The 57,671-nt window shown below is 50.1% G+C and carries 49 protein-coding genes (1 of these 49 running past the window's edge); 32 read left to right on the top strand and 17 right to left on the bottom strand.

Going from position 1 to position 57,671, the window contains the following annotated elements; genetic code table 11:
- Positions 1-384 carry the 3' portion of a RagB/SusD family nutrient uptake outer membrane protein gene (locus BUB86_RS09495; protein WP_073208804.1) on the top strand. 1,140 nt of this gene lie to the left of the window's left edge, so the window shows 384 of its 1,524 coding nt (coding positions 1,141-1,524); the start codon falls outside the window, past its left edge; its stop codon occupies positions 382-384.
- Here BUB86_RS09495 and BUB86_RS09490 read toward each other — a convergent pair.
- On the bottom strand, positions 341-1,567 hold the full coding sequence (locus tag BUB86_RS09490; RefSeq protein ID WP_073208802.1) for an NAD(P)/FAD-dependent oxidoreductase: 1,227 nt from the start codon (positions 1,565-1,567) through the stop codon (positions 341-343). The two genes, BUB86_RS09495 and BUB86_RS09490, sit on opposite strands and share 44 nt — an antisense overlap.
- Positions 1,568-1,614: 47 nt before the next feature.
- Positions 1,615-3,675, bottom strand: coding sequence for an acetate--CoA ligase family protein (locus BUB86_RS09485; protein ID WP_073208800.1), 2,061 nt, complete (start codon positions 3,673-3,675; stop codon positions 1,615-1,617).
- Positions 3,676-4,477: 802 nt separating this feature from the next.
- Here BUB86_RS09485 and BUB86_RS09480 point away from each other — a divergent pair.
- The 5 genes from BUB86_RS09480 to BUB86_RS09460 all read left to right on the top strand — a co-directional run bounded on the left by BUB86_RS09480 (position 4,478) and on the right by BUB86_RS09460 (position 13,773).
- Positions 4,478-9,910, top strand: coding sequence for an alpha-2-macroglobulin family protein (locus BUB86_RS09480; protein ID WP_073208798.1), 5,433 nt, complete (start codon positions 4,478-4,480; stop codon positions 9,908-9,910).
- 16 nt (positions 9,911-9,926) lie between these two features.
- The gene (locus tag BUB86_RS09475) at positions 9,927-11,000 is read left to right on the top strand and encodes a DUF1573 domain-containing protein (protein WP_073208796.1); all 1,074 of its coding nucleotides are present in this window, start codon (positions 9,927-9,929) and stop codon (positions 10,998-11,000) included.
- 36 nt (positions 11,001-11,036) lie between these two features.
- Positions 11,037-12,137 carry a methylmalonyl Co-A mutase-associated GTPase MeaB gene (gene meaB, locus BUB86_RS09470; RefSeq protein ID WP_073208794.1) on the top strand — a complete coding sequence of 367 codons (1,101 nt, stop codon included), beginning with the start codon at positions 11,037-11,039 and terminating at the stop codon, positions 12,135-12,137.
- An 80-nt stretch (positions 12,138-12,217) separates the two neighbouring features.
- Positions 12,218-13,105, top strand: a complete 888-nt coding sequence (locus tag BUB86_RS09465; RefSeq protein ID WP_073208914.1) for a 4-hydroxy-3-methylbut-2-enyl diphosphate reductase — start codon at positions 12,218-12,220, stop codon at positions 13,103-13,105.
- Positions 13,105-13,773, top strand: coding sequence for a B3/4 domain-containing protein (locus tag BUB86_RS09460; RefSeq protein ID WP_073208792.1), 669 nt, complete (start codon positions 13,105-13,107; stop codon positions 13,771-13,773). Before BUB86_RS09465 ends, BUB86_RS09460 begins: the two co-directional genes overlap by 1 nt.
- A 3-nt stretch (positions 13,774-13,776) precedes the next feature.
- Here the strand turns inward: BUB86_RS09460 and BUB86_RS09455 are convergent, their stop codons facing one another.
- Genes BUB86_RS09455 through BUB86_RS09445 form a run of 3 tightly spaced genes read right to left on the bottom strand, consistent with a single transcriptional unit; the run spans position 13,777 to position 15,708 of the window.
- Positions 13,777-14,271 carry an S-ribosylhomocysteine lyase gene (locus BUB86_RS09455; RefSeq protein ID WP_073208790.1) on the bottom strand — a complete coding sequence of 165 codons (495 nt, stop codon included), beginning with the start codon at positions 14,269-14,271 and terminating at the stop codon, positions 13,777-13,779.
- 16 nt (positions 14,272-14,287) lie between these two features.
- Positions 14,288-14,917 (bottom strand): 5'-methylthioadenosine/S-adenosylhomocysteine nucleosidase, encoded by a 630-nt coding sequence (gene mtnN / locus BUB86_RS09450; RefSeq protein WP_073208912.1) that lies wholly within the window; start codon positions 14,915-14,917, stop codon positions 14,288-14,290.
- A 5-nt stretch (positions 14,918-14,922) separates the two neighbouring features.
- The gene (locus BUB86_RS09445; protein ID WP_073208787.1) at positions 14,923-15,708 is read right to left on the bottom strand and encodes a TrmH family RNA methyltransferase; all 786 of its coding nucleotides are present in this window, start codon (positions 15,706-15,708) and stop codon (positions 14,923-14,925) included.
- A gap of 95 nt (positions 15,709-15,803) precedes the next feature.
- Here BUB86_RS09445 and BUB86_RS09440 point away from each other — a divergent pair, with 95 nt between their 5' ends.
- Genes BUB86_RS09440 through BUB86_RS09425 form a run of 4 tightly spaced genes read left to right on the top strand, consistent with a single transcriptional unit; the run spans position 15,804 to position 24,475 of the window.
- The gene (locus tag BUB86_RS09440; RefSeq protein ID WP_073208785.1) at positions 15,804-18,296 is read left to right on the top strand and encodes a YfhO family protein; all 2,493 of its coding nucleotides are present in this window, start codon (positions 15,804-15,806) and stop codon (positions 18,294-18,296) included.
- Between the two features lie 17 nt (positions 18,297-18,313).
- Complete coding sequence (locus tag BUB86_RS09435; protein ID WP_081373193.1) at positions 18,314-20,989, top strand: bifunctional fucokinase/fucose-1-phosphate guanylyltransferase; 2,676 nt, start codon at positions 18,314-18,316, stop codon at positions 20,987-20,989.
- A gap of 47 nt (positions 20,990-21,036) precedes the next feature.
- Positions 21,037-21,945, top strand: coding sequence for a GSCFA domain-containing protein (locus tag BUB86_RS09430; RefSeq protein ID WP_073208781.1), 909 nt, complete (start codon positions 21,037-21,039; stop codon positions 21,943-21,945).
- Between the two features lie 37 nt (positions 21,946-21,982).
- A complete protein-coding gene (locus BUB86_RS09425) occupies positions 21,983-24,475 on the top strand; it encodes a bifunctional UDP-N-acetylmuramoyl-tripeptide:D-alanyl-D-alanine ligase/alanine racemase (RefSeq protein WP_073208779.1) in 2,493 nt (830 codons plus the stop codon).
- Between the two features lie 44 nt (positions 24,476-24,519).
- On the opposite strand, the gene BUB86_RS09420 is transcribed toward BUB86_RS09425, so the two are convergent.
- Entirely contained in the window at positions 24,520-24,846 is a 327-nt protein-coding gene (locus tag BUB86_RS09420) for a DUF3467 domain-containing protein (RefSeq protein WP_073208777.1), read from the bottom strand.
- Between the two features lie 265 nt (positions 24,847-25,111).
- On the opposite strand from BUB86_RS09420, the gene BUB86_RS09415 reads away from it, so the two are divergent.
- Genes BUB86_RS09415 through BUB86_RS09405 form a run of 3 tightly spaced genes read left to right on the top strand, consistent with a single transcriptional unit; the run spans position 25,112 to position 28,340 of the window.
- A complete protein-coding gene (locus BUB86_RS09415) occupies positions 25,112-26,200 on the top strand; it encodes a porin (protein WP_139261542.1) in 1,089 nt (362 codons plus the stop codon).
- Positions 26,201-26,230: 30 nt separating this feature from the next.
- The gene (locus tag BUB86_RS09410; RefSeq protein ID WP_073208773.1) at positions 26,231-27,757 is read left to right on the top strand and encodes a sodium:solute symporter family transporter; all 1,527 of its coding nucleotides are present in this window, start codon (positions 26,231-26,233) and stop codon (positions 27,755-27,757) included.
- 34 nt (positions 27,758-27,791) lie between these two features.
- A complete protein-coding gene (locus BUB86_RS09405; protein ID WP_081373190.1) occupies positions 27,792-28,340 on the top strand; it encodes a TlpA family protein disulfide reductase in 549 nt (182 codons plus the stop codon).
- Between the two features lie 34 nt (positions 28,341-28,374).
- On the opposite strand, the gene BUB86_RS09400 is transcribed toward BUB86_RS09405, so the two are convergent.
- The 3 genes from BUB86_RS09400 to BUB86_RS09390 form a co-directional block, all read right to left on the bottom strand.
- Positions 28,375-29,523, bottom strand: a complete 1,149-nt coding sequence (locus BUB86_RS09400; RefSeq protein WP_073208771.1) for a cytochrome d ubiquinol oxidase subunit II — start codon at positions 29,521-29,523, stop codon at positions 28,375-28,377.
- Positions 29,520-31,088: a cytochrome ubiquinol oxidase subunit I gene (locus BUB86_RS09395; RefSeq protein WP_073208769.1), complete on the bottom strand. Its 1,569-nt coding sequence runs from the start codon at positions 31,086-31,088 to the stop codon at positions 29,520-29,522. The genes BUB86_RS09400 and BUB86_RS09395 overlap by 4 nt, the downstream gene beginning before the upstream one ends.
- Positions 31,089-31,157: 69 nt before the next feature.
- On the bottom strand, positions 31,158-31,376 hold the full coding sequence (locus BUB86_RS09390; protein WP_073208767.1) for a DUF4492 domain-containing protein: 219 nt from the start codon (positions 31,374-31,376) through the stop codon (positions 31,158-31,160).
- Positions 31,377-31,598: 222 nt separating this feature from the next.
- Here BUB86_RS09390 and BUB86_RS09385 point away from each other — a divergent pair, with 222 nt between their 5' ends.
- The 8 genes from BUB86_RS09385 (at position 31,599) to BUB86_RS09350 (ending at position 41,269) form a co-directional block, all read left to right on the top strand.
- Positions 31,599-32,471, top strand: coding sequence for a hypothetical protein (locus BUB86_RS09385; RefSeq protein WP_073208766.1), 873 nt, complete (start codon positions 31,599-31,601; stop codon positions 32,469-32,471).
- Positions 32,472-32,530: 59 nt separating this feature from the next.
- Complete coding sequence (locus BUB86_RS09380) at positions 32,531-34,018, top strand: TolC family protein (protein ID WP_081373189.1); 1,488 nt, start codon at positions 32,531-32,533, stop codon at positions 34,016-34,018.
- A gap of 40 nt (positions 34,019-34,058) precedes the next feature.
- A complete protein-coding gene (locus BUB86_RS09375; RefSeq protein ID WP_073208765.1) occupies positions 34,059-35,045 on the top strand; it encodes an HlyD family secretion protein in 987 nt (328 codons plus the stop codon).
- A gap of 22 nt (positions 35,046-35,067) precedes the next feature.
- Positions 35,068-36,234, top strand: a complete 1,167-nt coding sequence (locus tag BUB86_RS09370) for an ABC transporter permease (RefSeq protein ID WP_073208764.1) — start codon at positions 35,068-35,070, stop codon at positions 36,232-36,234.
- Complete coding sequence (locus BUB86_RS09365; RefSeq protein WP_073208763.1) at positions 36,218-37,426, top strand: ABC transporter permease; 1,209 nt, start codon at positions 36,218-36,220, stop codon at positions 37,424-37,426. Before BUB86_RS09370 ends, BUB86_RS09365 begins: the two co-directional genes overlap by 17 nt.
- 15 nt (positions 37,427-37,441) lie before the next feature.
- The gene (locus BUB86_RS09360; protein WP_073208762.1) at positions 37,442-39,241 is read left to right on the top strand and encodes an SLC13 family permease; all 1,800 of its coding nucleotides are present in this window, start codon (positions 37,442-37,444) and stop codon (positions 39,239-39,241) included.
- Positions 39,242-39,303: 62 nt separating this feature from the next.
- On the top strand, positions 39,304-40,074 hold the full coding sequence (gene trmB / locus BUB86_RS09355; protein WP_073208761.1) for a tRNA (guanosine(46)-N7)-methyltransferase TrmB: 771 nt from the start codon (positions 39,304-39,306) through the stop codon (positions 40,072-40,074).
- A gap of 43 nt (positions 40,075-40,117) precedes the next feature.
- Positions 40,118-41,269: an Mrp/NBP35 family ATP-binding protein gene (locus BUB86_RS09350; protein WP_073208760.1), complete on the top strand. Its 1,152-nt coding sequence runs from the start codon at positions 40,118-40,120 to the stop codon at positions 41,267-41,269.
- 35 nt (positions 41,270-41,304) lie between these two features.
- Here BUB86_RS09350 and BUB86_RS09345 read toward each other — a convergent pair whose 3' ends face one another.
- The 5 genes from BUB86_RS09345 to BUB86_RS09325 form a co-directional block, all read right to left on the bottom strand.
- Positions 41,305-41,820: a DUF805 domain-containing protein gene (locus BUB86_RS09345; protein WP_073208759.1), complete on the bottom strand. Its 516-nt coding sequence runs from the start codon at positions 41,818-41,820 to the stop codon at positions 41,305-41,307.
- A gap of 18 nt (positions 41,821-41,838) precedes the next feature.
- Positions 41,839-42,855 carry a branched-chain amino acid aminotransferase gene (locus BUB86_RS09340; protein WP_073208758.1) on the bottom strand — a complete coding sequence of 339 codons (1,017 nt, stop codon included), beginning with the start codon at positions 42,853-42,855 and terminating at the stop codon, positions 41,839-41,841.
- 85 nt (positions 42,856-42,940) lie between these two features.
- Positions 42,941-43,132, bottom strand: a complete 192-nt coding sequence (gene xseB / locus BUB86_RS09335; RefSeq protein WP_073208757.1) for an exodeoxyribonuclease VII small subunit — start codon at positions 43,130-43,132, stop codon at positions 42,941-42,943.
- Between the two features lie 23 nt (positions 43,133-43,155).
- Positions 43,156-44,388 (bottom strand): exodeoxyribonuclease VII large subunit, encoded by a 1,233-nt coding sequence (gene xseA / locus BUB86_RS09330; RefSeq protein ID WP_073208756.1) that lies wholly within the window; start codon positions 44,386-44,388, stop codon positions 43,156-43,158.
- A gap of 42 nt (positions 44,389-44,430) precedes the next feature.
- Entirely contained in the window at positions 44,431-45,879 is a 1,449-nt protein-coding gene (locus BUB86_RS09325) for a S8 family peptidase (protein WP_073208754.1), read from the bottom strand.
- Positions 45,880-45,954: 75 nt separating this feature from the next.
- Here BUB86_RS09325 and BUB86_RS09320 point away from each other — a divergent pair, with 75 nt between their 5' ends.
- From BUB86_RS09320 to BUB86_RS09275, 10 genes are read left to right on the top strand one after another with little or no spacing between them, the layout of a single operon-like run.
- Complete coding sequence (locus BUB86_RS09320) at positions 45,955-47,343, top strand: MATE family efflux transporter (RefSeq protein WP_073208752.1); 1,389 nt, start codon at positions 45,955-45,957, stop codon at positions 47,341-47,343.
- On the top strand, positions 47,340-47,957 hold the full coding sequence (locus tag BUB86_RS09315) for an AAA family ATPase (protein ID WP_073208750.1): 618 nt from the start codon (positions 47,340-47,342) through the stop codon (positions 47,955-47,957). The genes BUB86_RS09320 and BUB86_RS09315 overlap by 4 nt, the downstream gene beginning before the upstream one ends.
- Positions 47,954-48,451, top strand: a complete 498-nt coding sequence (locus BUB86_RS09310; protein ID WP_073208748.1) for a metallophosphoesterase family protein — start codon at positions 47,954-47,956, stop codon at positions 48,449-48,451. The genes BUB86_RS09315 and BUB86_RS09310 overlap by 4 nt, the downstream gene beginning before the upstream one ends.
- Positions 48,452-48,461: 10 nt before the next feature.
- On the top strand, positions 48,462-48,635 hold the full coding sequence (locus BUB86_RS17655; protein WP_175549469.1) for a hypothetical protein: 174 nt from the start codon (positions 48,462-48,464) through the stop codon (positions 48,633-48,635).
- Positions 48,632-49,768, top strand: a complete 1,137-nt coding sequence (locus tag BUB86_RS09300; RefSeq protein ID WP_073208743.1) for a dTDP-glucose 4,6-dehydratase — start codon at positions 48,632-48,634, stop codon at positions 49,766-49,768. The genes BUB86_RS17655 and BUB86_RS09300 overlap by 4 nt, the downstream gene beginning before the upstream one ends.
- Positions 49,755-50,054, top strand: a complete 300-nt coding sequence (locus tag BUB86_RS09295) for a hypothetical protein (RefSeq protein ID WP_073208740.1) — start codon at positions 49,755-49,757, stop codon at positions 50,052-50,054. Before BUB86_RS09300 ends, BUB86_RS09295 begins: the two co-directional genes overlap by 14 nt.
- Before the next feature lie 5 nt (positions 50,055-50,059).
- Complete coding sequence (purT, locus tag BUB86_RS09290; RefSeq protein WP_073208738.1) at positions 50,060-51,265, top strand: formate-dependent phosphoribosylglycinamide formyltransferase; 1,206 nt, start codon at positions 50,060-50,062, stop codon at positions 51,263-51,265.
- Between the two features lie 9 nt (positions 51,266-51,274).
- Positions 51,275-51,673: a sugar 3,4-ketoisomerase gene (locus tag BUB86_RS09285; RefSeq protein ID WP_073208736.1), complete on the top strand. Its 399-nt coding sequence runs from the start codon at positions 51,275-51,277 to the stop codon at positions 51,671-51,673.
- Positions 51,670-52,620, top strand: coding sequence for a GNAT family N-acetyltransferase (locus BUB86_RS09280; RefSeq protein WP_073208734.1), 951 nt, complete (start codon positions 51,670-51,672; stop codon positions 52,618-52,620). Before BUB86_RS09285 ends, BUB86_RS09280 begins: the two co-directional genes overlap by 4 nt.
- Complete coding sequence (locus BUB86_RS09275; protein WP_073208732.1) at positions 52,617-53,738, top strand: DegT/DnrJ/EryC1/StrS family aminotransferase; 1,122 nt, start codon at positions 52,617-52,619, stop codon at positions 53,736-53,738. The genes BUB86_RS09280 and BUB86_RS09275 overlap by 4 nt, the downstream gene beginning before the upstream one ends.
- Here the strand turns inward: BUB86_RS09275 and BUB86_RS09270 are convergent.
- The 3 genes from BUB86_RS09270 to BUB86_RS09260 all read right to left on the bottom strand — a co-directional run bounded on the left by BUB86_RS09270 (position 53,725) and on the right by BUB86_RS09260 (position 56,551).
- The gene (locus BUB86_RS09270; protein ID WP_073208730.1) at positions 53,725-54,348 is read right to left on the bottom strand and encodes a lactate utilization protein C; all 624 of its coding nucleotides are present in this window, start codon (positions 54,346-54,348) and stop codon (positions 53,725-53,727) included. The genes BUB86_RS09275 and BUB86_RS09270 overlap by 14 nt on opposite strands.
- A gap of 19 nt (positions 54,349-54,367) precedes the next feature.
- A complete protein-coding gene (locus tag BUB86_RS09265; RefSeq protein ID WP_073208728.1) occupies positions 54,368-55,735 on the bottom strand; it encodes a lactate utilization protein B in 1,368 nt (455 codons plus the stop codon).
- 78 nt (positions 55,736-55,813) lie between these two features.
- Positions 55,814-56,551: a (Fe-S)-binding protein gene (locus tag BUB86_RS09260; RefSeq protein ID WP_073208726.1), complete on the bottom strand. Its 738-nt coding sequence runs from the start codon at positions 56,549-56,551 to the stop codon at positions 55,814-55,816.
- A gap of 208 nt (positions 56,552-56,759) precedes the next feature.
- On the opposite strand from BUB86_RS09260, the gene BUB86_RS09255 reads away from it, so the two are divergent.
- Entirely contained in the window at positions 56,760-57,479 is a 720-nt protein-coding gene (locus BUB86_RS09255; protein WP_073208724.1) for a Bax inhibitor-1/YccA family protein, read from the top strand.
- Positions 57,480-57,671 lie beyond the last annotated feature (192 nt).

The raw sequence follows: 57,671 nt of genomic DNA, 5'->3' as shown, positions 1-57,671 counted from the left end.
GGTGGTGGTTCATTCCCCATTATCCGTGCTGCCGAGATGTATTATACTGAGGCCGAGGCTTATTGCCACCTCAATCAGGAGGCTAAGGCTCAGCAGCTGCTTTTCGAGGTGGTTAGTCCTCGCGATGCAGCTTATGCTCAAAGCACAAAGACGGGCGATGACCTCCTGGCTGAGATTAAGCTCTATCGTCGCTTCGACCTTTGGGGCGAGGGTAACGATTGGTTCGACTTCAAGCGTTGGGGCGATCCTATCGTCCGTAAGACCAAGGCCGAGGGTGGTAGTTTTATGACTAATTTTGCCGTTACCATCAATCCTGAAGACGGTAACGCCTGGACTTGGGTCATCCCTCAGAAGGAGACTGACTACAACGGCTTGCTTGACTAATCGCCATGGAAACTACATAAGCGGTGGTCCAGGCGGCTTGGAAATTAAATCCGCCTGTGATGCCATCGATGTCGAGCACTTCTCCAGCAAAATAAAGCTGGGGGAGTGTTTTTGCTTCCAGGGTGTTGGGGTTTATGCCTGAAAGGTCGATGCCGCCACACGTCACAAACTCATCCTTGAAAGCCGAACGCCCGGCTATCCGGTATTGGTCGTTGCACAGGGCGTTTGTCAGTCGGTTCAGTTCTTTTTGGTTCAGGTTCTGCCAACGGTTCTGGGCGCGCTCGCCAAGGGTTTTGGCCACCAGATAATCCCATAACCGACTGGGCAATCCAAAGGGCCTGATGGTGGCTATCTGTTTCTGCGGATGGCGGATGATGATCTCGCGCAGCTCCTGCTGTATCTCAGGCTCCTTCAGCGATGTCCAGTTCACAGCCAGTGGCATCTGGTAGTTGTGCTCATGCAGCTCGCGCGCAGCATAACTCGAGAGTTTGAGTATGGCTGGTCCGCTCATGCCCCAGTGGGTAATCAGCAGCGGTCCGCAGCTTTTAAACTTTGTGCCAGGTATCGATGCCGTTGCATCCTCAACCACCGTTCCCATCAGCGCCCTCAGCGCTTCGTCCTCAATACTGAATGTAAACAGCGATGGCACCGGGGAGACAATGCTCCCCTCCTTAAAGAGTAAGGAGGGGCTTGGGGTGGTTTGATTAGGCACGATGCCTTTTGGCATTCCACCCGTAGTAATCACCTTAAAATCATACTCCGCTAATTGCTCCAGCGATTCTATCTTGCATTGCGTCTTAATCTCCACGCCATGCCTTTTCGCCTCCGCCAAAAACATATTAATAATGGTGTGCGAATCTTGCGACATGGGGAACACACAGTTGTCCTCCTGCGTCACCAGTCTCACCCCGTGACGTTCAAACCACTCGTACGCGTCGCGATAGTCGAAGGTCTTGAATAGCCTTTTCAGCAGTCGGTGGCCTCGTGGGTACACCTGTTGCAGATCCGTCACTGCCTCAAACGAGTTGGTACAGTTACATCTTCCGCCACCCGATACCTCTACCTTTGCAAGCACCTTCTTCGATTCCTCAAAGATGGTTACCTGCATCTCGGGGCACATCTCCTTCAGGTTAATGGCCAGAAAAAATCCTGCCGCCCCTCCACCAACGATTGCTGTTTTCATTCTTTCTTTTTATTCTTTTACCGTAGGCTATACAATTACTTAAATGATTATCTTTCAATAAGAATACGTGCGTCAACGGCAACAACGTCTTTCTCGTCTGCCAGCAGCGGGTTGATATCCATCTCCTTGATCTCTGTGGCAAAGCGCAGCAGGGTAGACAGACGCACGATGATCTCAGCAAATTTCTGCTCGTTGATTCCCTTCTGGCCGCGCGTACCTTTCAGTATCTTGTAGCCACGCAGCGAGTGAATCATCGAGTAGGCCTCGGCATAACTTAGTGGCGCTAGTCCGCTCGATACGTCCTTCAGCACCTCAACGAATATGCCACCCAGTCCGCATAGTGTCACGTGGCCGAAGCGGGTTTCGTATTTCGCGCCTATAAACAGCTCGGTGCCCTTCAGCATCTTCTGTACCATCACGCCCGTTGCGCCCTTTATCTTCATCATGCGGTCAAACTCCAGTGCCAGATGCTCGGGTGTTCGTATGTTCAGTGTCACGCCGCCCACGTCGCTCTTATGTATGGGCCCTACCACCTTAGCCACCACGGGGAATCCCTCGCGCTCGGCAAAGGCTGTCAGTTCCTTTTTATCCTTCGATACCAACTCGGGCACCAGTGGTATGCCTGCGCACGATAGTATCTCGCGTACGGTCTGTGGCGATACGTAGCCGTTCTGCTCTATGCCGCTGATGATGATGTGCAGTCGTGGAAAGTCGATGCCATATAGCTGTACCTCGGGCGGTGCAGGTTTTGGCGTGCGCATGATTTGGCTTAGCGCTGTGGCCAGTGTCACCTCGTCGCTGAAGTTCACATGCCCCTTGCTCAAGAATTCTGCCACCTCGGGACCGGCAGTATGCAAGCTTGGCAATATGGGGAAGATAGGTTTTTTGCACTCACGTATCTTCTTGTCCAGCACGTCGTAGGCCTCGTAGAGCTGCGTCAGTCCAGGAGTGCCGTAAATCACGGCGATGGCATCTATCTCGTCAAATTTGTTTTCGCAATAATCTATCACCGTGCCCAGTTGCTCGGCCGTTCCTGTGGCCAGAAAGTCGATGGGGTTGGCCACTGATGAACCGGGGAACAGCTTCTCTTTCAGCTCGTCGGCCTCGGGCCCTTCTATCTTGGGCACGTTCAGTCCGCCTTTCGACAGCGCATCTGTAAGCATCACTCCAGGCCCACCCGCATGAGTAACAATCGCAAAGTTCTTTCCCTTCAGTTCGGGCAGGGTGAAGATGCATCCAACGGTAGTCAACTCCTCACGCGAAAAACAGCGCACTATTCCTGCCTTACGGAACAGAGCCTCTACAGCCGAGTCGCTCGATGCGATGGCGCCCGTATGGCTCGATGCCGCGCGGCTTCCGCTCTCGCTCGATCCTGCTTTGATAGCTGCTATGCGGCATCCCTTGCGTATCAGGTTGCTGGCGTGGTATAGCAGCTTGTCGGGGTTGCCTATGTTCTCTATATACAGCAGTTTCACCTTCGAGTCCTTTTCGGGGTCAAACTGGTCGTCCATATACTGCAACACGTCTTCTATGCCTATCTGCTTGCCGTTGCCAATGCTCCACACACTGTTAAACTGCAGACCTTTAATCACGGCACTCTCCAGAATGAATACCGCCGTAGCGCCCGATCCCGACACAAAGTCGACGCCCTGCGGGTTCAGTTTGGGTATGGGTAGTGTAAACACGCTGTGGTGGTTCCGATTCAGCAGTCCTATGCAGTTCGGACCTATCAGTGCCGCCCCGTATTTATCGCAGGTGTCCAGTATGCGTTGCTCCAGTTCGGCGCCCGCCTTGGTCTCCTCGCCGAATCCTGCCGAGATAATCACAAAGGCCTTTGTGCCCTTCTCTGCGCACAGATAGTCCACGTAGTCAGGACAGAACTTGGCTGCTACTACCAGCACTGCCAGCTCCGTCTGTGGTATCTCCTTTACATCGTGAAAGGCTTTTATTCCCTGCACTTCATCTTCCTTGGGGTTCACAATGTGCAGGTCGCCACCGAAACCACCATTCTTAATATTACGCACAATAGACCCACCGGGCTTATGCACGTTGTTAGAGCCGCCAATCACGACGATGCTCTTCGGATTCAATAATTGTTGGTTAATCATATTGCAAAGATACGAATAAACGAGCAAAAAACCAAATTTTATTTGAGTTTTTTTTAGGGCAACAGAAACGTAACTTTTGCCACACAGAAACGTAACTTCTGATGGTTAAAAGTTACGTTTCTGTGTTTTTTTGTTTAGATGTTTAGAAGTTTAGATGTTTAGATTTTTAAGGAATTTATCTCAAGTAGGAATATTCAAAAACACCTCTATTTTAATATTATATTATAATATAATATTAAAATAGGTTATAACGGCTATATATTCATCACCCCGTAATCTCAATAAAAAACACAGAAAATCTAAACATCTAAACATCTAAACTTCTAAACTTGATAGAAATAAAGTACACAAAAGGGACTTTGCAAGCAAAGCGGCAAAGCCGAGCGCCTTTTGTGTACTTATCGCGATATTACATCACTTCGCCTTCGTTGCTGATTTCTTCGGCAGGATCGTCGTATAGCTGAAGGCTGCGGTTGCTTGAACGCCCACGCCGAAACAGACGTGAGCAACATTACGAGCAACGTCATGGCTGCTCGACAAAAAATGGATGTAAATTTCATTTCATTATTATTTTTTTACTATGCTTTCTTATTTTTCGGCCGCAAAATTACAAAGAATTTTTGAAATAAGGTGTTCAAAAATCGCAAATGGTGTTAGAAAATCCACAATTAGGTGTTAAAAAGGCCACGTTTTTAACACCTTCGCCCCAAAAAAACGAAAAAAAGTACACAAAAAGAACCGTCCCTTTTGTGTATTGAAAAAAATAAGTTACCTTTGCAGAAATATTAAATGCGTAACACGTATGAAGAGACTTCTATTGATAACTATAGCTTTGATCATGCCTATGTTCATATTCGGACAATCGTATTCGGTGCTCTGGAAGAAGGTTTCGGAGGCCGAAGAGAAAGATCTGCCCAAGACGCAGTATGAGGTGCTACAGCAGATAGTGAACAAGGCTCAGAAGGAGAAGCAATACGGACAGCTGCTCAAGGCGGAACTGATGGGGGCACAGACGATGGCCGCCATAGCGCCCGACTCGCTGAAGCCTGAAGTAGATCGCATTGTAGCGCGATACAACCAGGCGCAGGATGCGGTGCTGAAGCTGGTGTACCAGACGGTGCTCTACCAGATAGGAAGTGAGCAAGCCAACTTGAAACTGGATGTGAAGAAACCGCAACTAACGCCCGAGGTGTGCAAGCTGCTAGCTAAGACCAAGCAGGGCAGCTACGAGCCGTTTGTGGTGCTGGGCGAAGATGCAGCGGTGTTTGGCAACGACATGCTGAGCGTGATAGGCGGTGAGCTGGAAGAAATCAAGGTGCTGCGCGACTACTATGCCAGCGCGGGCAACCAGAAGGCGGTGAGCCTGCTAGATGCCAACCTGGCCGTGCAGGCGTATCACCAACTGCCATACACCACGACTGCGGCCGAGCGCATAGCCTACATAGATGATGCCATAGAGAAGTGGGGCAAGTGGACGCTCATCAATGAGCTGCGCAATGCCAGGCAGCAGCTGACGAACCCACAATTCAGTCTGGCTTACGACCTGACGGTAGCTCGTCCGATGCAATCGCAGAAAGTGGCGCTGAAGGAGTTGCGCCATCTGTCGCAGCTCACCATGACGGTATACCCCGTGAAATGCCAGGGCGACATCGAAGAGACGCCATCGACCGAGAAGGGCTGGAGTAAAATCTGCACGCTGTTGGGGCAGCCGGTAATCAGCGAGACCAAGCAGCTGGGTGCGCATGCCGACTACGAGCTGTTTGAGGATTCGATGACGCTGGCAGGACTGCCAGTGGGCATGTATCTGGTGGAGTTTAAAACCAATCCTGCCACCGAGGTGGTGCGCACGCTGTATCACGTAACCGATATGTTTACCATCGCCGAGACGCAGCCTAACGGCAGAATACGCTATGTGGTGGTGAACGCTACAACAGGACAGCCCATAGCTGGCGCCAAGCTGAAGATTAAGGAACGCATAAGCTATCGCAACGAGAAAAACTATCTTGGCGAGACCAATGCCAAGGGCGAGTTCTTCTTCCCCACAGACGACGTGACGCGCAACCGCAGCGTGTTTGCCTATACCAACGACGATAAGGCGGGCGTAGTGTTGAGCGGCTCAGGGCGATATGTATACTACGATGCCGATCGCGTGATGCAGCAGACGGTGATTTTTACCGATCGCAGCATCTATCGCCCAGGGCAGACGGTGCATGCCTCGGCCATGGCCTATCAGGTGGTTCACGGCACAGAACAGACTGTTTGCTCGAAGAAACCCATGAAGTTTACACTGCTGGATGCCAACTACAAGACGGTGGCCGAGAAGGAGGCAGAGACCGACGAGATGGGTGTGGCTGCCGTAGACTTTACATTGCCACAGACGGGGCTTACGGGCTGGTTTACCGTCCTGGTGAACAACAACTCGCAGCGCATACGTGTAGAGGAGTACAAGCGCCCCACATTCCACGTGGACTTTGACGAATATAAGGAGGCCTACAAGGCTGGCGACACCATCAGTGTGAAGGGTACGGCGATGAACTATGCCGGTGTGCCCGTACAGGATGCCAAGGTGAGCTATAAGGTGATGCGTCGCATGGCCTTCTGGTGGTACGATTACAATCGTTATTACGAAGAGGGCACCTTCGGCTACAGTTCGAATGGCGACGAGATATATAGCGGCGAGGCAGCCACCGATGCCGATGGAAACTTTACGGTGCAGATGCCGCTGACCATGCCCGAGACCAAGCACACCATGTTCTACAACTTTGTGGTGATGGCCGATGTGACCGATGGGGCAGGCGAAACGCATAACGGACAGCTATCGTTGCCACTGGGCAATCGCAAGACAGCACTAAGCATCGACATAGCCGACAAGGTGCTGATAGAGGATAACCCCACAGCCACCTTCCACGTGCGCAATGCCGCTGGAAAGGATATCGACACAGAGGTGCATTATCGCGTAGACGGAGGCGAGTGGCAAACGGTGAAAGCCAATAGTGCACAGGCATTAGGTGCGTTTGCAACTGGTAAGCACACCGTCGAAGCTGCCTACGAGGATCAGACCGTAGAGCGCACTTTCATCATCTTCTCACTTAATGATCAGCGCCCTGTGGCTGAAACGGACGACTGGTTCTACCAGAGCGCAACGCAGTTCCCCAACGATGGTACACCAGTAACCATCCAGGTGGGTTCGTCGGCTCAGGATGTGCATATCGTGTACGGCATCTTTGCGGGTAAGAAACTGATAGAGCAGGGTTCGGTAGAGCGCAGCAACCAACTGATAAACCGCAAGTTTACTTATAAAGATGAATACGATACCGGACTGCTGATAACCTATGCCTGGGTGAAGAACGGCCATTGCTACACGCATTCGGCAAGGATTCAACGCCCCATGCCTGATAAGAAGCTGAAGCTGGAGTGGGCTACCTTCCGCAACCGTCTGACGCCCGGACAGAAGGAGGAGTGGACGCTGACCATCAAGGATGCCAGCGGCAAGCCTGTGAATGCTAACCTGATGGCTACACTCTACGACCAGAGTCTGAACCAGATAGCCAAGCATCAATGGCAGTTTATGCCTTATCTGTGGATACAACTGCCCTTTACTGCGTGGACGTATGTTCCTCGTGAGCAATTCTCACGTTTCGGTTCACGTTCGTGGAAGGCACTCGACTATGATATGATCAGCTTCAGCCGTTTCGACCACGATGTATATCCACAATACTATCGCACATTTGGCTATCGCGGCTCAAGAATGAAACTGGGTGCGCGAAATATCGGCCTGGAGGATGGTGTGATGATGCTTGAATCGGCACCTGCTATGGTGGCTGCACCAATGGCTAAGAATGCGGATGCCAAAGTGTTTGATGTGGTAGAGACTGCCGATGTTGACATTGCCGAAGCACCTGCTGTGGCCGAAGACGAGAAGCAGACAGAAGATATCCAGATTCGCGAAAACCTGAACGAAACCGCCTTCTTCTATCCACAGCTGACTACCGATATGAACGGTCGTGTGGCCATTAAGTTCACCCTGCCCGAGAGCTTGACTACCTGGCAGCTGCTGGGCTTTGCCCACACACGCGAACTCTATTACGGACTGATTGAGGCCGAGGCGGTGGCTAAGAAGGACGTGATGATTCAGCCCAACGTGCCACGCTTTATCCGCGAGGGCGACGAGGCCACCATATCGGTCCGTGTGATGAATACGGGCGAGAAGGCCGTTAAGGGCACAGCACGCCTGGTACTGATCAATGCTGAGACCAACGCCACCATCTACGAGAAGACTCAAAGCGTAAGCCTGAAAGCAGGCGAAACGCGGCCTGTGGCATTTGATATTAACACTGCTGGCTATGAGCCAACGATGTTAATATGCAAGATGAGCATCAGCGGAAAGGGATACTCTGACGGCGAGCAGCACTATCTGCCCGTGCTGCCTGCTAGCGAGCGCATCACAGTGGCTCTGCCTATCACCCAGCACAAGCCTGGTACAGAGACCATCGACCTGACAAAGCTGGTGCCTGCTGATGCCAAGAACGCTAAGCTCACGCTGGAGTACACCAACAACCCCGTGTGGCTGATGGTTCAGGCGCTGCCTTCGGTAGGCTCGCCCAATGAGGATAATGCCATCTCGCTGGCTGCATCGTACTATGCCAACGGAATAGGCAAATACATCATCGATCAGAATCCACAAATCAAGCCCGTATTCGAGCTATGGAAGCAGCAGGAGAATAATGCACAATTAAAAATTAACAATTCACTTTCATCGCAGTTGCAGAAGAACGAAGATTTGAAAAATCTCGTTCTGAGCGAGACGCCTTGGGTGATGGATGCTGACAACGAGACGGAGCAGAAGCACCGCATGGCCGACTTCTTTGACGAGAACCTGATGAACAACCGACTGGATAAGTGCATCGAGAAACTGACGAAACTCCAGTTGGGCGACGGCTCGTGGACATGGTATCCAGGCATGCCGGGATCGTTTTATATGACCGTGGCCGTGAGCGAGATGCTGGTTCGTCTGAATGCACTTACTGAAAAGCAGAGCGGTACCGCCAAGATGCTGAATAGCGCCTTCGGATTTATGGGACGGGAGATAGTAGACTTGGTGAAGGAACTGAAGAAGGCCGAGAAGAAAGGTGAGACCGTGACATTCCCCAGCTATAAGGCTCTGCAGTGGCTCTACCTGGTAACGCTCGATGGCAGGAAACTGCCTACTGAGGTTCAGACAGCCAACAGCTATCTGATAGAGTTGCTGAAGAAGGACATCAAGCGCCAGAGCATCTACGACAAGGCCCTCTCGGCCGTTATCTTCCAGAAGCTGGATGCCCAGCGCGCTCAGGAGTACGCCCAGTCGCTGAAGGAGTACACCGTATTCCGCGAGGAGATGGGTCGCTACTACGACACACCGCGTGCCGGCTACTCTTGGTTCGACTATAAGATTCCTACACAGAGTATCGCCATCGAGGCACTACAGGCTATCACGCCAAACGACTTCGAGACCATCGACGAGATGCAGCGCTGGTTGCTCCAGCAGAAGCGCACGCAGGCGTGGGATACACCTATCAACAGCGTGAACGCCGTGTATGCCTTCCTGAAGGGACAGGAGTTCCGACTGGTTCAGAATCAGAAGATGGCTACCATCAACCTGGATGTGAAGACTGTGCCCCTGCCCAAGGCTACTGCGGCTATTGGCTATGTAAAGACCGAGCTGCCTAAGGGCAAGCGACTCACCATCCGCAAGACCAGCGATGGCACATCGTGGGGAGCCGTCTACGCCCAGTTCTTCCAGCCCGCCAAGAACGTGGCTGATACAGGTAGCGGCCTAAGCATCAAGCGGGAGATTATCGCTAGCAAAACTAGTCAGGCTTGTTCTGCTAGCCTGCTAGTAGGCGATCGTATCCGCGTCCGCCTCACCATCACTGCCGATCGCGACTACGACTTTGTGCAGGTGGTAGATAAGCGTGCTGCCTGCATGGAGCCCGTAAAGCAGTTGAGTGGCTATCATCATGGAGGTTATATCACCCCGCGCGATAACACCACTTGCTACTTCTACGACATGCTGTCGAAGGGTACACATGTGATAGAGACCGAGTATTATATCGATCGCCCAGGAACCTACGAGACGGGTACCGCCACCGTAGAGTGTGCCTATAGTCCGGAATTCCGCGCCGTTACAAAGTCGGAGACGTTAAACATTCTTGGCAAGCCAAGCGGCGAAGCCGAGCGAAAGATTAATTATTAAACATTAAATAATAAAGATGAATAGAAAGTTTCTTATCATAGTATTCTCGTTCCTCGTTACTCCTTTCTCGTTCCTCGAGGCTAATGCTCAGCGTTTAACGGTTAAGAACACCACCGTAGATGTGGGAGCTACGGGCTACGAACAGCCCGTGACGGCTACGTTTGAACTACGTAACAAAGGCTTGCGCCGATTGGTGATAGAAAGTGTGAAACCCGATTGCGGTTGTACCAGTGTGGAGTTTCCCAAGGAGGTGGGCATAGGCGATAAGTTTGTTATCAGAATGACCTACGATGCCCGCCAGCTGGGCCACTTCCAGAAGATGTGTCAGGTTAAGAGCAATGGCACCAAGAAACCCTTCTACCTCACCATGAAGGGTGTGGTGAAGACCGATATGCGCGACTATTCGGGCGAGTATCCTATTGCCATGGGCGACCTGTTGCTGGATGCCGATGCCATTGAGTTCGACGATGTGAACAAAGGCGATGTGCCTGTTAAGGAGATACATATATTTAATAATGGTAAGAAGGCCATGCGTCCTAACCTGATGCATCTGCCTGCTTATCTGACGGCTATCACCAGTCCCGACCATCTGTTGCCAGGACGTTCGGCCACCATCACCGTGAAGTTGCTATCGGATAAGCTTCGCGACTACGGATTGACTAAGACCACCCTCTACGTGGCTCATAACCCAGGCGACAAGGTGAGTCAGGATCGTGCCATTGAAGTGGCTACGGTGCTGCTGCCCGATATGAAGCAGTTTGAGAAGACCAACAAGGCGCTGGCACCTGTGTTGAATATGTCGGAGACGGATGTTGACTTTACCGATTTTGGTGGCAAACCCAAGAAGTCGGCTACCGTTACGCTGACGAATGAGGGTCAGTCGCCACTCAAGATTTCTTCGCTCCAGCTCTTTACGGCCGGACTGAAGGTAACCCTCTCGAAGAGTGAGATAGCACCAGGTCAGAGCACTCATCTGAAGATTACAGGAACAGCTGCCGAGCTCCAGAAGCTGCGCACTCGTCCACGTATACTCATGATTACCAACGATCCCGACCACGCCAAGGTGGTAGTTAACATCAAACTGAGGTAATTATGAATTGTGAATTATGAATTATGAATTGAAAATATGGAACATCCAGAGAATAGCTCAGAATATGCAGGTTTGCAGGTGAACAGTGGGGTAGAGCAGCCCAGTATCATCAACCCCTATCTGAATCGCAATCGTTTCCGCCGTCGTGAACTCTCTGTGGCCGATATGGTAGAGGGTATCGTCAAGGGCGATGTCACCATCCTATCGCAGGCAGTGACGCTCATAGAGAGTGTGAACCCAGATCATCAGGCCAAGGCGCAAGAGGTGATCAACAAGTGTCTGCCCTATAGCGGCAACAGCATCCGCATTGGTATCAGTGGTGTGCCAGGAGCGGGCAAGAGTACCTCGATAGATGAGTTTGGCATGCATGTTCTGCGCGAAAAGGGCGGCAAACTGGCCGTACTGGCTATCGACCCCAGTAGCGAGCGCACCAAGGGATCCATCCTTGGAGATAAAACGCGTATGGAGAAGCTGTCGCAGCATCCATCATCGTTTATTCGCCCTAGTCCATCAGCAGGTTCGCTGGGTGGTGTGGCGCGCAAGACCCGTGAGACCATCATTCTGTGCGAGGCCGCTGGTTTCGACAAGATATTTGTGGAGACCGTGGGTGTGGGACAGAGTGAGACGGCCTGCCACTCGATGGTAGACTTCTTCCTGCTGATACAGGTGGCTGGTACGGGCGATGAGTTGCAGGGCATTAAGCGCGGTATCATGGAGATTAGCGATGGTATCGTCATCAACAAGTGCGATGGCGATAATGTGGATCGTTGCCACATGGCGGCCACCAACTTCCGTAATGCGCTACACTTCTTCCCCATGCCCGATAGTGGTTGGACGCCTAAGGTGCTATGCTATAGCGGATTCTACGGTACGGGTGTGAAGGAGATATTCGACATGATTTACGAGTATGTGGACTTTGTGAAGGCCAACGGCTATTTCGACTATCGTCGCAACGAGCAGTCGAAGTACTGGATGTATGAGAGCATCAACGAGCACTTGCGCCTGAACTTCTACAACAACCCCGCCATCAAGGCTCAGCTCGCAGCTGCCGAGGCCACCGTGCTGGCAGGACAGAAAACCAGCTTCGTAGCCGCCCAGGATTTGCTGGATGAATACTTCGAATTATTAAGAAAATAGGAATGGAAAGGAAGCTAAAAGGAAGTTATGTCCCTTCAATTCCCTTTAACTTCTCTTCAATTCCCGTTAACTTCAAAAATATGATACAGATAGAAATAGATAACGGTAGTGGATTCTGCTTTGGAGTGACTACTGCCATTAAGAAAGCCGAAGAAGAGCTAGCCAAGGGCGAAAAGCTTTATTGTCTCGGCGATATTGTGCATAATGGCCGTGAGTGCGACCGTCTGCGCGAGATGGGACTCATCACCATCAATCACGATGAAATGCAACAACTGCACAATGCCAAGGTGCTGCTTCGTGCTCATGGTGAACCACCTGAGACCTACGAGTTGGCTCGCAAGAACAATATCGAGATTATTGATGCTACATGCCCTGTGGTGCTGAAACTGCAGAAGCGCATCAAGGAGCAGTATGAGATATCTCGCACCCCCGCACCTTCGCACCCCCGCACCTCCGCCCAAATCGTCATCTTCGGAAAGAAAGGACACGCTGAGGTGCTGGGACTGGTGGGTCAGACGCAATCGAACGCCATTGTGATAGAGAGTAGCGACGAGGTGACTAAGCTCGATTTCTCGCGCGATATCTACCTCTATTCGCAGACCACGAAGTCGCTCGATGAGTTTAATCGTATCATCGATTATATCCAGACGCACATATCGCCTGAGGCTACATTTAAGAGCTTCGACACCATCTGTCGCTCAGTGGCCAACCGCATGCCCAACATCTCGCAGTTTGCCACCAAGCACGATCTGGTGCTCTTTGTGTGTGGTCGCAAGAGTTCAAACGGCAAAGTGCTCTATAACGAGTGTCTGCGTGTGAATCCCAATACCCATCTCATCGAAGATCCTCAGGAGATTGAGCCCGCTTGGCTCGATGGAATCCAGAGTGTAGGCATCTGCGGAGCCACCAGCACACCACGCTGGTTGATGGAGCAGTGTCGAGATGCCATCCTTAATATGCAACAGTGATGAAGATTAGTGTATCTAACGAGATTTCGTCTGTATGCCCCACATTTGTGGGCGCGTGTGTAGAGGCTAGAGTAGTAAACACCCTTTATAACGACCGCTTGTGGAATGCTATCCATGAAGTAGAACAACGCCTCCGTCAGGAACTGACCTTTGATAGTGTAAAAGCCTTGCCGTCTATCGCCGCCACGCGTGCGGTATATAAACTATGTGGTAAGGATCCGTCGCGCTATCGTCCTGCCTCCGAGCAGCTCATACGTCGCATGCTTCAGGGCAAGGAGCTGTATCAGATTGATACGCTGGTAGACCTTGTGAACCTGGCCTCGATAGCCTATGGCTATAGCATTGGTGGGTTTGATGCCGATAAGTTTGTGGGTGATGAACTGGTGCTGGGTGTTGGTAAAGAGGGCGAGCCATACGAGGGAATCGGTCGTGGCATGCTTAATATAGCCGGACTGCCCGTGTATCGCGATGCTCAAGGCGGTGTTGGAACGCCTACCAGCGATAACGAGCGCACTAAGATTACGCTGGGCACCACCCACTTGGTGGTATTGATAAATGGCTACGACGGCTGCGAAGAGCGCGTCATAGCCAATGCTCAATATATCCAGAATCTGCTCATCGACTATGCTAAGAGCGATGGCGGAACGGTTACTATCTATCGTGGTTAAAAGTCAGGCATCGGCAAAAACCTTGCCGTCGTCGAGGGTTATCTGCAGTTTGGTATACTCGCAGTGGAAATCGTTCTGCAAGCGGTCCAGATAGCGGGCGCTCTCCCATTTGCACATGGGTAGGTCGTGCAGCAAGTAGTTGCCACAAGCCTCTGGGCGGGTAGCAGGAACCTCCGTCTGTGTGAGAATCCATTTGAGGCACTCGATGGTGAGACGGCGCATATCCTCGACGGTGTATGAGCCCGTCATGATGATGTACATGCCTGTAAGACAGCCCATTGGGCCTACGTAAACCACATCGTCCTTAGCCTCGCTATTGCGGAACCAAGTGGCCATCAGGTGCTCCAGACTATGCATAGCTGCTGGGGCAACGGCGGGCTCCTGATTAGGCTCGGTGATACGCAGGTCGAATGTGGTGAAACCCTTATCCTCGCGCGATACATAGATGCCCGGCTTGAGGTGGGTGTGATCGATGGTGAAACTCTGTATGACTTCCATTTATATAAATTGATAATTAAAGGCTTTCGATGAAGGCCTTGGTGACGTTGAATGAGTTCTGGGCGATGGTGCTCCAGAAATCGTGATACTGCGATGCATCGGTATCGCGCAAGGGGATATCGCTGATAACGCGGAACGAGATGAATGGTACCTTATATATATGGCATACTTGAGCGATGGCGCACGACTCCATGTCGACAGCCTTTGCCTCGGGGAAGTGACCTACAATCTCGCGCATCTTATCCTTAGAATCCACAAACCAGTCGCCTGTGACTATCAATCCTGGCTTTGCCCCCGTCTCTAATGCTTTTTGCAACAGGTATGGGTCGGCCTGATAACGGGCTGGGAGGCCTTGAACCTGACCAAAAATGGTGGTATCATCGATGGCACTACCGCAATAAACATCGTGGTAGGTGAGTTCTGAACTAACCACTACATCCTGCAGGTTGATATCGTCGCCATTACCACCAGCACATCCGCTCGAAATAATGCAGTCGGGCTTATACTGGCGAATCATCTCTACAGCCTGAATGGCGGCATTAACGGTGGCTATTCCGCTCTTTTGCAGAATCACCTTGTCTTCGGGGAATAATGGACGGAGCTGTTGCAGTTCCTTGTCCATTGCTACAATCATTCCTATTTTCATATTCACTATTCGTTATTCACTCTTCGTTGTCTAAGTGCTTCATACATGAGGATGGCAGCTGAAACGCTGACGTTCAGCGAGTCGAGGCGCCCCAACATGGGTATGCGGATATGGGCATCGGCTGCTTGGCGCCATTGGTTGGTGAGTCCTGTCGACTCGGTGCCCATCACGATGGCTGTGGCGGGGCGCATATCGTAGTCGTAATACTCGTACGAATCCTGTAGTTGCGCAGTCAGAATCTTGATGCCGCGCTCTTTGAGGAATGCGATACACTCCTGCGATGTGCATACAGCCGTAGGAACGCTGAACACCCCACCTATGCTGGCACGAATCAGGTTGGGGTTATACATATCGGTCAGTGGGTCGCACACGATGACGGCATCTACTCCCGAAGCCTCGGCACTACGTAGCACGGCTCCCAAGTTGCCTGGTTTCTCCACGCTCTCCAAGATCACAATCAGTGGATTCTCCTTCAGTTGCAGCTTGGCAAGCGAGTGCTCCTTGCACTTAGCTACGGCAATCATACCTTCGGTACTACCGCGATAGGCCATCTTCTCGTAAACGTTAGGGGATACCATCGTGGTATTCTCGCGCCCACGCGCCTCCGTGCCTTCGCACTCCCGACAAAACTCCTCTACGATTTCGTAGCCACACTCACGACAATGCTCTATTTCGCGTTGGCCCTCTACTACGAAGAGCCCCTCCTCACGGCGGAGCGATGACTTCTGCTGGAGGGCTACTACGTGTTTTATTCTGGCGTTCTGTACGCTTGTAATTATCGTTTCTTCCATATTTTGCTGCAAAGATACTAAAAAATTGATAATTGACAACTTATAATTGATAATTATTTCGTAATTTTGCAGGCAAATTAATAAACTTGCAAGTTATGACATTACTGAAAAAATGGCTGCCCGATGTGTTGGCAGTATTATTGTTTGCCGTTCTGGCTTTCGCTTATTTCTTCCCTGCTGATATCGAGGGGCGCATACTGTATCGTCACGATGCGTCGGCAGGAAGAGGTGCAGGACAGGAGGGAGTAGAGTATCTGCAGAAGACGGGCGAGCGCAGTCGCTGGACTAACGCCTTGTTCGGAGGTATGCCTACCTACCAGATGGCACCATCGTATAAATCTACTGATAAACTGAGTACCATGACAAAGATATATCATCTGTTCTTGCCTGAGAACGTGTGGTATGTGTTTGCCTACCTGCTGGGATTCTATATCCTGCTGCGCGCGTTCGACTTCCGTCAGCATCTGGCAGCATTGGGCTCCATCATCTGGGCGTTCAGCACCTACTTCCTCATTATCATTGCTGCCGGACACATCTGGAAGGTGTGGGCTTTGGCCTATCTGCCACCAATGATAGCGGGTATCGTGCTGGCTTATCGAGGCAAATACCTGTGGGGATTCCTGCTCACAGCCATCTTTACGGCTTTCGAGATTAATGCCAACCACGTGCAGATGACATATTACTATCTGTTCATCATCCTGGCGATGGTAATAGCTTGGCTGGTGGATGCCATCCGCAAGAAGGAGTACGTGCATTTTGCCAAGGCCACAGGTGCGTGTATCGCTGGTGCTGCCATTGGTGTGTGTATCAACCTGAGTAACCTCTACCACACCTGGCAGTACGGTCAGGAGTCTATGCGTGGTAAGAGCGAGTTAGTTAAGAAGAATTCGAGCAACCAGACCAGCAGCGGCCTGGAGCGTGACTATATCACCCAGTGGAGCTACGGTGTCGACGAAACCTGGACACTGCTGGTGCCTAACACCAAGGGAGGCGCATCAGTACCCATGTCGGAGAGCAAGATTGCTATGGAAAAAGCCGATCCTACCTACGAGAGCATCTACCAGCAGATAGGTCAGTACTGGGGCGAGCAGCCTGGAACCAGTGGCCCTGTTTACGTGGGCGCCTTTGTCATGATGCTCTTCATCCTGGGCTTGTTCATTGTTAAGGGCCCCATGAAGTGGGCTTTGCTGGCAGTAACCATTCTGTCGATACTCCTGTCGTGGGGTAAGAACTTCATGGGATTCACCGATTTCTTCCTCGACTATGTGCCCATGTACGCCAAGTTCCGTACCGTGGCTTCGATATTGGTAATAGCCGAGTTCACCATCCCATTGTTGGCCATGATGGCGCTCAAGAAGTTCCTCGACGAGCCCGAGCAGATGAAACCCCGCATGAAGCTTGTGGGCATCTCGTTCCTGCTTACGGGTGGCATCGCCCTGTTGTTTGCCGTAGCGCCATCCATGTTCTTCGATAGCTTTATCTCATCGAGCGAGATGCGTGCTTTGAGCACCCTGCCTCAGGAGCATATCGCACCGCTTACAAGCAATCTCATCGAGATGCGCAAGGCCGTGTTTACAGCCGATGCCATGCGCTCGTTCTATATCATTCTGGCTGGTACGGGCATCCTGCTGGCCATGAGCTTCGGCAAACTCAAGAAGGAGTATGGCGTGGGCATTATCCTGGTACTCTGTCTGGTTGACCTTTGGCAGGTGAACAAGCGCTATCTGAACGACGAGATGTTTGTGCCCCAGAGTGAGCGTGAAGCACCACAGCAGATGTCGCAGACCGATGAGCAGATTCTGAAGGATAAGACGCTCGACTATCGTGTGCTGAACTTGGCATCGAACACCTTCAACGAGAACGAGACATCTTATTATCATAAGAGTATCGGAGGCTACCATGCCGCTAAGCTGCGTCGTTATCAGGAGATGATAGAGCAATACATCAACCCCGAGATGCAGGCCCTGGCGGGTGCTGTAGCTGAGGCTGGTGGTGATATGACTCAGGTGAAGGGCGATAGCATCTGGCCTGTACTCAATATGCTTAATACACGTTACTTTATATACCCGCTTCAGGGTGGTCAGACGGTTCCCTTGCAGAACCCATACGCTCTTGGAAATGCGTGGTTTGTAGATAAAGTGAGCTATGCCAAGAATGCCAACGAGGAGATTCTGAAGGTGGGCAAGATCGACCTGCGCCACGAGGCTGTGGCTGATGAGAAGTTCCAGGCTCAGCTTGGCGAGAGTACTGCTCAAGACACACTGAGCATGGTAACTATCAAGACCTACGAGCCCAACCAGCTTACCTACGAGGTTAACTCGGGTAAGGGTGGTGTCATCGTCTTCTCTGAGATTTATTATCCTGGTTGGACGGCTACCATCGATGGCGAGCCTGCTGAGTTGGGTAGGGTAGACTATATCCTGCGAGCTCTTAGCATAAAACCAGGTAAGCATGAGGTTGTTCTCAGCTTCTTCCCCAAGTCGGTCGATACTACTGAGACGATTGCCAATGTCGCCTACGTCATCTTGTTGTTAGTACTCGCAGGCGCATTGTTCATGGCGTATCGCCGCCGCAAGAATGTTCAATGATCAATGTTCAATGTTCAATGAAAAAGTTGCTCTCGTTGCCACCGAATCTGGTGGACAGTTTCCACGATGTAACAGGGTTGAGTCGCGATGAGTATTTCTGTACCAACGACCCTGTTGGTCATAAGTTGGGTAGTGGTGGTGGTACCACCTGGTTGCTCCAGGCTTGTATGACGGTTGAGGATGGCGAATCGCTCAGCGAGTGGTTGCCACGCGAAAAGCGCATTCTGCTGCATGCTGGCGGACAGAGTCGCCGTTTGCCTTCGTATGCCCCATCGGGTAAGATTCTCACACCTGTTCCCGTGTTCCGTTGGGAGCGCGGCCAGAAGCTCTCGCAGGATCTGTTAAGCCTGCAATTGCCGCTCTACGAGCAGATGATGCAGATGGCGCCAGAGCGCATACATACTATGGTGGTGAGTGGCGATGTGCTGGTACGTACGTCGCAGCCCTTGCAGCCTGTGCCCGATGCCGATGTGGTTTGCTACGGCTTGTGGCTCGATGCCTCGGTGGCTAAGAACCACGGTGTGTTTGTTAGCTCGCGCAAGTCGCCACAGGTGCTGAAACACATGCTGCAGAAACCCAGCGTCGAAACGCTCAACGAGTTGCAGAAAGATCACTATTACCTCACCGATATCGGCATCTGGATGCTAAGCGATAAGGCCGTGGAGCTGCTGGCAAAGAAATCTAAAAAGGACGATGAGTTTATTGAATACGATATGTATTCAGAATTCGGCTGTGCCCTTGGCACTAACCCTTTGATGCCCGATGATGAACTCTCTCAGCTCTCTGTAGCCATCGTACCGTTGCAGGGGGGCGAGTTCTACCATTTTGGTACCTCGCGCGAGATGATTTCGTCGACCCTCCGTATTCAGAATCTGGTGAATGATCAGCGCGAGATTATGCACCACGATCGCAAACCTCATCCCAGCATCTTTGTGCAGAATGCTGTATGTAAGTTCCGCTTTACTGAGGAGAATACCAATATCTGGATAGAAAACAGCTATGTGGGCGAGGGCTGGACCCTGACTCACGACAATATTATAACGGGTGTGCCTGAGAACGACTGGAAGCTCCATCTGGCTCCTGGCGAGTGTATCGATGTGGTGCCTATTGGCGACAAGGAATATGCCATACGCCGCTATCATATCGACGAACGCTTTGCAGGCCCAGAGCAACAGAAACAGCAGTTCCCAGTAGTAGAAAATCTAGCAGGGCTAGCAAAGCTAGCCGGGCTAGAAATGCTAGACAATCTAGATCATCTAGATAAACTAGCCACTCGGCTGATCTCAGCCGAGGAAATTAGCACCGAGGCCAACTTGCACCGTCTCTTCGACCAGCGCAAGGCCTTCCGCAAACTTAACTGGAGTGCGCTGGCTGAAAACTGGAATCATAGTGTGTTCTATCAGCTCGATCTGGCTGATGCCAAGCGCGAGTTCGAAGAGCAGCACATACCTCTGCCTCCGCCACTCGACGAGGATGCGCCGCTGATGACGCGCATCCACGATGCCATGTTCCGTGGCGAGAGCGAGCGTGCGTTCGCCCTGTTGCGCGATGGATTGCTTCACTCAACACTCCACACTCCTCACTCCCCAAAACTCTCAATCGCCGACGACCAGATTGTTTGGGGCCGCTCGCCTGTACGTATCGACATCGCAGGCGGATGGACCGATACCCCACCATACTGCTTGATGGAGGGTGGAAACGTAATCAACCTGGCCATCGAGTTGAATGGTCAGCCACCTTTGCAGGCTTATATCCGCCCATCCAGGGAACCAAGAATCGTGCTTCGCAGCATCGACCTTGGTGCTATGGAGGTAGTAGAGACCAACGAGCAACTCAAGGACTTTATGCACGTAGGCTCTCCCTTCTCTATTCCTAAGGCTGCTCTGGTTTTGGCCGGTTTTGGTAATGGCGTGTTGAAAAATGAGTTACAGGCTTTCGGCTCTGGCATCGAGATTACCCTGCTTTCTGCCATCCCTGCGGGTAGCGGACTTGGTACTAGCAGCATCCTGGCAGCTACCGTGCTGGGCGCGCTCAACGACTTCTGCGGACTGGGATGGGATAAAAACGAGATAGGCCATCGCACGCTGATGCTCGAACAGATGTTGACCACAGGAGGTGGTTGGCAGGATCAGTTTGGCGGTGTGCTGGGTGGTGTTAAGTTGCTGCAAACGGGTAGGGGATTTGCTCAGAATCCACAGGTGCGCTGGTTGTCCACCGACCTCTGGACTCAACCCGAGTATCGCCCGTGCCACCTATTATATTATACAGGCATCACGCGCACGGCCAAGAGTATCCTGGCAGAGATAGTGCGCCGTATGTTCTTGAATCATGGGGGCGAGATACGTTTGCTCCGACAGATGAAGGAGCATACCCTAGAGATGTACGAGGCTATCCAGCAGAACGATTTTGAGCGTATGGGATTGCTGGTACGCAAAACGTGGACTCAGAACCAGCTGATTGATGCTGGCTCTAATCCAGAACCTGTTGAGGCGCTAACCCGATTGATCGATGACCTCTGTCTGGGTTACAAACTGCCAGGTGCTGGCGGTGGCGGCTACCTCTATATGATAGCCAAGGATCCTGAGGCTGCGGCACGTATCAAGCAGATACTGACAGAGAATAGCCCGCGTAAGAATGCCCGATTTGTAGATATGACGCTCTCAACTACTGGCTTGCAAATCAGCAGGAGCTGATTTGAAGGTGAGAAGGTGAGACGGTTGAAAGGTGAGAAGGTGAGATGATGGAATTTAGGACTGTTGTTGATATTGAGAAGCCTGGGTTCGAGATTGGGGCGTGCGAGGAGATGCTCTTCGTAGGGTCGTGCTTTGCCGATAACATTGGTAAGCGCTTTCAGGAAGAAAAGTTCCGCGCCACGGTCAATCCCTTCGGCGTGATGTACAACCCCGCCTCAATCCTCCACACGGTCGAAAAACTCTCTCTGGGCGTTCAGTCGCATTTGCCGCTCGGCTCTGCCGCTAGGCCTGTCCTAGAATTCGTGAAGACTGCGTTCATTACATTGGGCACCAACCACATTTACAGATTGAAGTCCACAGGCGAAATAGTAGATAACTGCCAGAAGCGCCCACAATCGCTTTTTACCGAGGAGGAACTTACCGTAGATGAGTGTGCCGACTACCTGCAACGTGCCATCGACATTCTGCGCCAGCATAACCCCGATATCCGCGTTGTGCTTACAGTCAGCCCCATCCGCTATCGCAAATACGGCTACCATGGTTCGCAACTCTCTAAAGCCACGCTGCTGCTGGCAATACAGAAACTGATTCTCCCCCTGAGTTCTTGGACGAGCCAAGCGGCAAAGCCGAGCGGGGGGAGCCAGAGGGGGGCTGAACAATATATTACTTACTTCCCCGCCTACGAGATCGTCAACGATGAACTCCGCGACTACCGCTTCTATGCCGAGGATATGCTGCACCCCTCATCGCAAGCTGTAGAATACATCTGGCAGCGATTCTCCGAGGTCTATCTCAGCGCCGAGGCCAAGCAATTTGTCAAGGAGTGGCAACCCCTGAAGGCTGCGCTCCATCATAAGCCTTTTAACCCCGAATCGCAAGAATATCGTATATTCATTGATAAAACTATGTTAAAAATAGCAGAGTTGCAAAAAAAATACCCTAACTTTGCACTTTAATTGAACTGAAAAGGAAAAATTGTAGATTTTTGAAGTCATGAAATACAGTATCGAAAAAGTTACCACGCTTATTGGTGCGCGAAGATATGGAAACACTGAGGCACAGGTTAGTTGGTTGCTAACCGATAGTCGTAGCCTCTGCTTCCCCGAAGAGACTTTGTTTTTTGCTCTGAAAACCCAGCGCAACGATGGCCATCGCTATATTCAGGATTTGTATAACCGCGGTGTTCGTCAGTTTGTGGTCGAGCAGGTTCCTGAGCATTTTGATAGCCTCTATCCAGAGGCCAATTTTTTACGAGTGCCCCACACCCTTGCTGCCCTCCAGCGCCTGGCCGAGCGCCATCGCGACGAGTTTGATGTGCCCATCGTAGGTATCACCGGCTCTAACGGTAAGACCATGGTCAAGGAGTGGCTATACCAGCTGCTGTTGCCCTCGCAGCGCATTGTGCGTTCGCCTCGCAGCTACAACTCTCAGATAGGTGTACCCCTCTCGGTATGGTTGCTCAACGAGCAGACCGAGGTAGGCATCTTCGAGGCAGGTATCTCGCAGCCAGGCGAGATGATGGCCCTTCGCGACATCATCCAGCCCACCATCGGCGTGCTCACCTCGCTTGGTGCAGCCCATCAGGAGAACTTCCGCTCTATGGAAGAAAAGTGCATGGAGAAACTCGAGCTGATGCACAACACCCAGGCTATGGTTTACTGCTGCGATAACGATATTGTGAGCCGTTGCATCCGCCGCATGAACTACAAAGGCGAGAAGATTTCGTGGTCAACCTGCGATGAGCAGGCCAGCCTATTCGTGAGGAGTGTGGAGAATTCGCGCATAACTTATATTTGGCAGGGCGAAGAAAACTGCTACACCATCCCATTCATCGACGAGGCTTCTATCGAGAACTCTATCACCTGTACCGCAGTAGCTTTGCACTTGGGCCTGACGCCAGCCGAGTTGGCCGAACGTATGCCAAAGCTCGAGCCTGTTGCCATGCGTCTGGAGGTCAAGGAGGGTCAGCGTGGTTGTGTGCTTATAAACGACTCTTACAACTCTGATATCAACTCGCTCGATATCGCCCTCGACTTCATGAATCGCCGCGAGGATACAAAGGTAGGAGAGGCCAGGGGGGGGCTGATCAAGGGCCTAAGGAAAACTCTGATCTTATCCGACATCTTCCAAACCGGAACAACCTCAGCCGAACTCTACGCTCAGGTCAGCGACCTCGCCACCAAGCGCGGCATCACCAAGTTCATCGGTATTGGTCCAGAGCTCACCGCTCAGGCCGATAAGATTCAGATTGCCGATAAGCAGTTCTTTGCCGATGTCAACCACTTCCTGTCGAGTGAGGCCTTTGCCACCCTGCGCGAAGAGATGATTCTGCTCAAGGGTGCCCGTCCTTTCGGTTTCGACCAGATTACCGAGCAGCTCGAACAGAAGGTTCACGAAACCATCCTCGAGGTCAACCTCAATGCGGTGGTCGAGAATCTCAACTACTACCGCTCGTTCATGAAGCCCGATACCAAGATAGTTTGCATGATTAAGGCCGATGCCTATGGCGCTGGTGCTGTAGAGATAGCCAAGACGCTGCAGGACCACCGTGTTGACTATCTGGCTGTGGCTGTGGCCGACGAGGGTGTCACCCTGCGTAAGGCCGGTATCACCGCCAACATCATGATTATGAACCCTGAGATGACAGCCTTCAAGACCATGTTCGACTACGACTTGGAGCCCGAGGTCTACAGCTTCCGTCTGCTCGATGCCCTCATCAAGGCAGCCCGCAAGGAGGGTATCACCGGCTGGCCTGTACACATCAAACTCGATACTGGCATGCACCGTCTGGGCTTCGATCCAGAGCGCGATATGGACGAGCTTATCGACCGCTTGAAGCATCAGCAGGCCGTCATCCCGCGTTCAGTGTTCAGTCACTTCGTAGGCTCCGATAGCGACGATTTCGACAACTTCTCCCGCCTCCAGTTCAAGCGCTTCGAGGCTGGTAGCCAGAAGCTGCAGGATGCTTTCTCGCATAAGATTCTGCGCCATATCGACAATTCTGCCGGCATCGAGCACTTCCCCGATCGTCAGTTAGATATGTGTCGTCTGGGCCTCGGCCTCTATGGTGTTGATCCGCGCGACAATCGCATCCTCCATACCGTCAGCACGCTGAAGACCACCATTCTCCAGATGCGCGCTGTGCCTAAGAGTGAGACGGTGGGCTATAGCCGCAAGGGCAAGCTCGAGCGCGATTCTGTCATTGCCGCCATTCCTATTGGCTATGCCGACGGCTTGAACCGCCATCTGGGCAATCGCCACTGCTACTGCCTCGTCAACGGTCAGAAGGCCGAGTACGTAGGTAATATCTGTATGGATGTGGCCCTGATCGATGTCACCGACATCCCTTGTAAGGAGGGCGATCAGGTAGAGATTTTCGGCGAGAACCTCCCTGTAACGGTGCTGAGCGATGTGCTCGAAACCATCCCTTACGAGGTGCTAACAGGCATCAGCAATCGTGTGAAACGCGTTTATTTCCAAGACTAAATAATAAAGGCTAGCAGTTTTTTTGCTAGCCTTTCATTTTCGTTTTATGCTTCACCTTTCGTTGGGTCAAACGCATCCATCTTGATGGTGTTCCCATCTCTGTTTGGCAGTTTTATCTGTCCGAACTCTGCCTCATATCGCATCACGTTCTCGTTCAGCGCCAGCAGCAGTCGCTTGGCGTGCTCTGGAGCCATGACTATTCTGCTGCAAGCCTGCGCCTTGGGCACACCAGGCAGCACCCGTGCAAAGTCAATCACAAAGTCGCCCGATCCATGCGTAATCACCGCAAAGTTCGCATACTCACCCTGTGCCACTTCCTGTGGCAACTCTATCTGCAGTCCCTGCTGCTTCTCGTTGTTATTCTCGTTCATAATTCTGATAGTTTTAATTATTCTGCGACAAAGGTACACCAATTCACTCGAACTGCAAAATAAATTAGTACTTTTTATGTTCTTATGATTTTATGAATCATGACAAACGTGACAAATGACACAACCATTTTTTCGTCGCAAATACTCTTTATTAATGCATAAATATAAATTAATGAAAGAAATATGCAAATAAATTTGTCTATTTGATAGAAATGTATTACTTTTGCTGCCGCAAGGAACTAAATTATCTAAATTCAATGACGAAATGAAACGTAAAACTTGCAAAATGAAACTGCTGGCTGTGGTGATGATGGCATTGGGTGCTAACCTTACGGCATCGGCACAGCAAAAGAGCAGCGAGATCGACTGGACAAAGGATTTTACCAGCCGAATTACTCTGAATGGTTACGCTCAGGGGGGATGGAGTTATCAAAACCCTAATGGCAAAGACCAGAATGCTTACAACCTGAAACGAACCCTGCTGTGGGCCAAAGCGCGTATCACCGACAGATGGTCGTTTATGTTTATGCACGACTTCTCGAGCGTGGTGCAGGAGTATTACACAGACTATCGCGTGTCGAAAGGCAACGAACTGACGGTGCGCTTTGGACAGTTTAAGCACTCGTACACGATGGAGAACCCCATGAGTCCCACACAGCTGGAGCTGGTGGATGTGTACTCTCAGGCTGTGCTGTATCTGGCTGGCGAGGGTCCCGACCCGCTGAACGGTGTGAACTACGGACGCGACATGGGACTGGAGCTGTATGGCGACCTGGCCAACGGCGTGGTGCACTATAACCTGGGGCTGATGAGCGGACAGGGCATCAACCGTAAGGACCAGAACAACCAGAAGAACCTGATAGCTAAGCTGGAGCTGCGACCTGTGGATGGATTCCGCGTGGTGGCATCGGGCTATCTGGGCACAGGATGCGCTGTGGGCACGGCTGCATGGAACCCCGAGATAAACGTGGGCGATAACTATAAGCGCAATCGCTACAGCGTGGGTGCCGAGTACAAAACTCAGCCTTACACTGGCAGTAAATATAAGGAGGCACGCCCTGCATCGGTACGTGCTGAATGGCTGGGCGGACAAGACGGCAACGTAGGTAGCCGTGGTGGATACGTGACAACATGTATCCCTGTGGTCGACGCGCTGGACGTTGTGGCTAGTGGTGAGACCTTCGATCGCAACACAAAGGTGGACGGTTGGGACCAGACCAACCTGACCGTGGGACTGCAGTACTGGTTCTACAAGAAGTGCCGTATGCAGCTGCAGTACACACGATGCATGTGTGGCGACAAGATAGGTAAGGATTATAACTGGGTGCAGGCCCAGATGCAGGTGGCATTTTAGTTGACAGTTTACAATTGATAGTTGACAGTTATGATAATCAAGATAGTATTTACAATCATATTTCTGGCGGTGATGATTGGGGTTGGACTGTACACCCGCAAGCAGGCCAGTAGTGTTGAAGGTTTCGTATTGGGCGGTCGCGCCGTTGGCCCATGGCTCACGGCTTTCGCCTTCGGAACAAGTTATTTCTCGGCAGTAGTATTCGTGGGCTACGCAGGTCAGTTCGGCTGGAAATACGGATTGTCGAGCGCGTGGATTGGCATCGGTAACGCCGTGATCGGCTCGCTGTTGGCGTGGCTGATACTGGGCCGACGCACCAAGCTGATGACGCAGCATATTGAGAGTCGCACGATGCCTGATTTCTTTGGAACCCGTTTTAGCGATCAGGGCCTGCGCGTGGCTGCATCTATCATCGCCTTTGTATTCCTGATTCCTTATACAGCAGGCGTGTACAGCGGCATTTCGCGACTGTTTGAGATGGGATTCAGCATTCCTTACGAGTATTGCGTGATCATCATGTCGATACTCACTGCCGTCTACGTGATTCTGGGCGGATACAAGGCTACGGCCATGAACGACTTTATTCAGGGCATCATCATGCTGTTTGGTATCGTGGCTGTGATTGTGGCTGTGCTCAATGTGCAGGGCGGACTGACGGCTGCCGTAGACAAGCTGGCTGCCATCCCATCGGATACCGACCCCACGGTGAACGGAGGCTTTGCTTCGTGGTTCGGACCCGATCCTTGGGGATTGCTGGGCGTAGTTATCCTGACATCGTTGGGAACCATGGGACTGCCACAGATGGTGGGTAAGTTCTACTCGATTACCGACGAGAGCGCCATCAAGCGTGGTACAGTTATCTCTACCGTATTTGCCTTTATCGTGGCTGGTGGTTGCTACTTCCTGGGTGGCTTCGGTCGTTTGTTCGGCACACCTCCTATGTTGCCCAACGGCAAACTTGCCTTCGACTCTATCGTACCTTCGATGCTGGTAACGCTGCCTGATATATTGATTGCCCTTGTGGTGCTGCTGGTGCTCTCGGCATCAATGTCGACACTGGCTTCGCTGGTGCTCACATCGAGCTCGACGATGACACTCGACCTGATTTATCGCGATAAGAAATCGCTGCCTGGTGAGGTAGAAGAGGGTACCATCGACGATATCGTGGCCGAGAAGATTGAGCGCCGTAAGGTCATCGTGATGCGCGTGCTGATTATGTTCTTTATCGCCATTTCGCTGCTCATAGCGCTGAATCCGCCTACGTTCATCGCCCAGCTGATGGGTATCTCGTGGGGTGCACTGGCTGGCGCATTCCTGGCTCCGTTTATGCTGGGTCTGTATCAGCGCAACATCACTACAGCCTCTGTGTGGGCTTGCTTTATCTGGGGTGTGGGTCTGACGGTTATCAACATGCTGGCAGGTAATCCTATTAACCCGATTAACTGTGGTGCCATAGCCATGGTTGGCGGATTCCCAGTAGTATGGCTGGTTAGCTTGTTTACCAAGAAGCTGCCCGAAGATACTGTGAACAAGATATTTGAATGTTATAATAAATAAAAATTGTTTTAATTAATTTTTTTCAACTTCGTATATGAAAAAGCCAGTTTTAACCCTTACTTTACTTTCACTAGCTGTGACACTGATGGCGGCATGCGGCTCTAAGAATGCTCAGAGCGCTCAGAGCGCACCTGCCACAGAAAACACAGAGATGGCCGCCGAGGCTGATGCCGACATGGCGCCAGAGATTGAACTGCCCAACCTGCAGGGATCGACCACCAAGCTTTCTAGCCTGCGTGGCAAGTATGTAGTCATCGACTTTTGGGGCTCATGGTGCATCTGGTGCATCCGTGGTATCCCCAACATGAAGACCTACTATGCTAATTACAAGGACAAGATGGAGATTCTTGGTGTAGACTGTCGCGACACCGAAGAGAAGTGGAAGGCTGCCGTAGAGGAACACCAGCTGCCTTGGTTGCAGGTGCGCTGTCCTGACGGGCAGTTGCAGACACTTGCTGCACAGTACAACATAGAGGGATTCCCTACCAAAGTGGTTGTTGACCCACAGGGCAAAATCGCCAAGGTAGTAGTAGGTGAAGATCCTGAGTTCTACAGCTTCTTAGACGAACTTTTTAAGAAGTAAAAGGGAAGTTATAACTTCCCTTTTACTTCCCTTTCTAGTACGCATGATCATCACCTTGGATTTCTTCCTTGGTGATTTTCTTTTTGTCGATGGCGCGCCAGGCGTAGACGATGTAGGCTAGTACGAATGGAACCAGCAACGACACGTAGAACATAGTGCGCAGGGTGAACTCGCTAGAGCACGAGTTGGCCAGTGTGAGCGACGACTGCAGGTCGGCTGTAGATGGATAGTAGGCGGTATCGTTCCAACCAGCTACCAGCAACAGTGCCAGCACGGTGAATACGGTGCCTAAGCCTGCCTGCCAGATGCCTGCAATAAAATCTTTCCTGATGATGGTATAGATGATGCCAAAGAGCACCATGACTACACCCGCAAACAGCAGTACCAACAGTCCCCACATGTCAATCAGGTTGTTCAGGTACTTATGGGGCTCCATGTAGATGAGGTCGGCTGCGTTGATGGCATAACCGTCTTTCAGCAGCAGATGTACCAGATAGCCCACAAACAGCACGACGAAAGGCACAGCAGCACCAACGAGACGTACGCTGGCACGCGAACGGATATTCTCGTCGGCTACATTATTAATAATATAGAGTATGCCCAGCGAACGAGCCAGGAACACCACAGCAAAGCCAAACACCACTACCCATGGATTGAGCAGCGCATCGAGGCCGTGCGATGCATTGGCCCAGCGCGAGATAATAGGGGTTATGGCACCTGCATCAACCAGATTCTCCTTGACGATGATGAAGTTGGAACCCTCGAAGAAGGTGGCTACGGCTCCACCCAGCAGCAATGGCCCCACGATGCCATTCAGCGTAAGGAAGAACTGGAACGTCTTAGGTCCAAGTATATTGCCTATCTTGTTCTGAAACTCGTAGCTCACAGCCTGTAGCACAAACGTAAACAGGATGATCATCCACAGCCAGTAGGCACCGCCAAACGATGTGCTGTAGAACAACGGGAACGATGCAAAGAAGGCACCACCAAAGGTAACCAGAGTTGTGAAGGTGAACTCCCACTTGCGGCCTGTTGAGTTGTAGACCATGCGGCGCTCCTCTTCAGTACGTCCTAACGAATGGGCCACGGAATTGGCTCCCTGAACAAACAACAGGAACACCAGTATCGCACCTAGCAGTGATACGATAAACCACCAATAATGCTGCAAAAATGTATAACTCATAACTCGGGTCCTTTCTTAATTTGTTTGAGTAAGATATTGATCTCTACAGCCAGCATGGTTGTAAAGAGAATAAGGAATAGGAAGAAAGTGACGGCAACATTGGATGCCTGGATATCAGAGACAGATGCCCAAGTAGGCAGCATGTCCTGGATGGTCCAAGGTTGACGTCCGAATTCGGCTACCAGCCATCCGCACTCAGAGCCGATGTAGCCCAGCGGTATGAGCAGTATGGCCACCCAATAGTGCCAGGCGGGTAGGGCAGTGATGTCGCGCTTGCCAAACAGGAACTTGGGCCAGCGGTAGGTAACAGCCAGTATCACTGCAAAGAACAGGATGAACAGACAGCCCACACCCACCATCACGCGGAATGCCCAGAAGTTAACTGCCACTGGTGGCACCACATCGTTCTTATCCTTGATGTAACCATAGCCGAAATACTTCATGTTCTCATTGAGAATGGAGAGTTGAGAAGCCAGATACTTCTCGTCGGCACCTTCTTTCTTGGCTTTGCGATAAGCTGCAAGTGCCTCGATGGCCTTGCGGCCTCGCTCCATCTTCTCCTCTACTGATGGCTCAACCTTACCGTTGTTGGCAGTATAACCATTCAGAATGTCGTTGATACCAGGTACGAATCCTTTAGGATCGTTGGTAGCCATGATAGATAGTCCGTAAGGCACCTCGATGCCCTCGATGAGCTTCAGGCCAACCTCTGTACCACCATCGTACAGCGCCTCCATAGCAGCCAGTTTCATGGGCTGAACCTCGGCCACATCCATACCGCTCTTATGACCAGTGGCGCCTGCCAGCAAAGCTGCTATCAGACCTACGCCAGCACCTATCTTCATGCTCTCGATGGCCAGCTTGGCGTGCTGTTCTTTAAGCAGATACCAACAGCAAACGCCCACGCAGAAGATGGCGCCGATGATCCAGGCTGAAGTAACGGTGTGACAGAACTTTGAAACAGCGAATGGCGATAGTGCTACCTCGGCAAACGATACCATCTCGTTGCGCATGGTGTCGGGGTTAAACTCGCAGCCCACGGGATACTGCATCCAAGCGTTGGCCACCAGAATCCACCAGGCAGAGATGGTGGCACCAAGACCTGTGAGCCATGTTGAAGCCAGGTGGAATCCAGCCGATACCTTCTTCCATCCAAAGAACATCACAGCCACAAAGGTGCTCTCCATAAAGAAGGCCACTATACCCTCGACAGCCAATGGCGCTCCGAAGATGTCGCCCACAAACCAAGAGTAGTTACTCCAGTTGGTACCAAACTCGAACTCGAGGATGATACCCGTGGCCACACCCATGGCAAAGTTAATACCGAAAAGCCTCTGCCAGAACTTGGCAGCAACCTTCCAAAATTCGGCAGCACCCTCGTCGCTACCATCCACATTGCTCTTTTTTAGTGTTAGATAGTACTTGGTCTCTACAATGCCCATAATCACTGCAAGACCCAGTGTTAGTGGCACAAAGAGCCAGTGGTAGATTGCCGTCAGAGCAAACTGCGCTCTCGACCAGTCGATCGTTCCGGCATCGATGTTTAGAATTAGGTTTTGTAGCATATATCTGAAATTTAATGTTTCGCTCGGCTTTGCCGCTTGGCATCGCCAAGAATCTTTAATGTTTAATCTTTAATTTTTCCTGTCAATCAGTTCCGTTGCCACATATTCTGCCTCGTGTCCATCTGCTTGCTGCTTCAGAAAGTTGGGGAAGAAGAATAACTTGAGCACCACGAATATCACAAACAGCTTGATGAGAATGATGGCCCAGAGCGTGCGCCCCAGTTTCATGGATCGGAAACCGTCGTAATACAAGTGGTAAAATTTATATAGAAAATTGTCCTTGGTCATATAGTTTTATTAAATTATTCTGTGGCAAATATACATTATTTATTATTATCTTCCAAATAATAAGGGCATAAAACTGCAAAAAATGGTCGAAAAATCGCTTTTTTTCTTAAAATTAAGGTCGCTTAATTGATTGAATGCTAATTTTTTTTGTAATTTCGTGTAAAGTTTCTATATTTGCACCCAAAATAGGTAAAGACAATAGGAAAAAAGTAATAAATTGAAATGAATAAGAAGATTTTTATACCTCTAATAGTTGTTATTTTGGTACTTGTGGGTGCCGCTGTATGGTTGTTTATGAATTTGGAAGAGCAGAAGCAGGTGGTGCAGGATATGCAGGAACTGGCTGAGCTGGATAAACAGGAAATGGAAAACGAATACGAGCGATTCACCCTGCAGTATAGCGAGATGAAGACTCAGATAAACAACGACTCTATTATAGCTCAATTGACTGCTGAGCAGATGAGAACACAGCAGCTGTTGGAGGAACTAAAGCAGGTGAAGGCAAGTGATGCACGCGAGATAGCACGCCTGAAGAAAGAACTGGCCACAGTGCGCGCCGTGTTGCGTGACTATGTGATGCAGATTGACTCATTGAACAGACTGAACGAGAGCCTGAAGCAGGAGAACAGTCGTGTGAATGCCGAATTGGAGCGCAGCAATGCACAGGTGGCTGGATTGAGCAGCGAAAAGGCTTCGCTCAGCGAGAAAGTGGCCATCGCAGCCCAGCTTGATGCAACAGGCATCGCCATGCAGATACTCGACAAGCGTGGTAAGGTAGCCAAGAAACTGAAAGACTGCAAGCAGCTATGTGTGAACTTCCGCATAACCAAGAACGTTACAGCCGCTAATGGCAATCGTACCGTATATGTGCGCATACAGAATCCTGGTGGCAACACCCTGAGTGGTGGCGGCATCTTCACTTATGAGAATCGTCAGCTGGAGTGCTCAGCCAAGAAAGTGATAGAGTACACAGGCGAGGAAACACCAGTAACCGTCTATTGGAACATGACTCAGATGCTTGAAGCAGGCGACTATCGCGTTAGCATCTTTGTTGATGGAAATATGATTGGAACGAAAACTTTCTCTTTTAAGTGATAAGTGAATAGTGAAATAGTTAACTATGAGTAATTGAGATAATTATGTATAGGAAAAGAATGAAAAATGAAGTTTTTGTGAGGTGGAAGCTGAAAGTACTTTTAGTACTATTCACTATTCACTGTTCACTATTAACTTCAAATGCTCAGCGTGTGTTGAGTCTTGACAGTTGTCGCCAGATGGCGCTGCGCAATAACAAGCAGTTAGGTGTTTCAAAACTTAAACAGGATGTGGCCGAGAATCTTCGCAAATCGGCCCGCACCAAGTACCTGCCCCACGTGAGTGCTATAGGTACATACGAGCACACGAGCGAAGAAGTATCTATTCTTAACGATGGCCAGAAGGCGGCTCTTGCCAATCTGGGCACAGCCTTTGGACTAACTGTTCAGCAGAAATTCGGACCCGCTATAGCGCAGATGCAGCCGCAAACTCAGCAATTCTTGGGCGAAGTGGTAACCCAGACGTCGGGTATGCTTAATGCCGAAGGACAGAAAATTATCGATGCCTTCCGCACTGACACCCGCAATATCTTTGCTGGTTCTATTCTGGTTACCCAGCCTGTGTTTATGGGTGGTAGCATCGTAGCGCTGAATAAGATTGCCGATATCAACACCCAGATGGCCCAGAACAAGATGGATGCCAGCAGACAAGCTACACTCTATCAGATTGATCAGGCCTACTGGCAGGTGGTGTCGCTGCATCACAAGAAGAAGTTGGCTGAGAGCTATCTGGCATTGGTCAAGAAGTTTGATAGCGATGTACATAAAATGATAGACCAGGGCGTTGCTACACGTAGCGACGGACTGAGTGTTGACGTGAAGGTGAATGAGGCAGAGATGACTCTTACCAAGGTTAACGACGGACTGGTTCTCTCGCGTATGCTACTTAACCAATTGTGTGGTCTGCCCCTTGGCGAACCAGTGGTACTTGAGGATGAGAAGAGTGATAACATCGCAGTTCTGGAGGTTACTCCAAAGTTGGACGTTGAGACTGCTGTAGCTTATCGCCCAGAGCTCAAGTTGCTACAGAATACAGTCGACCTCTCTAAGCAAGCTACCAATGTTCTTAAGGCGGGTAATCTGCCTCAGGTGGCATTGATTGGTGGCTATGCTATCAGTAACCCTAATACGTTTAACGGCTTTGAGAAGAAGTTTGCCGGTTTCTGGCATGTGGGTGTTCTTGTACGTGTGCCCATTTGGAACTGGGGCGATGTGATGTATAAGGTACGCGCATCGAAGGGTGCTACCGCCATTGCCAACCTCGAGCTCGAAGAAGCACGCGAGAAGATTGAGCTTCAGGTTAATCAGATTACTTTTAAGGTTGACGAGGCTAACAAGAAACTCGCCATGGCTCAGACTAATATCAAGAGCGCCGACGAGAATCTGCGTACCGCCAATCTTGGATTCCAGGAGGGGGTTATCAGTCCTACTGTCGTAATGGAAGCTCAGACAGCTTGGATGCAGGCTCAGTCGCAGAAGATAGATGCCGAGATCGATGTGAAACTCTCGCAGGTTGACCTGCAGAAAGCACTCGGAACGCTTGAATAATTGAACATTGAATATTGAACATTGAAAATTAAATAAAACCATGTCAGCAAAAAGTCAGCATAACAACATTCTGCTCGCCATTATTGGTTTTGCAGCAGTAGTTATCATTGTGGCACTTATCGGATTCTTTACCCTTGGCCGCGATCCAGAGATTATCCAGGGGCAGGTAGAGGTTACCGAGTATCGAGTATCCAGCAAGGTGCCTGGTAGAATTCTTGAGTTGCGTGTAAAGGAGGGCGACTACGTGAAGGTGGGCGATACACTCGCCATTCTCGATGCCCCTGAGGTGCGTGCTAAAATGGAGCAGGCCCAGAGTGCCGAGAGTGCAGCTGCAGCCATGGAGCTGAAGGCCCAGAACGGTGCTCGCAAGGAGCAGATTCAGGGTGCCTTCTCTGTTCTGCAGCAGGCCAAGGCTGGATTGGAGATTGCCGAGAAGTCGTATAACCGCATTCAGCGCCTGTATGATGAAGGCGTGATGAGTGCTCAGAAGCGCGACGAGGTGTTTGCCAACTATAAGGCTATGGAGGCTCAGGTAAAGGCCGCCCAGAGTCAGTATGATATGGCTTTGAATGGTGCCCGTCGCGAGGATAAGTTGGCCGCTGCAGCTCAGGTGGGTCGTGCCAAAGGAGCTGTGAATGAGGTTAACTCTTACATCAACGAGACAGTGCAGATAGCCCAGATGGAGGGTGAGGTATCCGATGTCTATCCTAAGGTAGGCGAGCTGGTTGGCACAGGTTCACCCATCATGTCGATTGCTGTGATGCAGGACATGTGGGGCACATTCAATGTGCGTGAGGATCAGCTGAACGGCATGCAGGTTGGCACAGAGATCAATGCCTTTGTACCTGCATTCGATAAGACCATCAAGATGAAGGTTTACTATCTGAAGGATCAGGGCTCGTATGCTGTATGGAAGGCCACCAAGGCCAATGGCCAGTACGACCTGAAGACCTTCGAGGTGAAAGCAAAGCCCGTTGAAAAGTTAGAGGGCCTGCGCCCAGGCATGAGTTTGATTATTAAAGATTGAAAATTGAAGATTGAACATTAAAATGAAATGTTTTAATCAAATCTGGCAGATGTCCTTGCGCGAGGTGCGGATTATGATCAAGAATCCCATCTACGGCTTCTGTATGGTAGTATTTCCGCTCATTGCGATGATATTCTTTACATCGCTGATGGACGATGGATTGCCACAGGATATGCCCGTAGGTGTGGTTGATCTCGATAATACCACCACATCGCGTTCGCTCATCCGCAGACTGGATGGCTTCCAGAGTTCAAAGGTTGTGGCCCACTATCCCAGTGTGGCCGAGGCTCGTAGGGCTATTCAGGAAAATCAGATTTACGCCTTCCTATATATCCCCAAGGGCACTACCGATGATCTGTTGTCATCGCGCCAGCCTAAAATTTCCTATTATTACAACCTGGCATCTATCATGTCGGGTTCGCTGCTCATGAAGGACCTCAAGACCATTTCTACCTTAGGCTCTGCAGGAGTAGGGCAGGCCACCATGCGTGCTAAGGGCTTTACGCAGGAGCAGATCATGGCATTCTTGCAGCCCATACGTGTTGACCTGCATCAGGTAGGCAATCCCTGGACTAATTACAACTCTTATCTCTCTACCGTGTTTGTGCCAGGTATCATGATGCTGTTCATCTTCATGATATCTGCCTATTCGCTTGGTATGGAGTTGAAGTTTGATTCTGGTAAGAAGTGGCTTGAGATGGCCGATAACCGTATGGTGATAGCTATTCTGGGCAAGTTCCTGCCTCAGACACTCATCTGGTTGGCATTGATATTCTTCTACGAGTTCTATGTGTTCAGCATCCTTGGATTCCCCCATCATGGAGTGGCTATGCTGGTGGTGCTGGCGCTGCTCGAGGTGTTTGCTGCCCAGGGATTCGGTATCTTTGCTTTTGGATTGATGCCTTCGCTGCGTATGTCATTAAGTATCTGTTCGCTGTGGGCTGTGTTGTCACTTTCTATGGCAGGTTCAGCCTTTCCCGTGATGGGCATGGATGGTGCACTTCAGTCGCTATCGTGGCTGTTCCCACTGCGCCATTACTACATGGTTTATCAGATATGTGTGTTCAATGGATTCCCCTTGCTCGAGGCTTGGTTCCACTTTGTGGCCATGATCGGATTCACGCTGCTGCCGTGGTTCGTCATCGGCAAGATTAAAAACGCAATGCTTACTTATGTCTATATTCCATAGATTTGTATCAGGTATCCGCGATGCTGCCTATATTTGGTGTCAGGAGATGAAGCAAGCCGTTAAGGACGAGGGCGTGCTCATCTTCTTTATCATCGTTCCTATCATCTATCCGCTGCTTTATTCGTGGATCTATAATAACGAGGTGGTGCACGAGGTGCCTGTGGTAGTGGTCGACGATTCGCATAGCGGACTCTCGCGCGAGTTGGTTCGTAAGCTCGATGCCTCAGCCGATGTTAAGATTCTGTGTCATGCAGCCGATCTCGACGAGGCTCGCTCGCTGGTGTCTCGCCAGTTGGCTAAGGGCATTTATTATATCCCCAGCGATTTTGCCACCCGTCTGAACCGCATGGAGCAGGCTACGCTTAGTGTGTATTGCGATATGTCGCTCATGTTGGCTTATAAGGCTATCTATCAGACTGCTGTTAACGTAACTCAGTATATGGGTGCTGAGATGCAGAAGAAACTCTCAGGCAAGTACACCGTACGCGAGGAACAGATACAGGCCCGTCCGCTCGATTTTCAGGATGTGCCCATCTTTAACCCTCAGGGGGGATATGGCACGTTTGTGATTCCTGCTGTGCTCATGCTGATATTCCAGCAGACGCTGGTACTCGGTATCGGACTTGGTGCAGGTACAGCGCGTGAGAATAGTCCTACTGGCGATTTGATCCCTGTGCATCCTGCCTATAGTGGCATCTATCGCATTGTGCTGGGTAAGGCCTTGTGCTATGGCATGATCTATGCCGTTATGGGCGCCTATCTCACCTTGGTGGTGCCGCGTATATTCTCGTTTGTTACCATGGTCAAGGGCATGGATTTGCTTTGGCTCATGACACCATATCTGTTGGCATGTGTATTCTTCGGCATGACGGTAAGTTGTCTTGTTCGCTATCGCGAGAATGTGATGCTCTTGATGGTTTTCATATCATTACCATTGCTCTTTATGGTAGGCATCTCGTGGCCTCAGAGCGCCATTCCTGGCGTATGGCAAGGTATTTCCTGGTTGTTTCCCAGTACCTTCGGAGCTCGAGCCTTTGTGCGCATGAACACCATGGGCGCCACGCTTGGTGATGTAACCAATGAGTTGCGAGCACTTTGGATACAAGCCGCCTTCTATTTCGGTACTGCATGTCTGGTATATGGTCACCAGCTTCGCGTCACCCGTCGCCATACAGTATCCTCTAACTTGTAAACATTTAAAATAAACATGGATTTCACAACCATTATATTTGGATTAAGCATTTACGGATGGATTACCATACTAACCGTTGTTAGCATTTTTGTTTTCATGGCTAGGACGCATATTCCTGCCGAAGTTACATTCTTAGGAGCACTTACGGTGCTGCTGGTTACAGGTGTTGTAACTGAGGAAGAGGGAATGGCTGGCTTTGGTAGCGAACCTGTGGTAATACATGCCGCTTTCTTTGTGATTGTGGCCGGACTCAACCAGTCGGGTGTGCTTTATTGGCTAACTCATAATCTGCTGGGTAATCCTAGGAACTATCAGAATGCATTGGTTCGATTAATGATTCCTACTAGCATTCTGGCAGCTCTGCTTAATTCTGTAAATGTAGTGGCTCTGTTTATTGATGCTGTTAAGATTTGGTCTCACAAACTCAATATTGCCCCTTCAAAGCTGTTGTTACCTTTGAGCTATTCTGCTACGTTAGGTGGTATGTGTACGTTGTTGGGTAACTCGTCAAATCTGGTTATCGCAGGTTTGTATCTGCAAAAGTCGGGACAGACCATGAGTCTTATTGAACCCCTGATACCAGGTTTGCTGCTTACCGCAGTGGGTGTTGTCATGGTTATATTGCTTCAACGCTTTATTCCACCTCGTGAGTCGGTAGAGCAGTCGTTTGAGACTACTAGCGACTATACTGTAGAACTCTTGGTACCTACCGATAATCCTGCAGTTGGTGAGTCGGTCGAAGAAGCCGGACTCTATAATGTTAAGGGAGGCTCACTTGTAGAAATCGTGCGTTTCGACCGCGAAATCATCATGCCTGTACCCAAGGACGAGTGGGTGATGGGTGGCGACCGTCTGATCTATGCAGGACAGATTAACGATATTCTGGAACTTAAGCGCACTCATGGATTGGCTGCTGCCGACCATCATGTATGGAGTATTAATGATATCGATACCAAGCGCAAAATGCGTACGGCCTTTGTTAATTTCGGTAGTCCATTGATAGGCCGTTCCATTTCCAAGACTCATTTTGAGCAGCGCAACAACGTAGCTTTGGTGGCTGTGGCTCGTGCTGGTCATCGTGTTGAGGGCCAGCCACGCGAGATTATCTTAGAGGCAGGCGATAGTTTGTTGCTGGAGTGCCCACCAAAGGGAGATTTCTTGCTAGAGCAGGAAAACCGTCGCACGGTCACTTTCTTCGATAGTTATTTCGTTCCTCAGTTGGGAGCTAAGACTATCACATCGGCCATTATCTTGATTCTTATGTTCATTGTATCATCGTTCCATGCGTTTCCACTGATGGCAACCACCATGATGGCAGCAGGTTTGATGATGTTGTTAGGTTGCTGTCGTGTTTCGGGTGTTACCAAATTCATTGAGTGGGAGTTGCTACTCATTCTTGGGGCAACGGTGGTCTTCTCTGTAGCTATTACCAAGACTGGTGTTGCCGACACGTTAGCCCGAACAATACTCGACTTGTGTAAGGGCCATCCATATGTGGTTATGGTAGTGATGTGTATTCTGGCATCGCTGGTTAGCGAGTTCGTTAGCGATGTAGGTTCCGCAGCAGTATTTTTCCCAATTATGTATAATCAGGCCGAAATGATGGGGTGTAATCCCATGCCTTTTGTCATATCGTTGATGCTCAGCGTTACCATCAGTTTCGCATCGCCCATAGGTAGTAGCACTCACATGCTGGTATATGGTCCAGGATCATTCAGGTTCTACGATTTTGCGCGCTTGGGTATTTTCATGCACGTAGTGTTGTTGGCACTGATGCTGGTGATTGTTAATCTCATTTATCCTTTGTATATATAAAAATAGCGTTTTTATTTGGTATTTTGCTCACTTAATCGTACCTTTGCAGCGCAATTTTAATTATGGGAAAAGGTAAGTTAGCTAAATTTGCGGATATGGAGACATATGAGAATGTGTTCCAGTATCCGTTTTCGGTTATTGAGAATGTGCCCTTCGATATGAAAGGACACTGGCATGAGCAGTACTTCCACAACCAGAATCCGATAGTGCTGGAGCTGGGTTGTGGCAAGGGCGAATATACGGTAGAGTTGGCTAAACTCTATCCAAACATGAATTTTATTGGCGTCGATATTAAGGGCGCACGTATGTGGACTGGAGCTACGCAGGCTCTGAATGAGGGACTGAAGAACGTGGCTTTTCTGCGTACTAACATCGAGATTATCGAACGTTTCTTTGCTGAGGACGAGGTGCATGAGATATGGCTCACCTTCAGCGATCCACAGATGAAGAATCCACGTAAACGACTCACATCTACCTACTTTATGAACCGCTATCGTAAGTTCCTGGTTGATGGGGGCACCATTCATCTGAAGACAGACTCGAACTTTCTCTTTACCTATACTACTTATATGGTCGAGAAGAACAGTCTGCCAGTAATATTCCGTACAGAGAATCTGTATCACGATGAGCGTATCGATGAAGATACCAGGAAAATACTGGCTATCCAGACCTACTACGAGTCAATGTGGATAGCACGTGGATTAAACATTAAATATTTGAAGTGGAACCTGCCACGCACTGGTGAGCTCGAAGAGCCAGAGGTGGAGATTGAACTGGATGACTATCGCAGTTATTCGCGATCGAAACGTAGTTCACTTGATAAGGCTAAATAATAAGGCCTACGGATTATACGGATTTTACGGATTAATTATTACGATGGATAAAGTATTATACCCAAAAATGATAATGGAGGCGCTGGAGACGGTTACGTATGCCGGCACCAAGAAGAATGTAGTTGAAAGTGGTATGGTGGCCGATACACCTGCTGTGGCTGCCCCACAGAAGGATGGCGAGCCTTGGAAGGTAACAGTGGTGCTGGAGTTCCCCCGCGACACCGACCCATTCCTCAAGTCGACTGTTAAGGCGGCTGAGGCTGCTATTAAGTATTATTGCGCGAGGAACGAGGAGGGAGGAACGAGTAACGATGTTGAAGTTGAGATAAAGACCGAGTTTAAGAGTGCACCACGCCCAGAGGTGGGCCAGATGCTGCCTGGCGTAAAGAATATCATTGCCGTAAGTAGTGGTAAGGGTGGTGTAGGTAAGAGCACCGTATCGGCCAACCTGGCTATTGCCCTGGCACGTCTTGGATATAAGGTGGGACTGCTGGATACTGATATCTTCGGCCCTTCAATGCCAAAGATGTTCGATGTTGAGGACGAGCGCCCATACGCTGTTAAGAAGGATGGCCGCGATCTGATTGTGCCCATCGAGAAGTATGGCGTCAAGCTGTTGAGTATTGGTTTCTTTGTATCGCCAACCACTGCTACATTGTGGCGTGGCGGTATGGCTACCAGTGCGCTGAAGCAGTTGATTGCCGATGCTGATTGGGGCGAGTTGGACTACTTCATTCTCGATACCCCTCCAGGTACCAGTGATATTCACCTGACACTGCTACAGACACTGCCTATTACAGGTGCTGTGATTGTGTCAACACCTCAGCAGGTGGCTTTGGCCGATGCACGTAAGGGTATCGACATGTATCGTAACGACAAGGTGAACGTACCCATCTTAGGACTGATTGAGAACATGGCTTGGTTCACTCCTGCCGAACTGCCCGAGAACAAGTATTACATCTTTGGCAAGGAAGGCTGTAAGCAACTGGCCGAGGAGATGCAGGTACCACTGCTGGCACAGATTCCGTTGGTACAGAGTATCTGTGACAATGGCGATGCTGGTACTCCTGCCGCTCTGAGTAGCGAAACGGCTACAGGCTTAGCCTTTATCAATCTGGCTCAATCAGTAGTAACGGTGGTGAACCGCCGCAACAAAGAGAAGCCTGCCACGAAAATCGTAGGAATGAACAAATAAAGAAATCCCGCTCAAAACTGAGCGGGATTTCTGTTTTATTCTTCAACATATTTAGGCGAGGGGCCGTATTTGTTGGCCTCGGGCTTGCTGTCGAGCAGACACATGATGAACACTATCAGACAAGATACAGAGAATACGCAGCCAAGAAGGAATATAATGACAAAATCGTCAGGATGTTGCATTGCAACCTTCTCGAGGACGGACTGATTGGGATCCATCTTGTCCATCAGTTCCGTAATAGCTGTAGATGTAGATACAAAGAGGTTTGATACACATCCCAGAGCATAGCTTACGTATACCCATATAGCGCTCTTGCCTGAGTCTTGCAGGCGGCGTGCTGTGGCAGACAATGCACAGAACATATAGCAGATGGCCCAAATAGTGCTTGCCAGCATATTGTTGATAAACAACGATACGCAGAAACCTACTACCATTACTACTAGCATCCACCACCAGAACTCTGAGCGACGGCTTCGGCCCTTGAAATCCAGAATACGAACTGAGGCCATTTTGATGGCCTCAGTAAATCCAAGTGTTGGTAATTCTTTCATATGGTTTATCTCTCCAGATTACTCGATTACAACAGTGGTCCAACCGTGTTTGTCTTCGATTTCACCGTACTGGATACCACGAAGTGTGTCGAACAGCTTCTTTGACTGTGGTCCTGGCTTGTCGCCAAATGAATAGCGCTTGCCTGTGTCAAGGTCGTCGATATATGAGATGGGGCTGATAACGGCGGCTGTTCCGCATGCACCTGCCTCCTCAAATGTCTCGAGCTCTTCCTCAGGAATAGGACGACGCTCTACCTTCATGCCCAGATCCTCAGCTACCTGCATCAAACTCTTGTTGGTGATTGAAGGCAGGATAGAGGTTGACTCTGGTGTAACATAGGTGTTGTTCTTGATACCAAAGAAGTTGGCTGCACCACACTCGTCGATGTACTTCTTCTCCTTAGCATCGAGATAGAACTCGCAGGCATAACCCTTCTCGTGAGCCAGATTGTTAGCAAACAGAGAGGCTGCGTAGTTACCACCTACCTTATATTTACCTGTTCCGAGAGGAGCAGAACGGTCGTACTCGCGAACGATGACGTAAGGATTGCTTGAGAATCCACCCTTGAAGTATGGACCTACTGGGGTTACGAAAATCAGGAAGCAATACTCCTTAGCAGGGTGTACACCTACCTGGGCGCTGGTACCGATGAGCAGCGGACGGATGTAGAGTGTAGCGCCACTCTCGTATGTTGGGATCCACTCCTGATTCAGGCGAACCACTTTCTTAACCATCTCTGTAAACAGCTCTGTGCTTACCTCGGGCATCATGATGCCACGACATGTTGACTGTAGGCGCTTAGCATTCTCGTCTACGCGGAAAATACGCACCTTGCCGTCTGGGCAGCGATATGCCTTTAGACCTTCGAATGCCTCCTGACCATAGTGCAGACAGGTGGCGGCCATGTGCAGATTCAGATACTCGTCGGAGCAAACCTCTATTTCGCCCCATTTTCCGTCGCGATAGTAGCAACGTACGTTGTAGTCGGTCTTCATGTAGCCGAACGACAGACTACCCCAATCCAGATTCTTCATATTACTTTTTCCTATGTTTAAAGTTTCAATTTTGCACGCAAAAGTACACAAATAATATCAAATAATAGCAGAAATCGTAGAAAAATTACGAATTCGTAAGTATTTTCTTGATTTCGGCATCTGTTTTCGTTAATTTATCCTTGCAGAGTTTGATAAGTTCTTGGGCTCGCTTCAATTGCTCGGTCATCTGGTCGATGTCGAGTTCGTCGTTTTCCATCTTACGTACGATGGACTGAAGTTCGGCCATGGCGGCCTCGTATTTCATTTCTTCGTTCATATTGTTATTGTTTTGCCTACGGATTATACGGATTTTATTATTGATTTAACTGTCCCCTTTGCTAGGCGGGTTTCTATTTCGTCGCCTGGCTGCAGGGTGGTGGCATCTTTTACGGCTCGGCCATTGTGTATGGTAATGCTGTAGCCTCGTTTGAGTAGCAGGGTGGGGTCGAGTGCCTTGAGTTTCTCGTCAATCAGTTCCAATCGATGCTGTTCAGATACAAGTCTCCTGTCGACGGAGGTGAGCATACGCTGGGCGAAGAGATCGATCTTTGTCTCCTGACGTGTTTTTACTACCGAGAAGAGGCGTGGAATGGCCTCTTGTACAGTTGATAATTGATAATTGACGATTGATAATTTTTGCTGCACGTATTGGGTGATGCGGTTCTGTGAGTCGATGAGGGTGTCAAGCACCACCTTCAGATGGTCTATCAGCAAGGCGGCTGCAGCTGTTGGCGTTTTTACTCGCGTATGAGATACCATATCCAATATGCTCTCATCTCTATCGTGTCCAATACCAGTTATAATAGGTAATGGGAAATTGGCCACGTTCTCGGCTAGTGCCAGTGTATCGAATCCCGACATATCGCTGGTGGCACCACCGCCCCTGATAATTACAACGCAGTCAAAATCAGAATTATAAATGCGTTCCAGCGCATCTATGATACTCTGTTCTACGCCCTCACCTTGCATGATGGCAGGAAAGAGTTGGGTTTCAAACTTAAATCCGTAGGGGTTGTCGGCCAGTTGATTGCAGAAGTCGCCATAGCCTGCGGCAGTTTGCGATGAGATAACCGCAATATGTTGGCAGAACAGCGGCAACTGTAGCTCTTTCTGCAGGTCGAACACGCCTTCGTCTTTCAGCTTCTTGATGATCTCCTGACGCTTACGCGCCATGTCGCCAATAGTGTATGTGGGATCAATGTCGTTGACAATCCACGAGAAACCGTACGCCTCGTGAAACTGTGGATAAACCTGCAACAGCACCTTCATGCCGGCATGTAATGGTTGTCCGGTGGTCCGTTCAAAGTATGGGCGAATGGTGAGCCACTTGTTAGCCCAGCATTTGGCTGATGCTTTGGCGATAGGGGTGGCCGTCTGCTCATCCTTCTGTATCAGTTCCATGTAGCAGTGTCCGCGACTTTCTCTGCATTCGCTCAATTCGGCCTCTACCCAATATTCATCAGGCATTTCGCACTCGATGGATTCACGAACCAATCGATTCAGCTCAAACAAAGAATATCGCTTCGTAATCATAATTATCCGCTCGGCTCTGCCGCTTGGCTTGTCCAAGAATTATCAATTATCAATTCGTCCTACCATATACGCTCTCCAGAAGTTCGGTGTGCCATAACCATAGATGTTGTCGGGCTTTTCGTGATTACTTCCATTCTGGCGTACCAAGTCTATTATCTGTAAAGCAGTCTTGTTGGGCAGAGCCTGCCACAGACAAGCCACTAGTCCTGCCACGATGGGCGTAGAGAACGATGTGCCCATGTCGCGAATCACTGAACCGCGACCTGAGATAAGACATGCCGGACTGCCCAGCGCCATCACATCAGGTTTTACGCGTAGGTCTTGAGTAGGTCCTACACCACTGAATGGCGCATTAACGCGCTGTTGGTTCAGGGCACCTACGGTGATGGTGTTATCTGCATCGGCTGGGAAGGTTATCTTCTTCCAGGGGCCCATGCCGCTGTTACCTGCCGAGTTGACAAGGATGATGCCCTTTTGCGCCAGCATTGATGCGGTGCGCGATATGTAGGCGGTATGGCCATCCAGATCGTATTGGTGGTAATAGCCTGGCAGATTGTCGTATTCCGTATAGCCTAAGCTCGATGTAATGATGTCGGCACCAAGCGAGTCGGCAAATTCGGCTGCCATGGCCCAGTAGTCTTCTTCTACTGGCTGTTCGGTCTGCTGGTCTTCGCATCGCAGCAGCCAGTAGCGTGCATCAGGCGCGGTGCCTACCAGTACTTCTGGTTCATTGGCCGCCATGGTCGATAGTACCTTGGTACCATGGTCTGTCTCCTGATAGAAGTAGGGACTGTTGGGATATACAAAGTCCTTGGCGCCTTCTATGTTGGCCCGTTGGAAGGCTGGAATCTGATCCGCGTTCATAAATCCGCCATCCAGAATGGCAATGGTCATACCCTTGCCGCGAAAGCCTATGTTATGCAGTCGATGGCCGTAAAGCATCTCTATCTGCTCTTGACCATGGCCATATACATGACCTTTCAAACTGTCCCATGGGTTAAAATAGTAGTTTGCTTTGGTCTTTATCATGCGCTCAATGCTGTCGGGGGCTATCCACACCTGTTCACAGCGCTTCACGTATGCCTGCTTGCCAATGGCCTGCAGCAGAGTGGTGTCGGCAGAACGCACAAGCACAGAGTTGTTCCAGCGACTGGTACCGATAATCATCGATAGCACGCTGAGTCTCTTGGTGTTGCGGTTGGCCTCGTTGGCCATGCGCTCTATGGCTTTCAGATAGCCAGTGCTTACAGGCAGGTCGGTAGAGTCGAGGGCCAATCCCTGCTTGCGGCGGCGATCGATGCTCTTATGCGAAAGCCATCGTTGCGGACGGTCGAGTGTATAGCTTGATTCGCGCTTGTCTTCTAGGGTATAACGCCAGATGTAGCACTTGCCCCCAGGATATTTTTTCTTGGGAGGAGCAGTTGCGCCGGCGTGCTGTGATAGGGTTAGCGCGACTAAGATTAGGTTGAGCAGCATTAAGGCTTTTCTCATATCGAGTGCAAAGGTAATACTTTTCTTTTAAAAGTTTGTATGTTTGCTGTTTTTTTTATACCTTTGCACTCGAAAATGGAGAGTAATAATAAGATGAGTGACAACAAACAAGCCGCTTTAGCACTGGGAACGAAGCCTGTGGGTCAATTGCTGTGGCAATATGCCCTGCCAGCTATCGTAGCCATGACTGCATCAAGCCTCTATAATATTATCGACCGTGCTATGATTGGTCAGATAGTAGGTCCTGAGGCAATCGCAGGTCTGGGCATTACATTCCCCTTTATGAACTTGAGTGCGGCTTTCGGTGCAGCCGTTGGCGTAGGCTCTTCGGCTAGTATCAGTGTAAAGTTAGGACAGAAAGACTATAAGGTAGCACAAAACTTACTAGGCAACACCGTAACACTGAACCTGATTATTGGTTTCTTGTTTATGGCCATCAGTCTGGTGTTTCTTGATCCCATTCTGCGATTCTTTGGCGCCAGCGACGTGACGCTGCCATACGCCCGCGAATTTATGATTGTGATCTTGCTGGGTAATATGGTAACCCACATGTATTTTGGACTGAACGCAGTGCTGCGTGCTGCAGGAAAACCCAAGCTTGCCATGTACTCTGTGCTGTTTACGGTGGCTATGAACATTGTACTGGTACTTACCTTTGTATGGTGGTTTCGCTGGGGCATACGAGGCGCTGCTCTTGCTACAGTTACCTCGCAGACACTGGCCATGTGTTGGCAGTTGCGCCTGTTCTCGAATAAGAAAGAACTGCTGCACTTCAAGCGCGGCATGTTTAAACTCAAGGCCGATCTTGTTAAAAATATCGTGGCTATCGGCGTGTCGCCATTCCTTATGAATGCCACATCGTGTGTCATCGTCATCTTTATGAACAATCAGTTTGTTCACTATGGTGGCGATATGGCTGTGGGTGCTTACTCCATCGCCAACTCGGTGGTCATGATGTTCTTTATGTTCGTGATGGGTGTCTGCCAGGGTATGCAGCCTATTGTGGGCTATAACTATGGTGCCGAGAAGTACGACCGCATGTTGCGATGCCTGTTCATGGCCATAGGTTGTGCCACAGCTATCCTGTTGGTGGGGTGGGGCTTGTCTATGCTCTTCCCTCGCCAGATTGCCCGCATCTTTACTACCGACGAGACGCTGATCAACCTCTCTGCGCGAGGCATCAAGCTCGATATGCTGGTGTTCTTCGTGGTAGGCTCGCAGGCCGTCATTACCCACTTCTTCCAGAGTATCGGCAAGGTAAAAGTGTCTATCTTCCTGTCGTTGTCGCGCCAGCTGTTTCTGCTGTTGCCCATGGCCTTTGTGTTCCCGATGTTTTGGGATCTCGACGGCGTGTGGTACTCTATGCCGGCTAGCGACTTCGGCTCGTTTGCCATGACTATACCTATGCTCATGTGGTACATGAAGAAGTTTAAAAGTGTAGATGTGAAAAGTGAGGAGTTATGAAACATATCATCATTAATGTAGGCAGACAGGTAGGTGCCGGCGGCCAGGAGATAGGTCGCATGCTGGCACAGGATTTCGAAGCTAAGTTCTACGATCGTGAACTGCTGAATCTGGCTGCCAAGGAGAGTGGATTCTCTGAGAAGTTCTTTAAGCAGAACGACGAGAAGAAAGGTTTTTTGCGCGGACTGCTCAATATGCAGTCGCCTCATCTCAGTGGTGGCAGCCTGTATGGTTCTAACTTCTCGCAGGAGAGTCTGTTCAAGTTTCAGAGCGATGCCATCCGCAAGGCGGCCGAAGAGGGTAGTTGTGTGTTCCTGGGCCGTTGTGCTGACTATATTCTTCGTGATTTCGACAATGTGGTCAACATCTTCATCACGGCATCGATGGACTTCCGTGTAGATTTAGTGTCAAAGGTAAAAGAGCTCGATGCTGAGCAAGCCCGTAAGTTGATAGAGCATGTTGAGGCCCGTCGTGCGCAGTACTACAATTACTACACAGGTAAGAAGTGGGGTGCTGCCGAAAGCTACGACTTCTGTATCGATGCCAGCATCTTAGGCCTCGAGGCCACAGGGAAACTTATCGCTGAGTACATCCGTCAGAGATTTGAGATATGAAACGAATCGGCATTCTGAGCGATACACATAGCTATTGGGACGATAAGTACCTGCACTACTTTGAACCCTGCGACGAGATTTGGCATGCAGGCGATATCGGTAGTGTTGAGGTGGCCGAGAAGCTGGCTGCCTTCCGTACGTTCCGTGCAGTATGTGGCAATTGCGATGGGGGCGACTTGCGACTGATGTATCGTGAGCTTAATCGCTTTAAGTGTGAGGATGTCGACGTGCTCATCAAGCACATTGGTGGCTATCCTGGCAACTACGATGCTTCAATCCGCTCACAGCTCTTTGCCAATCCGCCACAGTTGTTCGTGGCTGGACACTCGCACATACTGAAGGTAAAGTACGACAAGACACTGAACCTTCTTCACATCAATCCGGGAGCTGCCGGCATACAGGGCTGGCATAAGGAGAGAACCCTCATTCGTCTGGCTATCGACGGGAAGGATTTTAAGGATTTAGAAGTTATAACATTAGGAGATCATGTATAGATATACGGTAATGGCTGTAGCTACGGCAATTATTTTTGCTGTTGTTTACATTATACTTACTCTGATTTTCGGAACTGCAATCGATTGGAGCGGACTTTTGTTTGAGTCGATTGCCTTTGGAATTATCATGACTGTTATACAGTATTATAGTGAAAGAAATAAAAATAATATAGAAGAAGTATGAAAAGAACTATCGTAATTACTGGAGGTGCAGGCTTTATCGGCTCACATGTAGTTCGCCTGTTTGTGAACAAGTATCCTGAGTATCACATCATTAACCTCGACAAACTGACCTATGCTGGTAATTTGGCTAACCTGAAGGACATCGAGAACAAACCAAACTATGAGTTTGTAAAGATGGACATCTGCGACTTCGATGCTTTCTACAAGCTCATGCAGGATAAGAAGGTTGATGGTATCATCCACCTGGCTGCCGAGAGTCATGTAGACCGCTCTATCAAGGATCCGTTCACTTTTGCTAAGACCAACGTCATGGGTACCCTGTCGCTGCTTCAGGCAGCTAAGCTCTATTGGGAGTCTCTGCCTGAGAAGTACGAGGGTAAGCGTTTCTATCATATCTCTACCGATGAGGTTTATGGTGCACTCGAACTCACTCACCCTGAGGGTATCGAGCCTCCATTCACCACTACCGCCTCTAGCTCAGAGCATCATCTGGCTTATGGCGATCAATTCTTCCTCGAGACTACCAAGTACAATCCCCACTCACCATATAGTGCATCTAAGGCATCGAGCGACCACTTTGTGCGCGCCTTCCACGATACCTATGGCATGCCGGTAGTTGTAACCAACTGCTCAAACAACTATGGTCCTTATCAGTTCCCTGAGAAACTGATTCCTCTGTTCATCAACAACATCCGTCACCGCAAGCCACTGCCAGTTTATGGTAAGGGCGAGAATGTGCGCGACTGGCTCTATGTGGAGGATCATGCTCGTGCCATCGACGTCATCTTCCACAACGGTAAAATTGCCGATACTTATAACATCGGTGGATTCAATGAGTGGAAGAATATCGACATCATCAAGGTGGTCATCAAGACCGTCGATCGTCTGTTGGGTCGTAAGGAAGGTGAGGATATGGATCTCATCACCTTCGTTACCGACCGTGCTGGTCACGACCTGCGTTACGCCATCGACAGCTCTAAACTGCAGCGTGAACTCGGTTGGGAGCCCTCGCTCCAGTTCGAAGAGGGTATCGAAAAGACCGTTCGCTGGTATCTCGACAACCAGGAGTGGCTCGACAATGTAACCAGCGGCGATTACCAGAAGTATTACGATAATATGTATGCCAACAGATAATCTCTCACACGAACTGCACTCATATCTGGTTCGTATAGGTCTGAACCCCACCAGTCTGTCACCTCAAATGGAGCACTATCTGGAGCATCTGCTCTACCTGCTGCCCCCTGAGGAGGAAGAGGCTGTAACGCATTATTACGGACTCTTTGGCTGCCAGCGCAAGTCGCTCCAAGAGATAGCCAAGGACTTCAAGATGTCGCAGGAAGACGCCCTGGCCCGCATCGACCAGTGTATCCGTAAGCTGGCCGTTACCCCCGAGTGGCAAATGTTGAAACAAACAATTTAATCAATATGAAGAAGATACTATTACTAGGCTCAGGTGAACTCGGTAAGGAGTTCGTGATAGCCGCCATGCGTGCAGGACAGTATGTGATTGCCTGCGATCGTTACGACAATGCACCAGCCATGCAGGTGGCTGATGAGCGCGAAGTGTTCTCTATGCTCGATGGCGATGCTCTCGAGGCTGTTGTTAATAAGCACAAGCCCGACATCATTGTGCCCGAGATTGAGGCTATACGCACAGAGCGCCTGTTCAAGTTCGAGGAGCAGGGCATCCAGGTGGTTCCTTCTGCCCGAGCCGTTAACTTCACTATGAATCGTCGTGCCATCCGCGATCTAGCTTCAAAGGAGCTGGGACTGCGCACCGCCAAATATTTCTATGCAAAGACCTTCGATGAGTTCAAGGCTGCTGCCGATGAGATAGGTTTCCCATGTGTGGTTAAGCCATTGATGTCGTCATCAGGTCATGGCCAGAGCTATGTTCATAACGACGATGAGCTCGAACAGGCCTTCAAAGAGGCTATGGAAGGCTCTCGTGGCGATGTGAAAGAGGTGATCATCGAGGAGTTCATCGACTTCGATTCAGAGTTCACCCTGCTCACCGTTACTCAGAAGAACGGCTGGCCCACACTGTTCTGTCCTCCCATCGGACACGTACAGAAGGCAGGCGACTATCGTGAGTCATGGCAGCCCTATAAGATTTCCGACGAGGCACTGAAGCAGGCTCAGATGATGGCCGACAAGGTAACTAAGGCCTTGACTGGTGCCGGCATCTGGGGTGTTGAGTTCTTCCTCACCAAGCAGGGCGAGGTCATCTTCAGCGAGCTCTCACCACGTCCACACGATACAGGTATGGTTACCCTTGGTCACACCACCAACCTCAGCGAGTTCGAGCTCCACTTCCGTGCTGTCATGGGTCTGCCCATCCCAGCCATCCACTTGGAGCACGCTGGTGCATCGGCAGTCATCTTGTCGCCCAAAGAGGCTTCTACACCAGTCGATCGTTCACTGCTCGACTACAACTTCGACGAGGCTCTGAAGGAGGATCGCACCCGCATCCGCATCTTCGGTAAGCCCGAGGCCCACAAAGGTCGTCGCATGGGTGTAGTACTTTGCTATGGCGAGGTTGGCGACGATGTAGACGCGCTGCGCGAAAAAGCAAAGCGCTTGGCTAAGACCGTGCTGGGCACCGACCCCTACACCAAGTTCGAGCATTAATCGTCGGTGATGGATAAAGTCAGAACCATAGATCTGCCTAAGATTGTCGACCCGCGTGGCAACCTCACGGTGGCCGAGGAGATGAAGAACGTGCCGTTCGATATCGCCCGTGTCTACTGGACTTACGATGTGCCGTCGGGCGAGCGTCGTGGCGGACATGCCCATCGCACCTGCGAAGAGGTGGTTGTGGCAGTGAGTGGTTCTTTCGATGTAGAGGTGTTTGATGGCAAGGAGCATCAAACGTTTCATCTCAACCATCCCTATCAAGGTGTATATATAGGTACAGGCGTATGGCGCACACTCGAGGACTTCTCGAGTGGCGCCGTTTGCTTAGTGCTCGCTTCTGAACTGTTCAACGAGGATGAGTACATCTACGATTACGACGAATTCCTTGAGTATGTGAAATGATAAAGGTAAGGCAATATCAGTTTACGAGCCAGGATTTTGACGAGTGGAATGCGTTTGTAGCCCAGTCGAAAAATGGTACTTTCCTGATTGACCGTCGATATATGGACTATCATCTGGATAGGTTCAATGACTTTTCGATGATGTTTTATTCTGGCGATAAGCTGGTGGCTGTCATGCCGGCTCATCACGATAACGTTACGCTGTATAGCCATTGCGGATTGAGTTATGGAGGACTGATACTTAGTCGTAAAATCTCGGCAGCACAGGTGTGCGAGTTGTTCCGCGATTTGAACTACTGCCTGCGTGAGATAGATCAGTTTAAGCATGTGGTATATAAGTCTATCCCGTGGATTTATCACCGTCTGCCATCCGAGGAACCGCTTTATGCACTCACCAAGGTATGTGGTGCCAGTATCAAATCGCGCGATGTGGCATCGGTGGTCATGCTCGATAATCGTATTTCATTCACTCAGTTGCGCCGCCGTGGTGTCAAAAAGGCGGTTAAGGCTGGTGTGCAGGTGGTTGAGGAGGCTGACTTCTCACCATTCTGGCAACTGCTCGAAGCAAACCTTATGTCCCGCTACCAGACCAAACCCGTGCATAGTCTTGCCGAGATTAGCCTGCTCAAGTCGCGCTTTCCTCAAAACATCCGCTTGTTTGCTGCTTATTGTGGCAGCGAGATTGTGGGTGGAACCGTGCTATATATCGATGGCGCTGTGGTCAAAACGCAGTATATCTCGGCCTCCGAGGCAGGCCGACATATCGGCGCTCTCGATATGCTCTTCTCAACGCTACTCGACAGATTCGCTGCCGAGGGCTATCGCTATTTCGACTTTGGTACCTCCAATTTCAAGACCAGCGACGACCTCCACACATCGCTCATCTTCCAGAAGGAAGGCTTTGGCGGTCGCGCCGTTTGTTACGACACTTACCAGTACGATTTATGATCAAGTATCTCGACCTGAAGACTATCAATGCGCCATTCCAGCACGCGGCTAACGATGTGCTGCAGAGTGGTTGGTATCTCAAAGGCGAGTACACCCGTAGGTTCGAGGAGGCTTATGCTGCTTATATTGGTACCAGATACTGCATAGGCTGCGCCAATGGTCTTGATGCACTCACGCTGATATTCCGTGCATATATCGAACTGGGTGTGATGCAGAAGGGCGACGAGGTTATCGTGCCTGCCAACACCTATATCGCTTCTATCCTGGCTGTCACCGAGTGCGGCTTAACCCCGGTTTTGGTCGAGCCCGATATCAACACCCTGCAGATTGACGATGCCCTCATCGAGGCGGCCATCACCTCGCGCACCCGCGCCATCATGATTGTCCACCTCTACGGTCGCTGTGCCTATACCGATAGGATAGGGGATATCTGCCAAAAATATAATCTTAAATTGGTTGAAGACAACGCCCAGTCTCACGGCTGTACATATCTCTCACCCGCTCACTCCCTTACCTCCTCACTTCCCAAACAAACTGGTTCGTTTGGCAGCGCCGCTGCCAGTAGCTTCTATCCCACCAAAAACTTGGGTGCTTTTGGCGATGCAGGTGCTGTGACTACCGATGATGAGGCTTTGGCCGAGGTGATACGGTCGATGGGCAATTATGGCTCATCGGATAAGTATGTTTTTGATTATGTTGGTCGCAACAGTCGTATCGATGAGATTCAGGCTGCCATCCTGCTCGAGAAGCTCAAGACGCTTGATGCCTCCAACGCCCGCCGCAAGGAGATTGCTTCCTTATATATTAATAAGGTAGACAATCCATTCATCCGCATCCCCAAATGCCATGATCGCGACTGCGTTTGGCATATTTTCCCTGTTCTTTGTGAGCACCGCGATCGTTTGCAGCAATATCTGCAGGACCATGGCGTAGAAACTCAGATTCATTATCCCATCCCCCCGCACAAACAGCGTTGCTATAAGGAATGGAATAACCTCTCCTTCCCCATTACCGAACAAATCCACGCCGAGGAACTCTCCATCCCCTGCAATCAAGCATTAACCGATAATGAGGTTAATACGATAATAGATTTATTGAATAGTTTTACTCCGGCATAAGTAGTATCGTGGCGCTGCGGGCGGCTTGGGCACCCATCACTAGCACCTGCGCGATATCCGCCGTTTTCGATGGACCGCTGATGAAAACACCATACCCATCGTACTCCTTATCAAACTCTATGCGCTTATAAGCCTCGTGCATATTGTTCACAATCTGACTCTTTGGCAACAGGATGATCAGGTTCTCCGAGATAAAGCACACAGCTTTCTCCTTCATCGTCTGCGGAATCCAGATGCATGCATTCTCAGCCACACCGAACTTCCCACGGATGATACCTACATCCGTACCGTTCAGATCGCGTGCACGACCTGCGGTGTCCGGGTTTCTGGTGGCGATGGTAATCTCCGGCAGGTTCGATGCTATCTCCTTGGCGTCAGGAAACAGCTCTTTTATCAGCACATTGACATCACGTCCTGGGTCAACCTCAATCACCTGTCCGCCCACCATCTCGGTCATCTTCACAAACTGTACCAGTGGGTTGGGGTAGGTGATAGCCTTAATATCACTCAAATCGGGCATGTCGAAACCGGTTTTACCGCTTCGCTCGTCGAAGAATCTCTCCCTCACATTTGCCCTATATTTCTTCAGTATATCGTCTTTGTTACTCATAACTCTTCATTTTCACTATTCACTTCTTTATTTCCTTCCACAACTTATGGAACGGTTTCTTCGGGAATTCCATCATCTTATGTCCCTCTGCCCACGGGTTCAATCCGCAGTTGATGATGGGCGATGGAATGATGTTTGCCCAGTGGGCCAGTGCCGTTCCCAGGTTGTACATGCCCTCACTGCCGTAGAACATGCTCATGCCCTTACACATCATCTTTTTCTGTGGGTTGGCCGTGCCAAACTCATCCAGCTGCTGACGCCACATATAAATCTGGTCGCCCAGGTTTATTTTCGCTGGACATAGTGCCTGACAAGAGTTACACAGCGTGCAGGCACTCACGTTGCCCGAGTGCTTCTCTGGGTCGCGCAGCATGCCTAGGTTGATGCCGATAGGGCCGGGGATAAAGTAGCTGTAGCTGTATCCGCCACTACGACGATATACCGGACATGTGTTCATGCACGATCCGCAACGGATGCATTTCAGTGCTTCCCAGTGTTCAGGATTGCCCACCCATTCGCTACGTCCGTTGTCCACCAGCACGATGTGCATCGGGTTGGCTGTTGGGCGTGCCTTGCGGAAGTGGCTGGTAAACGTAGTCGTGGGCTGACCCGTTCCTGCGCGACAGAGCATGCGCTGGAATACGGCCAGACAGTCGTAGTTCGGAATCACCTTCTCCAGTCCGATGGCGGCGATGTGCAGTTTTGGGCACGATGTCGACATGTCGGCATTACCCTCGTTGGTGCACACTACGATGTCGCCCGTCTCGGCTATACCGAAGTTGGCACCCGTCATGCCGGCATCGGCTGTTAGAAACTCGTTTCTCAGACTCAGTCGTGCCACGTAAGTCAGATACGTGGGGTCGTGGTTACCCTTTTCGCTGCCCAGCTTCTCTTCAAACAGCTCGCCCACGTCGTCGTGGTTCAGGTGGATGGCTGGCATCACGATATGACTGGGTGCCTGCCCCTTCAGCTGGATGATGCGCTCACCCAGGTCGGTCTCTACCACCTCTATGCCGTGCTGCTCCAGATAGGGGTTCATGCCGCATTCCTCCGTCAGCATCGACTTCGATTTCACAAGCTTCTTTACGTTATGGTTCTTCAGTATGCCATACACTATCTCATTGAATTCGTGTGCATCCTTAGCCCAGTGAACGATACATCCGTTCTCCTCGGCCTTGGTGGCAAACTGGTCAAGATATTCGTCCAGATGGGTGATGGTGTGGCGCTTGATGGCACTGGCCTTTTCGCGCAACTGCTCCCATTCCTCCAGTCCGTATGCCATATTGTCACGTTTGGTGCGTACTGCCCAGAAAGTGGCGTCATGCCATTTGGCGTAAGTCTGGTTCTTCAAGAACTCCTTTGCTGCATTACTATGTGCTGTACTCATATTTTGATTTTACTATTTTACGATTTGACTATTTAACTATTAAATTGTGAAATTGTCCAATAGTTCAATTGTCCAATCTCACAGTCCTGCTGCCAATATCTCCACCACATGCAGGAACTGTACATCTAGCCCCCGTTTCTTGGCCACACCCGCCATGTGCATCAGGCACGAGCAGTCTGGTCCGGTCACGAATCTCGCTCCGGTCTTCATGTGGCGTTGAATCTTGTCTACGCCCATCTGCTCACTCACGGCCGTCTCCTCGATCGAGAACATACCGCCAAATCCGCAGCACTCGTCAGGGCGCTCGGGCTCCAGCACCTGTATGCCATCTACCAGGTTCAGCAGATCTTTCACCTTATTAAATTTTGGCACGTTCTCCTCGCTGGGCGAACTCAGTCCCAACTCGCGCACACCGTGACATGAGTTGTGCAGACTCACCTTGTGGGGGAATGTTCCCAATGGATGATTCACCTTGATTACATCGTGCAGAAACTCTACCACGTCCATAATCTTGCCCGATGTCAGGCATTCGTGCTTACCTTTTAGCAGCCGTGGGTAGTTCAGTTTGATAAATGCCGTACAACTCACCGATGGAGCCACCACATAGTCAAAGTCCTTAAACTTATCTTCGAATTTCTCGGCCAGTGGTATGGCCTGATTCTCAAATCCGGCGTTTGCCATTGGCTGTCCGCAACAGGTCTGATTCAACGGATAGTCCACATCCAGCCCCAGATGCTTCAATAGTTTATAAGTGGCTACACCTACCTGAGGGTACACCACGTCTACATAGCAGGGAATAAATAATCCGATCTTCATATTCGTTAGTGTATTATTACGTTCGTTTTTAGTTATTTATGAGGGCAAATATAGTGAAAAATCTCCAAAAATACTAATAATATCTCATTTTATATCACTTATTTATGTTTTATTAAAAGTAAATACTTACCTTTGTGGCATTATATTTGCCGTATAGGCCATTGTATAACGAATCAATAGATTGTTTAACGAACAAAAATTTTAGATTATGAATTATAACAATTTAGATTTCAATCTGTCGAGCCGTGAGCGAGAGCTCTCGATGTCGGCTGCCTTCCCTGTATTGATGAGGAAGGTTTATGTGTGGATGACTTTGGCGCTCGCTCTTACGGGCTTCACTGCTTATGGCGTAGCTACCAGTCCTGGCATCATCACCGCCCTGTATTCTAACAGCATCCTGCTTTGGGGCTTGGTTATTGCCGAGTTTGCTATTGTGTTCGGTGTGAGTGCAGCCATCAATCGCCTGTCGCTTACCACTGCCACACTGCTCTTTGTGCTCTATTCTGTCATCAATGGCGCACTGTTCTCGTCTATCTTCCTAGTTTATACCATGTCGAGCATCGCCAGTGTGTTCTTTATCACTGCAGGCACTTTTGGCGTCATGGCCCTCGTGGGTTATACCACTAAGAAGGACCTCTCGTCTATGGGTAAGATTCTGTTCATGGCCCTTATCGGTATCATCATCGCTACCATTGTCAACATCTTCCTGAAGAGCTCTGGTCTCGAAATGATTGTCAGCTATCTGGGCGTTTTGATCTTTGTGGGGCTCACCGCCTACGATACTCAGAAGATTAAGAATATGCTTTTGATGGCTCCCGATGCCAGCGAGGCTTCTCAGAAGATTGCACTTTTGGGTGCTCTTAACCTCTATTTGGACTTCATAAATCTCTTTATTTATCTGCTGCGCATTTTTGGACGCCGCGAATAGGCTTCTACGCGTACATTATATATAATAGAGATATAAAAGTGTAATTTTGTAAATATTCCCGAAAACTTTCATGTTTTTGGGAATATTTTTTGGAAAATGTTTGGAGGTTTGGAAAAATTGCCGTACCTTTGCACCCGCTTTCGCTCAAAAACGATAGCAAACTAAGAAAGAGTTCTTTGAAAGATTTACATA

The organism is Xylanibacter ruminicola (assembly GCF_900142525.1).
GTDB lineage: Bacteria > Bacteroidota > Bacteroidia > Bacteroidales > Bacteroidaceae > Prevotella > Prevotella ruminicola_A.
This window is presented reverse-complemented; position numbering and strand designations above follow the sequence as displayed.

What these genes read in the sequence shown, in the direction of transcription:
- BUB86_RS09315 (WP_073208750.1), top strand. Translation starts at nt 47,340, where the DNA reads ATGAAACATATCATCATTAATGTAGGCAGACAGGTAGGTGCCGGCGGC.
- BUB86_RS09345 (WP_073208759.1), bottom strand. Translation starts at nt 41,820, where the DNA reads ATGAAAGAATTACCAACACTTGGATTTACTGAGGCCATCAAAATGGCC.
- BUB86_RS09400 (WP_073208771.1), bottom strand. Translation starts at nt 29,523, where the DNA reads ATGAGTTATACATTTTTGCAGCATTATTGGTGGTTTATCGTATCACTG.
- BUB86_RS09395 (WP_073208769.1), bottom strand. Translation starts at nt 31,088, where the DNA reads ATGCTACAAAACCTAATTCTAAACATCGATGCCGGAACGATCGACTGG.
- BUB86_RS09425 (WP_073208779.1), top strand. Translation starts at nt 21,983, where the DNA reads ATGAAATACAGTATCGAAAAAGTTACCACGCTTATTGGTGCGCGAAGA.
- BUB86_RS09405 (WP_081373190.1), top strand. Translation starts at nt 27,792, where the DNA reads ATGAAAAAGCCAGTTTTAACCCTTACTTTACTTTCACTAGCTGTGACA.
- BUB86_RS09260 (WP_073208726.1), bottom strand. Translation starts at nt 56,551, where the DNA reads ATGAAGATCGGATTATTTATTCCCTGCTATGTAGACGTGGTGTACCCT.
- BUB86_RS09385 (WP_073208766.1), top strand. Translation starts at nt 31,599, where the DNA reads ATGAATAAGAAGATTTTTATACCTCTAATAGTTGTTATTTTGGTACTT.
- BUB86_RS09455 (WP_073208790.1), bottom strand. Translation starts at nt 14,271, where the DNA reads ATGGAAGTCATACAGAGTTTCACCATCGATCACACCCACCTCAAGCCG.
- BUB86_RS09390 (WP_073208767.1), bottom strand. Translation starts at nt 31,376, where the DNA reads ATGACCAAGGACAATTTTCTATATAAATTTTACCACTTGTATTACGAC.
- BUB86_RS09420 (WP_073208777.1), bottom strand. Translation starts at nt 24,846, where the DNA reads ATGAACGAGAATAACAACGAGAAGCAGCAGGGACTGCAGATAGAGTTG.
- BUB86_RS09310 (WP_073208748.1), top strand. Translation starts at nt 47,954, where the DNA reads ATGAAACGAATCGGCATTCTGAGCGATACACATAGCTATTGGGACGAT.
- BUB86_RS09485 (WP_073208800.1), bottom strand. Translation starts at nt 3,675, where the DNA reads ATGATTAACCAACAATTATTGAATCCGAAGAGCATCGTCGTGATTGGC.
- BUB86_RS09480 (WP_073208798.1), top strand. Translation starts at nt 4,478, where the DNA reads ATGAAGAGACTTCTATTGATAACTATAGCTTTGATCATGCCTATGTTC.
- BUB86_RS09490 (WP_073208802.1), bottom strand. Translation starts at nt 1,567, where the DNA reads ATGAAAACAGCAATCGTTGGTGGAGGGGCGGCAGGATTTTTTCTGGCC.
- BUB86_RS09380 (WP_081373189.1), top strand. Translation starts at nt 32,531, where the DNA reads ATGAAAAATGAAGTTTTTGTGAGGTGGAAGCTGAAAGTACTTTTAGTA.
- BUB86_RS09465 (WP_073208914.1), top strand. Translation starts at nt 12,218, where the DNA reads ATGATACAGATAGAAATAGATAACGGTAGTGGATTCTGCTTTGGAGTG.
- BUB86_RS09325 (WP_073208754.1), bottom strand. Translation starts at nt 45,879, where the DNA reads ATGAGAAAAGCCTTAATGCTGCTCAACCTAATCTTAGTCGCGCTAACC.
- BUB86_RS09300 (WP_073208743.1), top strand. Translation starts at nt 48,632, where the DNA reads ATGAAAAGAACTATCGTAATTACTGGAGGTGCAGGCTTTATCGGCTCA.
- xseB (WP_073208757.1), bottom strand. Translation starts at nt 43,132, where the DNA reads ATGAACGAAGAAATGAAATACGAGGCCGCCATGGCCGAACTTCAGTCC.
- BUB86_RS09410 (WP_073208773.1), top strand. Translation starts at nt 26,231, where the DNA reads ATGATAATCAAGATAGTATTTACAATCATATTTCTGGCGGTGATGATT.
- BUB86_RS09375 (WP_073208765.1), top strand. Translation starts at nt 34,059, where the DNA reads ATGTCAGCAAAAAGTCAGCATAACAACATTCTGCTCGCCATTATTGGT.
- BUB86_RS09440 (WP_073208785.1), top strand. Translation starts at nt 15,804, where the DNA reads ATGACATTACTGAAAAAATGGCTGCCCGATGTGTTGGCAGTATTATTG.
- BUB86_RS09445 (WP_073208787.1), bottom strand. Translation starts at nt 15,708, where the DNA reads ATGGAAGAAACGATAATTACAAGCGTACAGAACGCCAGAATAAAACAC.
- BUB86_RS09430 (WP_073208781.1), top strand. Translation starts at nt 21,037, where the DNA reads ATGGAATTTAGGACTGTTGTTGATATTGAGAAGCCTGGGTTCGAGATT.
- BUB86_RS09255 (WP_073208724.1), top strand. Translation starts at nt 56,760, where the DNA reads ATGAATTATAACAATTTAGATTTCAATCTGTCGAGCCGTGAGCGAGAG.
- BUB86_RS09280 (WP_073208734.1), top strand. Translation starts at nt 51,670, where the DNA reads ATGATAAAGGTAAGGCAATATCAGTTTACGAGCCAGGATTTTGACGAG.
- meaB (WP_073208794.1), top strand. Translation starts at nt 11,037, where the DNA reads ATGGAACATCCAGAGAATAGCTCAGAATATGCAGGTTTGCAGGTGAAC.
- BUB86_RS09360 (WP_073208762.1), top strand. Translation starts at nt 37,442, where the DNA reads ATGGATTTCACAACCATTATATTTGGATTAAGCATTTACGGATGGATT.
- BUB86_RS09365 (WP_073208763.1), top strand. Translation starts at nt 36,218, where the DNA reads ATGTCTATATTCCATAGATTTGTATCAGGTATCCGCGATGCTGCCTAT.
- BUB86_RS09435 (WP_081373193.1), top strand. Translation starts at nt 18,314, where the DNA reads ATGAAAAAGTTGCTCTCGTTGCCACCGAATCTGGTGGACAGTTTCCAC.
- BUB86_RS09320 (WP_073208752.1), top strand. Translation starts at nt 45,955, where the DNA reads ATGGAGAGTAATAATAAGATGAGTGACAACAAACAAGCCGCTTTAGCA.
- BUB86_RS09270 (WP_073208730.1), bottom strand. Translation starts at nt 54,348, where the DNA reads ATGAGTAACAAAGACGATATACTGAAGAAATATAGGGCAAATGTGAGG.
- BUB86_RS09415 (WP_139261542.1), top strand. Translation starts at nt 25,112, where the DNA reads ATGAAACGTAAAACTTGCAAAATGAAACTGCTGGCTGTGGTGATGATG.
- BUB86_RS09275 (WP_073208732.1), top strand. Translation starts at nt 52,617, where the DNA reads ATGATCAAGTATCTCGACCTGAAGACTATCAATGCGCCATTCCAGCAC.
- BUB86_RS09350 (WP_073208760.1), top strand. Translation starts at nt 40,118, where the DNA reads ATGGATAAAGTATTATACCCAAAAATGATAATGGAGGCGCTGGAGACG.
- BUB86_RS09295 (WP_073208740.1), top strand. Translation starts at nt 49,755, where the DNA reads ATGCCAACAGATAATCTCTCACACGAACTGCACTCATATCTGGTTCGT.
- BUB86_RS17655 (WP_175549469.1), top strand. Translation starts at nt 48,462, where the DNA reads ATGGCTGTAGCTACGGCAATTATTTTTGCTGTTGTTTACATTATACTT.
- purT (WP_073208738.1), top strand. Translation starts at nt 50,060, where the DNA reads ATGAAGAAGATACTATTACTAGGCTCAGGTGAACTCGGTAAGGAGTTC.
- BUB86_RS09370 (WP_073208764.1), top strand. Translation starts at nt 35,068, where the DNA reads ATGAAATGTTTTAATCAAATCTGGCAGATGTCCTTGCGCGAGGTGCGG.
- trmB (WP_073208761.1), top strand. Translation starts at nt 39,304, where the DNA reads ATGGGAAAAGGTAAGTTAGCTAAATTTGCGGATATGGAGACATATGAG.
- mtnN (WP_073208912.1), bottom strand. Translation starts at nt 14,917, where the DNA reads ATGAAAATAGGAATGATTGTAGCAATGGACAAGGAACTGCAACAGCTC.
- BUB86_RS09475 (WP_073208796.1), top strand. Translation starts at nt 9,927, where the DNA reads ATGAATAGAAAGTTTCTTATCATAGTATTCTCGTTCCTCGTTACTCCT.
- BUB86_RS09340 (WP_073208758.1), bottom strand. Translation starts at nt 42,855, where the DNA reads ATGAAGAATCTGGATTGGGGTAGTCTGTCGTTCGGCTACATGAAGACC.
- BUB86_RS09265 (WP_073208728.1), bottom strand. Translation starts at nt 55,735, where the DNA reads ATGAGTACAGCACATAGTAATGCAGCAAAGGAGTTCTTGAAGAACCAG.
- BUB86_RS09460 (WP_073208792.1), top strand. Translation starts at nt 13,105, where the DNA reads ATGAAGATTAGTGTATCTAACGAGATTTCGTCTGTATGCCCCACATTT.
- BUB86_RS09285 (WP_073208736.1), top strand. Translation starts at nt 51,275, where the DNA reads ATGGATAAAGTCAGAACCATAGATCTGCCTAAGATTGTCGACCCGCGT.
- xseA (WP_073208756.1), bottom strand. Translation starts at nt 44,388, where the DNA reads ATGATTACGAAGCGATATTCTTTGTTTGAGCTGAATCGATTGGTTCGT.